The sequence below is a fragment of the Sphingomonas sp. GM_Shp_1 genome, from assembly GCF_026540895.1.
GTDB lineage: Bacteria > Pseudomonadota > Alphaproteobacteria > Sphingomonadales > Sphingomonadaceae > Sphingomonas.
Genome location: NZ_JALNUR010000007.1, coordinates 1 through 56,556, shown reverse-complemented (window position 1 = coordinate 56,556; position 56,556 = coordinate 1). Strand labels below are relative to the sequence as shown.

Genomic DNA, 56,556 nt, shown 5'->3' with positions numbered 1-56,556 from the left:
GCGGGGTTGGGAGCGGGGCTCGCCTTGGCGGCGGGCAATGCCTGTGCCGCGCCGCGCGGGCGCAAGATCGGTTATGCGGTCGTCGGGTTGGGCAGCTATGCCGAACTGATCATGTCCAAGTTCGCGGAATGCGATCAGTCGCGGCTGGTCGCGCTGGTCAGCGGCACGCCCGAGAAGCTGAAGCGCTTCGGCGAGAAATACGGCATCCCCGAAAGCCATCGCTACAGCTATCAGACGTTCGACCGCATCCGCGACAATCCGGATATCGACGTCGTCTATGTGATCCTGCCCAATTCCCTGCACGCCGAATATACGGTGCGCGCGGCGCAGGCGGGCAAGCATGTGATGTGCGAAAAGCCGATGGCGGTGTCGGTCGCCGAGTGCCGCACGATGATCGAGGCGTGCCGCAAGGCGGGGCGCAAGCTGATGATCGGCTATCGCTCGCGGTTCGAGCCGCACAACCGGCTGGCGATCGATCTGGCGCAGAAGGGTTTCGTCGGGCCGACGCGGATCATCACCGCCGACCACGGCTTCAACGCGCGGCCCAACCAGTGGCGGCTCGACCGGGCGCTGTCGGGCGGCGGGTCGCTGATGGATATCGGCATCTACAGCCTCAACGCCGTCCGCTATCTGACCGGCGAGGAACCGGTCGAGGTCAGCGCGATCGAGGCGACCGACCGCAACGACCCGCGCTTCCGCACCGTCGAGGACCGGATCAGCTTCCTGTTGCGCTTCCCCTCGGGGATCGAGACAACCTGCGTGTCGAGCTACAGCTCCAACCACAATATGTACCGCGTGACCGGGACCGAGGGCTGGATCGAACTGGAGCCCGCCACATCTTACGAGGGGCAGAAGATGTGGATCCATCGCGACGGTCGTACCGAGGAGCGACAGGTCCCGGCGGGCAAGGGCCAGCATGCCGGGCAGCTCGACCACCTGGCCGAGTGCATCCTGAACGACACCAAGCCCCTGGTGGCGGGCGAGGAAGGGCTGGCGGACATGAAGGTGATCGAGGCGATCTACCGCTCCGCGCGCGAGGGGCGACGGATCGCCATCGCCTGATCCCGGTCATGCCTCCAGGGAGCGCCCCGATGAACCACCATGTCGTCGCCATCGTCCCCGCCGACGATCTGGATGCCAGCACCGCCTTTTACCGGCTGCTGGGGTTCGAGGTGGCGGCTGATTTCGGCAGCTATCGCATCCTGGAGGACGGGCAGGGCTGGCACCTGCATCTGAACCACATGCCGGGCTGGCCGCCACGGGTGGAGGACAACCCCTTCGGCCTCTATCTCTATGTCGAGGATGTCGATGCGGTCGCCGACCGGGTGCGCGATCGGATCATCGAGCGGGATGCCCCCCACGCCAAACCCTGGGGCACCTATGAATTCGCGGTGAGCGACCCCAGCGGGGTGCTGGTGCGGATCGGCCGCATCATCCGCTGACGCCGCCGGGAGGCCGTTCGGCGCGCGCCCACAGCGCGCTCGCAAACGTGCCTTCAGTGCAGCTTGGCGATCGACAGCCCGTCTTCCTTCGCGCGCGCCTTCACCGACTCCTCGCTGCGGGTCAGCGCCTTGGCGATCGCCTTCAGCGCCATGCCCTTCTTGGCAAGCGTATGGAGTTTCTGAATTTCGTCGGTCCGCCAGGGCTGGCGGTGTCTTTCAAAACGTTCGGCCATGTCGCTGATATAGGCCGATGCCGCCCCGCTTACCATGACCCATGGAGGCCCGAGCGGCGCATGATGACTCGCTTACAAATGCGTCATGCGGAGCGACTCCGCTTGCCTTCGTATCGCGGTGCAGCGAAGCAGGGCGTCACCGGGAGACTATATATCATGCGAGTATGTCCATGCGTCTTTATGCCCTGCTCTGCTGTGTCGCCTCGTCCGCAATAGCCCTTCCGGCGCTCGCCCAGACGCGTGGCGTCCCCACGCCCGATACCGACCAGACGCAGGCGAGCGGCGACACCAGCGATATCGTCGTCACCGCCAAGCGGCTCGACAATGCCCGCGCGCATATCCAGCCGAGCCTGGGCGCGTCGAATTACGAGATCACCAGCGACACCATCAAGGCGCTGCCCGGCGGCGAGAACCAGCAGTTCAACCAGATCCTGCTGCAAGCGCCCGGCGTGGTGCAGGACGGCTTCGGCCAGTTCCATGTCCGCGACGACCATAACGGCCTGCAATATCGCATCAACGGCACCATCCTGCCCGAGGGGCTGGCGGTGTTCGGCCAGACCCTGTCGCCGCGCCTGGTCGACAAGGTCAACATCCTGACCGGCGCGCTGCCCGCCCAATATGGCCTGCGCACCGCGGGCGTGATCGACATCACCACCAAGAGCGGGCTGTTCGACAATGGCGGCACCGCGTCCATCTATGGCGGCAGTCACGACACCATCCAGCCGAGCCTGACCTATGGCGGCTCGTCGGGCAGCACCAATTACTTCGTGTCGGGCGATTACCGGCATAGCGGGCTGGGGATCGAGAGCGTCGATGGCCGCTCCAACCCGGTGCATGACGATACCGACCAGTATCAGGCCTTCACCTATATCGACCATATCCTGGACGATCAGAACCGGGTGTCGTTCGTCGGCGGTTATTCCAACCAGTGGTTCCAGATCCCCAACCCGGTCGGGCAACAGCCGGGCGGTAACTGGACGGTCGGCGGGCAGAGCGCCTTTCCCAGCGAGACGCTGAACGAGACGCAGTTGGAGAAGACCGGCTTCGGCCAACTCGCCTTCCTCCACGATGCCGAGCCGCTGACCGTGCAGGCGTCGCTGTTCGCGCGCTATTCCTCGCTACGCTATCGCCCCGACGTGCTGGGCGAACTGCTCTACAACGGGCAGGCGCAACAGGCGTACAAACAGGACTTCGCGATCGGCGGACAGGTCGATGCGGTCTATCATGTCGGCGCCGCCCATACGCTGCGCGGCGGGTTGCTGGTGACGCGCGATCGGTCGACCAGCGATACCACGACCAGCGTCTTCCCGGTTGATGCGAACGGCAACCAGGCGGGCGAGCCGATCGCGATCGTCGACAATGGCGGCAAGACCGCGACCAGCTTCAGCGCCTATCTTCAGGACGAATGGAAGCTGCTGCCTCGGCTGACGCTCAACTATGGCGCGCGCTACGATCTCTATAACGGCTATCGGCGCGAGGGGCAGTTGTCGCCGCGCGTCAACCTCGTCTGGCAGCCGGACGATGTGTACACGCTGCACGCGGGCTATTCGCGCTATTTCGTGCCGCCGCCCTTCGAACTGGTCGCGAGCACCAGCATCGCCAAGTTCGTCGGCACCAGCGCCTATCCCGCCGATCCGCTCAACGACGTGCCCTTTGCCGAGCGGCAGGATTATTTCGACGCCGGTTTCCAGGCGAAGCTCAGCCGCTATTTCACCTATGGCATCGACGCCTATTACCGCATCTCGAAGAATTTGATCGACGAGGGACAGTTCGGCGCGCCGATCATCCTGACCCCGTTCAATTACCGGCAGGGGCGGATCGGCGGGATCGAGGCGAATATGAGCTATGCGCGCGGCGGCCTGCTCGCCTATGCCAATTTCGCGGCGGCCAAGGCCAAGGGGCGCAACATCGTCTCCAGCCAGTTCAGCTTCTCGCCCGACGACCTCGCCTATATCGCGGGGCGATACATCTATCTGGACCACGACCAGACATTCACCGGCTCGGCGGGTGTGTCCTATGCCTTTGCGCAAGGCACCAAGCTGGGTGGCAGCATGATCTATGGCTCGGGCCTGCGGCGGGACGACGACGTCAATTCCATCCCCAACGGCGCGAAGCTGTCGCCCTATGCGCAGTTCAACCTGACCGCGAGCCAGCATCTGGCGGGGCCGAACCTCGATATCCGTTTCGACGTGATCAACCTGCTCGACCACAAATACGAGATTCGCGACGGAACCGGCGTGGGTGTCGGCGCGCCGCAATTCGGGCCGCGTCGCGGCTTTTTCGTCGGCCTGTCCAAGGCGTTTTGATCGGGTAAGGTCCTCCCCTGTTGGGGGCGTAGCGAAAGTCGGCCTTTCACGCCCCCTCATGCTCCACCCCGGCGAAAGCCGAGGTCGGTTGGGACGGGATGGGAGTGGCCATTGCCACGGCTTGCGCCTCTCGCCTATCGGGCGGCCCATGACGGGGCCGGTGCGGCCCTCAGGGGAATGAGAGCCGATGGTGACGCTGGCAACGGGCACGACCTGGGCGATTGCGGGGCTGTCCACGGCGGGCGTCATCGCGCGGCCGATGCGCTGGCCCGAATGGATCTGGGCGATGGCGGGGGCGGTGGTGCTGATCGTCCTCGGCCTGATGCCCTGGCAAGAGGCCGGGCAGGCGGTCGGCAAGGGGCTCGACGTCTATCTCTTCCTGATCGGCATGATGTTGCTGAGCGAGACCGCGCGCGAGCATGGCGCGTTCGACTGGATCGCCGCCACCGCCGTCAACATGGCGGGGCGGTCGCGGGCCCGGCTGTTCGCGCTGGTCTATGCGACCGGCGTGATCGTCACGGCCTTCATGTCCAACGACGCGACCGCCGTGGTGCTGACCCCCGCCGTGTTCGTCGCGGCGAAAAAGGCCAAGGCCGATCCGCTGCCCCTGCTCTTCGCCTGTGCGCTGATCGCCAATGCGGCGAGCTTCGTGCTGCCCATTTCCAATCCGGCGAACCTGGTCCTGTACGGCGGGCTTATGCCGCCATTGGGCGCATGGATGAAGGCCTTTGCGCTACCCTCCATCGCGTCGATCGCGGTGACCTATGCCGTGCTGCGTTTCACCGAGCGTGAGCGGATCGCGGGGACGTGCGAGGCCGATGTGGTCCGCGACACGCTCACCACCGGCGGCAAGCTGGCGATCGCGGGGATCGTGCTGACCGCGTTGCTGCTCCTTGTCGTGTCGGCGCTCGACGCCGAGCTGGGCCTGCCGACCGCGCTGGCGGGAATCGCGACGGCGGTGATCGTGTCGCTGCTGGCGGGGCGTTCGCCGCTCGGGCTCGCGCGGCATGTGTCCTGGGGGGTGCTACCGCTGGTCGCGGGGCTGTTCGTACTGGTCGAGGCGCTGGACCGCACCGGGGTGATCGCCTGGGTGGCGCGGGGGCTGCGGGAGATGTTGACCGATCCGACCCGCGCGGCGGCGGTGTCGGGGACATTGCTCGCCTTTGTCAGCAACGCGATGAACAATCTGCCCGCCGGGCTGATCGCCAGCAGCGCGATTGCGCAGGCGCAGCCGCCGCAGATCGTCACCGGTGCCCTGTTGATCGGGGTGGACCTGGGCCCCAACCTGTCGGTGACGGGATCGCTGGCGACGATATTGTGGCTCCAGGCGATCCGGCGCGAGGGGGAGGATGTGAGTTTCCTCGCTTTCCTGAAGGTGGGGGCGGTGGCGATGCCGCTGGCGTTGCTGGCGGCGCTGGGGATGCGGTTGGCGATCGGGTGAAGCCCCACCGCCGTTCGCACTGAGCGAAGTCGAAGTGCACGCGGGACGCTTTCCCCTTGGCCTTCGACTTCGCTCAGGCTGAACGGCGGTGGGGCTTACAGCGCCGCCAGATCGACCGCCCCGTCCTTGTCCAGCCACTGCCCCGCTTCCGGCATCGGATATTTCAGCCCGGTGGCGCAGTTGAACAGCACCACCCGCTCCTCCTCATCGACCAGATTGTCGCGCACGGCCTGGTTATACGCCGCCAGCGTCGCCCCGCCCTCGGGGCACAGCAGCAACCCGTCGCGCCGGGCGCAATCGTCCACCGCCTTCAGGATGGCGGGATCGCCCACCGCCAGCGCCGCACCCCCCGACTCCCGCACCGCGCGCAGGATCAGGAAGTCGCCTACCGCCTTGGGCACCCGAATCCCCGCCGCCACGGTCGCGGCATCCTCCCAGCGTTCGGCATGCTCCTCGCCCGCCTCATAGGCGCGGACGATGGGGGCACAGCCGCTCGCCTGCACCGCATACATGCGGGGGCGCTTGGAGCCGATCCAGCCGAGCCGCTCCATCTCGTCGAATGCCTTCCACATGCCGATCAGGCCGGTGCCGCCGCCGGTGGGGTAGAAGATCGCATCGGGCAGTTCCCAGCCCAGTTGCGCGGCCAGTTCCAGCCCCATCGTCTTCTTGCCCTCGATCCGATAGGGCTCCTTCAGCGTCGAGAAGTCGAACCAGCGGCCCTCCGCCGCGCCGCGCCCGACAATGGCGCCGCATTCGTCGATCTGGCCATTGACCCGCCAGACGCGCGCACCCTGCGCGGCGATCTCGCGGACGTTCACTTCCGGAGTCTCCTCCGGGCAGAGGATGACCGTCTCGATCCCGCAGCGCGCGGCATAGGCGGCCAGCGCCGCGCCCGCATTGCCGTTGGTCGGCATCGCGATGCGGGTGACGCCCAGTTCGCGCGCCATCGCCACTGCCATGACCAGCCCACGCGCCTTGAACGAGCCCGTGGGCAGCCGCCCCTCGTCCTTGACCAGCACCGATGCGCCGCCGGAGCGCGGAATCGGGATCAGCGGCGTCTCGATCTCGCCCAGCGACACGATGCTCTTCGTGTGCCGCACGGGCAGCAGTTCGCGCCAGCGCCACAGGTCCGTCTGACGCGCGGCGATGGTCTCGCGTGACACCGCCTGGCCCAGCGCCTCCAGGTCGTAGCGGACCAGCAGCGGCCGCCCCGCGCGCGACAGGCCGTGGAGTTGGTCCGCCTCGTACCGCTCGCCGGTCAGCGAGCATTCCAGATGGGTGACGAAGGTCGGGCGGTCTTCGGTCAGGTTGCGATTCATGGACCCAGCCTATCGGCCGAAACCGCCCGACGCCAGACGCTTAGCCCGGTGTCGCTGCCGACCCGGCAAGCAGCCCGCCGTCGATGGTGAATTCCGACCCCGTCACATAGGTCGCCTCGTCGGAGGCCAGCATGACCGCGATGGCCGCGACCTCGTCCGGCTCGCCGAAGCGCTTGAGCGGCGTGTCGGCGACCAGCGCGGCCATCTTCGCCACGCGGTCGGGGCCGTCGCCCAGCATGGGTTCCCAGATCGGGGTCAGGATCGCCGCCGGGTGGATGGAGTTGCAGCGGATCTTCCACCCCCGTTGCGCGGCATAGAGCGCGACCGTCTTGCTATGGTTGCGGATCGCCGCCTTGGACGAGGCATAGGCCGCCGCCCCCGGAATGCCGACCAGCCCCGAGCGCGACGAGATGTTGATGATCGAGCCCGTGCCCGCCGCCTTCATCGCGCCGATGGCATAGCGACAGCCGAGGAAGGTGCCGTCGAGGTTGACCCGGTGCACCGCGCGCCAATCCGCCAAGCTGGCATGTTCGGGATCATGGGGGACGAAGCCGTCTTCAAAGCCGGTGATCCCGGCATTGTTCACGACCACATCGGCGACCGGCACGGCTTTCGCCAGCCGCGCCCAGTCGGCTTCCTCGGCGACGTCGAGCAGCTCGAAACGACAGCCCAGTGCTTCGGCGGCGGCCTGTCCGGCTGGTCGATCACGGTCGGTCAGGATGACGGTCGCGCCTTCCTGATGAAAGCGCCGGGCGATGGCATGGCCGATCCCGCGCGCGGCGCCGGTGACGACGCACGTCTTGTTTGGCAAACGTGGCATGAATTCTCTCGAAATGAAGGGCAGGGGGCGGATCTTGCCGCCTTGTTGAAACCTGTGCCGCCTTAGCGGTGCCGCTGGATCATCTCGAAAACTCCCGATTCTGGGCTGGGGGCTTTTACCATGGGTCGGCCCTTCGATCACCCCTTTTGTTCGCGCGGAGGCGCGGAGACGCGGAGGTGTCTGGACGTGCCGCGCCGTCTCTTATCCTCTCGATCGGAAGACAAAGCCGGTCTGTGGTGAATGGAGGCAGCCTGCGGCTGGGCGGGACACCTCCGCGTCTCCGCGCCTCCGCGCGAAACTTACCTCGCCGCCATCCCCGCCATCTGCCGGTCATGCACCCGCGACAGGGTCAGCACCGCCGTCACCGCCCCGATCAGGCACATCAGCATGTCCCATTGCGTGTCCCACGGATCGCCCTGCGTCCCCAGAAACTCGTCCGCCCCCTGGCCCAGTGCCATGGCGGCCCCGAATTCGATCAACTCATAGGTCGCGCTGACCGCCAGGCAGCAGGCGAGGACCAGGGCCGTCAGCAAGCCTCCCCGGACCAGCCCCCCGCGCCGGATCAGCGCTTCGCGAAACACGATGGCGGGTACGAAGCCTTGCGCGAAATGGCCCAGTCGGTCGTAGGGGTTGCGCGCCAGATGCAGCCAGTCCTGTACCCAATATCCGGCGGGCACCCGCGCATAGCTATATGCTCCGCCCAGCATCAGGATCAGCCCGTGCGCCCCGATCAGCAACAGCGCCAGCCCGGTCAGCGGAAAGCGCCGCCGCGCCGCCCATAACAATGGCAGCAGGATCAGCACCGGCGCGACCTCCATCCACCAGGTCGCCCGGTCGAAGGGGCGCAGGCCCGATACGACCAGTCCGGCCATCCAGATCGCGCTCAACAGCGCCAGTCGTCTCGTCCCCCGGTCCATACCGCCAGGATAACGACGGCCCGCCCCCTCGCAAGCCGATTGCCGCCGCCGCGCCGGAATGCGAAGGACGGCGCGCAGCACAGGAAGGCCCGCCATGATCATACGCAGCGACGAGTTTCAGGATGTCGAGGTGCCCGGATCGGGCACGATGCGCATGCACCTGTTCCGCCCCGCGATCGAGGGCCGCTTTCCGGGCATCCTGCTGTTTTCCGAAATCTATCAGGTGACCGCGCCGATCCGGCGGCTGGCGGCGATGCTGGCGGGGCAGGGCTATGTCGTCGCGGTGCCCGAGGTCTATCATGAATATGAGCCGGCGGGCACGGTGCTGGCTTATGACAAGCCGGGGACGGACCGGGGCAACGACCTGAAATTCACCAAGCCGGTGGCGGCCTATGATGCGGATGCGGCGGCGGGACTGGGTGCGCTGGCGGCGCATCCGGCGTGCAACGGGCGGCTGGGGACGTTCGGCGTGTGCCTGGGCGGGCATCTCGCCTATCGCGCCGCGCTCGACCCGCGCGTATCGGCGGCGGCGTGCTTCTACGCCACCGACATCCATTCGGGCACGCTGGGCGAGGGGCGCAGCGACGACAGCCTGGCACGGATGGACGAGTTGAAGGCGGAGGCGATGTTCGTCTGGGGACGACAGGACCCGCATGTCCCCTATGCCGGGCGCGAGACGATCCGCGCGCGGCTGGAAGAGGTCGGCGCCTCCTATGAATGGCATGAAGTGGCGGGCCAGCACGCATTCCTGCGCGACGAGGGGCCGCGATACGATCCCGCGCTTTTCCTTCAGGCGATGAACTGGACATTGGCCTTGTACGCCCGCGCGCTGCGATAGGGTCGGGCCTTCGGCGGCCCGCCGGATTCTTGACGCAAGCTAAGATGTTTGCCGAAGTTTAACGAATCCTGGCCATAGTGGGCAGGAAAGAAAATCGCCCGGCCATGCCTTTTCCCCCCTTACCGCGCCGCCGTTCAGGCCACCGGTCGTCGATCCTTGCCGATCGACGGGGGGCGGCGATCATCGAATTCGCACTGGTCGCGACCCCGTTCATCGCGCTGTTGCTGGCGATCCTCCAGACCAGCCTGGCCTATCTGGCGCAGGAAACGCTGGAAAGCGCGGTCGAGGTGGCGGCGCGCGGCGTCGTCACCGGCCAGACCCAGGCCAGCGATATCCAGGGCAGCGGCGCGGGCATGACCAAGGCGCAGCTTGCCGAGCGTTTCCGCAAGAACGGATGCGCCGCGCTGCCCTCGTTCATGTCGTGCTCGCGGCTATATGTCGATGTGAAGAGCGCGACGACCGGTGCCGGGTTGGGCGGCCATGCCATGACCCTGACCTTCGATGCCAAGGGAAAGCCGACCAACAGCTTTTCCTATGATCTGGGCGCGCAAGGGTCGCTGGTGATGATCCGCTTCATCTATCTCTGGCCGATGCAGATCGCCCCGACCGCCGACCTGAAGGCGCGCGGGACCGGGCAGACGGTGCTGATGGCGACATCGGTCTCCAAGTCGGAGGCCTATACGTGATCCGCCGGGGGTCGCGATGCGTTGCCGCGCTGGGTGACAGGGACGGGGTCGCGATGGTCGAATTCGCGCTGACCCTGCCGGTGATGCTGATCCTCTATCTGGGCGGGGTTCAGCTTCAGGACGGTATCGCCTGCAACCGCAAGGTGACAATCGCCACCCGTGCGGCGGGCGACCTGATTTCGCAGAACACCACCGGCACGATCTCGGCGAGCGAAGTGGACGACGATCTGCAACTCGCGACCCAGGTGCTGCTGCCCTATGCCGCCAGCGCGGCGACGATCCGCGTCACGGAGATCGCCATCGCGAACGGCCAGGCGACGGTGAAGTGGAGCAGGGGGCTCAACACCACCCGCTACAATCCCGGCAGCCGGATCACCGTGCCCAGCGAAATGCTCGCTTATTCGTCGTCCTATCTGCTCTTCGCCGAAGTCACCTATGCCTATACCCCGCCGAGTTCCTTCGGGGCGATCGGGCCGCTGACGCTGAAGGATTCGCTCTACATGATCCCGCGCAACACCGACGAGATCGACTGCACGGACTGTCGGTGACGATGACGCTCGTGCATCCCCGCGCGCTCCGGACGCTGCTGCGCCAGCGGGGCGGCAACGTCCTGATGATGTTTGCGCTGACCTTGCCGATCCTGACATGCTCGATCGGCATGGGCGTCGACTATGCCCGGGCGATGAAGGCGCAGACCAAGCTGAACGCCATCGCCGATGCCGCCGCGCTTCTGGCGGTCAGCAAGAGCGCGATGCGGGTGGATGACGCATATGCCGCCGATATCGCTCGCGCCTTCTTCAACCTGCAAGCGGCGGGGCTGATCAAGTCGGGCGGCATCACCCTGTCCAACGTGACGATCCAGGCACCGACCGACGCCAATGGCCGCCGGACCGCGACGGTCAGTTACAGGGGTGTGTCGAACAACGTCTTCGCCCGCATCCTGGGCATCGATACCCTGACCGTTTCGGGCAGATCGGCGACGACCAACGCCGTCGCGCCCGATATCGATTTCTACATGCTGCTGGACGTATCCGGCTCGATGGCGCTGCCGACGACGAGCGCCGGTCTGGCCAAGGTCGCGGCGAGCAACGGAAAGGGCTGCAAGTTCGCCTGTCATTCGACCAATGATCTGACGGGTATCGATGCCAATGGGAAGACGACCGACCTGTATGGCGTCGCCAAATCCTATGGATTGTCGCTGCGCATCGACGACGAAGGAACGGCTGTTTCCAAGCTGACGACGAATGCGACCAACACGTCCAGCAAGAATGGCGCGAACTATCGCATCACGATCGCATCCTTCCGGGGGCGCGGCGGATATTCGATCCTGCAACCCAAGACCGGGAATATGAAACTGGCCGCGAGCAAGACGGCCAATCTCACCCCATCGCTTTTCTATAGCAACCTCTGCCCGACACAGGCCTGCAAATCGACCGAAGTCGGTTTCAACGATCAGGATACGGGCAGCAGCGATGCGATGGATCAGATGAATGCGACCATCGATGATCCGGGCAACGGCATCGGAAAGGCGGCGCCCCAGGCCGTGCTGTTTATCATCACCGATGGCATGCGTGACGAACAGCGATCCGGGGGCGTGCCCGAGGTGGCTTTCGATACCGCCAAATGCGACATGATCAAGAACCGCAACGTGCGGATCGCGATCCTCTATACCGAGTATCTGCCGGAATCGATGGACGGCGATAAGTGGTCGCAGGACAATGTGAAGCCGCGTCTGTACAAGATCGAACCCGCCCTCAAGGCCTGCGCCTCGTCCGGCCTCTACACCAAGGTCACGACCGACCAGGATATTTACGGCGCGCTCGACAGGCTGTTCCAGAACGCCGTGGCGACCGCGCGCATCACCGGATAGCGCGCGGCGGGCGGGGGATCAGCCGGCCAGCGCCTCCACCTGTTCGGCCAGTTCCAGCCAGCGCATCTCGGCCGCGTCCTTTTCTTCCCGCGCCTTTTCGATCGCCTTCATCAGCCGGTCGAAGCCCGCCGGGTCCTTCGCATAGAGATCGGCGTCGGCCAGCTTCGCCTCGTCGCGCGCGATCCCGGCTTCCAGCTCCTCGATCCGCTTGGGCAGCAGCTCATAATCGCGCTGGTCCTTGTAGCTGAGCTTGGTCTTCGCTTGCGCCGGGGCGGGGGGCGTCGGGGCGGTCTTGGTTGGGGCCTTCTTCGCTTCGGACGGCTGCTTGCGCTTGGCGACCCAGTCGGCATAGCCGCCCGCCACCACATCGACCGTGCCCGACCCGTCGAGGCCCAGCGTCACCGTGACGGTGCGATCCAGAAAGTCGCGGTCGTGGCTGACTATCAGGACGGTCCCGTCATAATCGCCGATCACCTCCTGCAACAGGTCGAGCGTCTCCAGGTCGAGATCGTTGGTCGGCTCGTCCAGTACCAGCAGGTTGGATTCGCGCGCGAACTCGCGGGCCAGCAACAGGCGCGAGCGCTCGCCGCCCGACAGCGTCCCGATCTTCGCCTCGGCCAGCGAGGGGTCGAACAGGAACTCCTTCAGATAGCCATGGATATGCTTGCGGACGCCGCGCACGTCGATCCAGTCGCCACCATCGGCCAGCACCTCGCGCACCCGCTTCTCCGGGGCCATCAATTTCCGCTGCTGGTCGATGATCACGCCGTCCAGCGTCTTGGCGAGGAAGACACTGCCCTCGTCGGGCTCGATCTCGCCGGTCAGCAGCTTCAGGAGCGTCGTCTTGCCCGCCCCGTTCGCGCCGACCAGGCCGATCCGGTCGCCGCGCGTGACCTTCAGGCTCAGATCCTTGATGATCGTGCGGTCGCCATAGCGCTTGGTGACATGCTCGGCCTTGATGACCTCCTTGGTCTTCACATCGTCCGAGGCGATGCCGAGCTTGGCCGCGCCCTGCGGCCCGATCATCGCGGCGCGGGTGGCGCGCATCTGGTGCAGCTTTTCCAGACGGCCCTGGTTGCGCTTGCGCCGCGCGGTGACGCCGCGGTGGAGCCAATGCTCCTCGATCTTGAGCTTGGCGTCGAGCTTCTCGGCGGCGCGCTGTTCCTCGGCATAGACCTGTTCGGTCCAGGCGTCGAAACCGCCGAAGCCGACCTCGTTGCGCCGCATCTGCCCGCGATCCAGCCAAAGCGTCGACTTGGTCAGCCGGGTCAGGAAGGTGCGGTCATGGCTGATCACCACGAACGCGCCGGTGAAGCGCTTCAGCCAGTCCTCCAGCCACTCGATGGCGGCGAGATCCAGATGGTTGGTCGGCTCGTCGAGCAACAGCACGTCGGGGTTCATGGCGAGCGCCCGCACGATCGCTGCGCGTCGCTTCTCGCCGCCGCTGGCGGTGGAGGCGTCGCGGGTCAGGTCGATGCCGAGTTGTCCGGCGATCGCCTCCGCCTCGTAACTCTCCGGCGCGCCCTCGCCCGACAGGGCATAGTCCATCAGGGTGGCGCATCCGGTCAGGTCGGGATCCTGCTCCAGATAGACGACATGCGTGCCCGGCACGATCATCCGCCGCCCCTCGTCGGAATCGATGATCCCGGCGATCAGCTTGAGCAGGGTCGATTTGCCCGCCCCGTTGCGCCCGATCAGCGCCAGCCGGTCGCGCGGACCGATATGGATGTCGAGATGCCGGAAGAGCCAGCCCGAGCCTTGTACGAGGCCCAGGTCTTCATAGGAAAGAACGGGTGCTGCCATGATGATATGGCAGTTAGGGGCGGATGCGGAACCCGGCAAGCGGTCCATGCGCTGTCGGGGGCCTGCATGATCCATTCAGAGGCTGTTCAACGGTTGACCGCTATGCCAATTTCATGTCGATGACCGTCCTTCTGGCTCTGCTTGCCGCACCGATGGGTTCGCCGCCGATGATCGAGCCTCCGATGGGAATGGCCCCCGATCAGCGTCGCGGCGACCAGATGCGTGCGTTCCAGGCGCGCAAGGAAGGCAATCTGTCACTGCGGGAAATCGAACAGCGCGTCGTGCCCACCATGCGCGATTCGCAATATATCGGTTTCGACTATGATGCGGGGGCACAGATTTACACGCTGAAGTTCCTGCGCAATGGGACGGTCATCTGGGTGGAAGTGGATGGCCGCACCGGCAAGATCATCGGGCGGACCGACGGCTGATCGCCGCCGCTTTCGTCGAAGGGGAATAGGAGTTTTGCGATGCGCGTTCTGATCGTCGAGGACGAGCCCAATCTCGGCCAGCAGTTGAAGGCCACGCTGGAGGGCGCGGGCTATGCCATCGACCTCGCCACCGACGGCGAGGAGGGGCATTTCCTAGGCTCGACCGAAAGCTATGACGCGATCGTCCTCGACCTCGGCCTGCCCGAGATCGACGGGCTGACCGTGCTCGACCGCTGGCGGAAAGAGGGCAAGACCACGCCCGTCCTGGTCCTGACCGCGCGCGACAGCTGGTCGGACAAGGTGGCGGGGCTGGACGCGGGCGCGGACGATTATGTCGCCAAGCCCTTCCAGACCGAGGAACTGATCGCCCGCCTGCGCGCGCTGATCCGGCGCGCCAGCGGCAACGCCTCGTCCGAGCTGACCGCCGGTGACGTTCGCCTCGACACCCGTTCGGGCAAGGTCACGCGGGCGGGCGAGCCGGTGAAGCTGACCGCGCAGGAATATAAGCTGCTCAGCTATCTGCTCCATCACAAGGGCAAGGTGGTCAGCCGTACCGAGTTGATCGAGCATATCTACGACCAAGATTTCGACCGCGATTCGAACACGATCGAGGTGTTCGTGACGCGCATCCGCAAGAAGCTGGGCCAGGATGTGATCACCACCATCCGGGGCCTGGGCTATAGCCTGGACGATCCGGCGGCTGGCGCTGCGACGGAACCGGCGGCCTGATACGGATAACGTCGTGAAGGACGGTCAGACCACGCGCCCGACGCTGCGCACGGGGTCGCTGTCGCGTCGCATGATCCTGATCGCCGCGGGGTGGATCATGGTCCTGCTGGCGGGCGGCGGCTTCGCGTTGGACCGGGTGCTGGTGTCGGCGGTGACCCAGAATTTCGACGACCGCCAGGCCTATGTGCTGAAATCGCTGCTGGTGTCCGCCGGAATCGATTCGCAGGGCGAGGTCTGGTTCAACCGGGAGCCCGCCGATCAGGGGTTTCTGGAGCCCGGCTCCGGCATCTACTGGCAGGTGTCCGGCAAGGGCTATGATCCCTTCCCGTCGCGGTCGCTGTGGGACCGGCGGCTCGCTTATGGCCCGGCGCGCAACGACGATGACATCCACGTCTATACCAGCACCCAGTTCCCGGAAGAAAAGCTGCGCATCGTCGAACGCGACGTCAAGCTGCCCGGATCGGATGTCCGCTGGCGCTTTCAGGTCGCACAGCGAACGACCGAACTGGACGCGCAGGTCGGGGCGCTGCGCCGCATCCTGATCCGCAGCTTCGCGTTGCTGGGCGTCGGCCTGCTCCTGATGGCGGCGATGCAGACATTCTACGGCCTCTACCCCTTGCGCCGGGTGCGTGAGGAGATCGCGGCGATGCGCGCCGGACGGGCGAACCGCATTTCCGACGCCATGCCCAACGAAGTCGCGCCCATGGTCGAGGAGTTGAACGCGCTCATCGAGCATAACGAGAAACAGGCCGAGGAGGCGCGGCGCCATGCGGGCAACCTCGCCCATGCGCTGAAGACCCCGCTGACCGTCATCATGAACGCCGCGACGGCGCGCGCCGACGACCTGTCGGAGACCGTCATCCGCGAGGCGCGGACGATGCGGCGGCAGGTCGACCATCATCTCGCCCGCGCCCGCGCGGTCGGGCGGCGCGGATCGGCACACAGCCGGGCGGAGGTCTGGCCCAGCCTGGAATCGGTCGAGCGCGCGGTGGGCCGCCTCTATCGCCATGTCCGCATCGATATCGACGGCCCCAAGGATCTGGCGGTCCATGTCGAGCGGCAGGATCTGGACGAGATGCTGGGCAATCTGGTCGAGAACGCGGCCAAATATGGCGGCGGCAGCGTCTTCGTGACGGTCGGTGCGCAGGCCGGGTTCGTCGAAATCCTGGTCGAGGACGACGGCACCGGCATCCCGGAGAGCGAACGGGTGCGCATCTTCGATCGCGGCGTGCGGCTCGACACCGGCAAGCCGGGCACCGGCCTGGGCCTCGCCATCGTGCGCGACGTGGCGGAGATTTACGGCGGGACTGTCTCGCTGGAGGAGAGCGAGGATCTGGGCGGACTGCTGGTGCGGCTCCGGCTTCCAGCGGCGGTGGGGTAGGGTTTTCCGGCTTGCTGGTTCACGCGAAGCCGCGATGACGCGAAGAATATTTTTGTTCGCGCGGAGGCGCGGAGGCGCGGAGGGGGCGTGTCGAGCGGTAAGATCAATACTTCCTTCCAAACCGATGAGGATGAAGGGGTGGCGGTGCCACTGGATACGACACCTCCGCGTTCTCCGCGCCTCCGCGCGAACCAACCTTTTTCTCTTCACTTCGCGTCATCGCGGCTTCGCGCGAAATTCCAATATCAGGCCGCGACCGTCTCCAGCGCATCCATCGCCCGCGCCGCGATCCCGATAGAGTGCTTGCGCGCCTCATGGTCGAAGATCGCACTCACCACCATCACCTCATCGACCTTGGTCCGCTCGACAAAGGCGGCGAGTTGGCGTTCCACCGTTTGTGGCGAGCCGATCGCCGAGCAGGACAGGACGGACCCGAGGATCGCCGAACCCTGCACGCCCAGGCTTTCGCGATAGCCGGGGACGGGCGGGGGCAGCTTGCCGGGGCGGCCGGTACGCAGCGCGACGAAGGCCTGCTGCTGCGAACTCGCCAGCAATTCCGCCTCTTCGTCGGTATCGGCGGCGAAGACGTTGAAACCCGCCATCGCATAGGGCTTGTCGAGCACCGCCGAGGGGCGGAAGTCGCGGCGATAGATGGCCAGCGCGTCGTCCAGCGCATCGGGCGCGAAGTGCGAGGCGAAGGCATAGGGCAGCCCCAGCGCGGCGGCGAGTTGCGCGCCGTACAGACTCGACCCCAGGATCCACATTTGCGGGCGGGCGCCCGCGCCCGGCGTCGCGACGATGCCGGTCTGGCCGTCATCGGCGAAATAGCTTTGCAACTCCATCACGTCGCGCGGGAAGGCGTTGGGATCGCTGTCGAGCGTCCGGCGCATCGCGCGCGCGACGCGCTGGTCCGATCCCGGCGCGCGGCCCAGCCCCAGGTCGATCCGGCCCGGAAACAGCGCGTCCAGCGTCCCGAACTGCTCGGCGATGGTCAGCGGCGCATGGTTGGGCAGCATGATGCCGCCCGCGCCGATGCGGATGGTCTTCGTTGCGTGCCCGACATGCGCTAGCACCACGGCGGTCGCGGCCGACGCGATGCCCGCCATGCCATGATGCTCGGCGGTCCAATAGCGGTGGAAGCCGACCGCCTCGGCATGGGCCGCGAGGTCGGCGGCGTTGGCCAGCGCCTGCGCCACGGTGCCGCCCTCGATGACGGGCACCAGATCGAGCAAGGAATAACGTGTCATTCCGGCAAGATGGGGATGGCGAACCCTCCCCGCCAGCCAAGACCGCGTATCAGAAGGTCAAGCCATACTTCATCGCCAGCCCCCGTTCGGGCGGCAGCGCGGCGATATGGCCGGGGTCGCGCCGCCAGAAGAGATGCGTCGACCATTGCCCCGCGCCCAGCGGCACCGCATGCCGCGCCTCGACCAGCAGCTCGCGCCCCGTCGGCGACAGCGACAGGCGGCTGGTGGTCCAGCCGTCGACCTGTCCCCCGGCATAGTCCCAATGCGACGGCAATCGCAGGTTCAGCCCGCCCGCCGTCACCCGCAAGGGCTGGGACAAGCGAAGGTCGATCCGGTCGCCGCCGAACAGCCCGCGCTTGCCCGCCTCGACCGACCAGGACCGGCTGGCGAGCATCCCGCCGCCCAGTCCGCCCTCCGCACGGGTCCAGCCGCTGCGCCAGCGGGTGGCGAGCGTCCAGCCGCCCTCGTCGCTCCACCGCGCGGCGGCGTCGGCGAACCAGCTGGTCGCATGGGCCTGTCCCAGTGCGCCACCGAACCAGCCGCCCAGCACGGTCAAGCGCTCCGCCAGCCGGGTCATGCCCAGCATCATCGCGACCGGACCGACAGGGCGGTCAAGCGACAGGCTCGTCTGGTCGTAACCGGGCGGGACCATGCCCGGCGCGGGGGCGGCGAAGCGGCCATTCTCCGCCGCCATGCTGACGCCCCATGCGCCCAATCGGCGGTGCAGCGCCGCCGATGCACGCGGCGCCCGGTCGATACCGAAGCCGGGATCGGTCAGCAGAAAGGCCGCGCCCGTCTGTCCGGTCCAGCCCGCGATCAGCGCCTCGCCGCTGCTGGCGAAGCCGAATCCGATCATGGTGCGCGGGCCGAGCGTCTGAGTCACGCTGCCCGCGACGATCCGGCGCACCGGCCCGGTCGCGTCGGCGGGGACGATGGCGCGCAATCGGGCTTCGCCGGGCATCGTGATCGCGCTGGTCATGGCGATCGACCGGTTGCCGTCGCTGACCGCCGCGCCCTCGATCCGGCCGAGCAGGGCGGGGGCGAGCATCGCGCGCGGGCTGGCCTGTGCGACGGTGGCGGACAGGTCGACCCGATAGGCGCGGGCATAGCCGTCCAGCGCGACGAGGTTCAGCCCCTGCACCCGCGCATCGCCCATGGCGGGGGACAGGCGCGCATTGACGCTCATCGAGACGGCGGCGGTGCCGCCCGCCACGCTCATCCCGCCGACCGGCTGGAAGGCGGCGGTCAGGTCCAGCGTGCCGCGACCATAAATGCCGTCGGTCCCGCTGCCCCCCGCCTCGCGCGCGGTGCGGAGCAGCAGGTCGGCGATCTGCGCGCCGGTCAGGTTGGGAAAGGCCTGCGCCAGCAGGGCGGCCGCCCCGGTGATCTGCGGCGCGGCGAAGGAGGTGCCCGACCAGAGCAGCCGCGTGCCGGTCGCGTCCGGTGCCTCCACCCGCTCGCCCAGCGCGGTCAGGTAATGCGCCGCTGATTGTCCGGCGCGGTTGCTGAAAGCGGAGATGGTGCCGCTCTGTCCCACCGACCCGGCGACGATGATCTGTCCGCGCGCCACCGCCGCGTTGTTGGCGATCTGCGCGAGCAGGGTGGGGTCCGACTCGCCGTCATTCCCGGCGGCGATGACGATCACCATCCCGGCGGCGGTCGCCCGGTTGATCGCCGCGAGCAGCGCCGAGGGCGGCGTATCGTTGGAGCCCAGCGAGATGTTGACCACCCGCGCCCCCGCCGTCCGCGCGACGTCCAGCCCGCGCGCGATCGAGGTGGAGGAGAAGGAGCATTTGCCGCCCAGCCCGCCATCGGTGCCGGCGCTCGTCCCGCAACTGCCCGGTTCGTCGGCGCGCAGCACCAGGATGGTGGAATCGAACGCCACCCCCTGTGCCCGGTCGCCGCCGCGTCCCCCGGCGGCGGTGAAGGTGACGGCGGTGCCATGCCCGTCCTCGTCGCCGGTCCCGCGCGTTCCCGCCAGATCGGTCGAAGCGGTGGCGACACGCCCCGCGAACAATCCTGAGCGCGTATCCAGCCCCGAATCGATCACGCCCAGCGTCACCCCCGCGCCGGTCGCGCCACGCTGATAGGCGGCCAGCGCGTTCATCGACACTGCGCCTTTGGTCGCCCGGTAGCCCGCCGTGTCGTAATTCTGCGTCGGGGCGGGAGTGGGTGTCGTACTGGGGGTCGTGGTCGGAGTTGGGGTCGGAGTCGGGGTTGGCGTGACGGTCGGCGGCGGCGGGGTCGATTGCACGCCGCCACCGCCGCCACAGGCCGACAGCATCGCCCCCATGGCACAGGCCATCCCTCCCATCGCCACGCCGCGCGCCGCACCGATCCTCGACATGATGCCCCTTCGCTTTGCGCCCTTGGCTTATTTCCGTGGTCATAAAGCGGGTTGGGTCCGGCGCGAAGGAGAAGTTTGCGTGTCGATGGCAGAATGATCGTCGTCGTTCGCCACCCACGGCTTGCGACCCCGCGGCCTCGCGCCTAAACGCTGGCCGATGCTGCCAGCCCTTGCCCATATCGACGCTTGGATCTTCGATCTGGACAATACGCTCTATCCGGCGAGCGCCAATCTGTTCGAGCATATCGACCGGCGGATGACCGCATTCGTCGGCGACCTGCTGGGGCTGGAGCCTGCCGAGGCGTTTCGCGTGCAGAAGGACTATTTCCACGCGCATGGCACCACGCTGGCCGGGCTGATGGCCGAGCATGACGTCGATCCCGCCGCCTTCCTGGCCTATGTCCACGATATCGAGATGGACGTGCTGGAAGCGGACGCGCCGCTCGCCGCCGCGATCGCCAAGCTGCCGGGGCGCAAGCTGGTCTTCACCAATGGCGACAAGCCCTATGCGCTGAAGGTGCTCGACCGGCTGGGGCTGGGCGGCCATTTCGAGGCGGTGCACGATATCACCGCCATGGGCCTGGTGCCCAAGCCGCAGCCGTCGGCCTATGCGGGCCTGTGCGCGGCGTTCGACATCGACCCGACCCGCGCCATCTTCTTCGAGGACATGGCGCGCAACCTGATCCCCGCCAAGGCGATCGGGATGACGACCGTGTGGGTCGATAACGGCTCCGAACAGGGGCCGGAGGCCGCCCGCGACCATATCGATTACACCGTCCACGCGCTGACGCCGTGGCTGACCAGCATATTGGAGGAATGACCATGAGCCAGGACCTGGCCGCCACCATCGACGCCGCCTGGGAAAACCGGGCCGAACTGGGTTTTGCGACGCAGGGCGAGGCGCGCATCGCCGTCGACCGCGCATTGGCGCTGCTCGACCGGGGCGAGGCGCGCGTGGCCGAGCCCGACGGAAATGGCGGCTGGACCGTCAACCAGTGGTTGAAGAAGGCGGTGCTGCTGTCGTTCCGCCTGAACGACAATGTCCTGATCGACAATGGTCCGGGCGCGGGCCACTGGTTCGACAAGGTGCCGTCGAAGTTCAGCGGCTGGTCGGAAGCCGACTTCCGCGCCGCCGGTTTCCGCGCGGTGCCGGGCTCGGTCGTGCGGCGCGGCGCACATGTCGCCAAGGGCGCGATCCTGATGCCGAGCTTCGTCAATATCGGCGCCTATGTCGGTGAAGGCACGATGGTCGACACCTGGGCGACGGTGGGCAGCTGTGCCCAGATCGGCAAGAACGTCCACCTGTCGGGCGGCGCGGGCATCGGCGGCGTGCTGGAGCCGCTCCAGGCCGGGCCCGTCATCATCGAGGACGGCGCGTTCATCGGCGCGCGCGCCGAAGTCGCCGAGGGCGTCCGCGTCGGCGAGGGCGCGGTGCTGTCCATGGGTGTCTATCTCGGCGCCTCGACCAAGATCATCGACCGCGAGACGGGCGAGGTCTTCCGGGGCCATGTGCCGCCTTATTCGGTGGTGGTGCCCGGCACGACCCCTTCGGTCGGCGGTAAGCCGGGGCTGTATTGCGCGGTGATCGTCAAGCGGGTGGACGCGCAGACGCGGTCGAAGACCAGCATCAACGACCTGTTGCGGGATTGACCTCTACGACGCCGTTCCGGTTTCGGCCGGACCGACGTTTTTGGTTCGCGCGAAGACGCGAAGTCGCGAAGAAGAATATGTTTGCGCGGAGGGCGCAGAGACGTATCGCCCGCGGCCACTGGTTCATTTCCACCACCGGCCTGTGGAACAGTATGGAGGCTGCCGCAGAGTACGACCTCTCCGCGCTCTCCGCGTGCAAAATCTCTTCTTCCTCGCGGCTTCGTCGCGCCGCCTGAACCTTGGCACGCCCCTCCCGCCTGCGGGAGGGGCTGACCGTTTGTGGTTAGGGTTTCCCTATAACCCCACCCGCTTCGCCAGCCACCGCGCGGCGGCCTCCGGGCTTTCCTTCGCCGCGTCGTCGCGATCGACCCGGTAGTTCGCCTCCCGCATCGCCTCGACGGGAATGCGGTTCAGCATCGGGCGGAGCGCCTCCACGAATCCCGCATCCCCCGCCCGGTCCTTCGCCACCAGCAGCACCGCGTCATAGCCCGGAATCGCCCGTTTCGGATCGCTCAGCACCGTCAGCCGATCCGCCGCGATCCGCCCGTCCGAGGAAAAGGCCGAGATCACATCCGCCCGCCCGCTCGAAAGCGCGCGGTACATGAAGGTCGGGCTATACGGCGTCATGCTCGCGAACCGGAGGCCATAGGCATCGCGCACCGCCGCCCATTCGGGGCGATCGAGAAACTCCAGGTCGCTGCCCAGCTTCAGACCCGGCGCCACCCTCGCCAGATCGGCCAGCGACCGCACGCCCAGCCGCTGCGCCGAGGGGGCCTTCATCGCGAAGGCATAGGCATTCTCGAACCCCAGCGGCCCCAGCATCGCCACGTCGCGCGTTGCCGCCCAATCCTTGAGCGTATCCAGCATCACCCCGCGCGAAGGCGAATCATGCCGGTGCATCGCGGTGGTCCACAGCGTTCCGGCATAATCGACATAGACATCGACCCGGCCCCCCGCCGTCGCCTCGAACGCCACCGCCGAGCCCAGCCCGTCGCGATAGCTGACCGAATAGCCCGCCCGCGTCAGCCGGTCGCCGATCAACCGCGCCAGGATATATTGCTCGGAAAAATTCTTCGCCCCGATCACCACCTGACGTCGCGGCTCGCCCCCGCGCGGCCAGAGCGGCTGGGTCGTCAGCGCGCAACCCAGCACCAGCGCGACCAGCCCACCGATCCACAGGGCCTTCCGCCGCGTCGCCAGTCCGCGCTCGATCAGCCCGATCAGCGCATCGACCGCCAACGCCAGGGCGGCGGCGGCGAAACATCCCGCCAGGACCAGCGCCCAGGCCTGGGTCTGGAGCCCGGCGAAGATCATGTCGCCGAGCGACGGCTGCCCCACCGTGGTCGACAGCGTCGCCGCACCGATCGTCCACACCGCCGCCGTCCTGATCCCCGCCGCCAGGATCGGCGCGACCAATGGGGCCTCGACCAGCCGCAGCTTCTGCCCGCGCGTCATCCCCACCGCATCGGCGGCCTGCAACACCGCCGGGTCCAGGCCGAGCAGCCCCGTCACCCCGTTGCGCAGGATCGGCAGCAGCGCATAGAGGGTCAGCGCCAGCAGCGAGGGCAGGAAGCCCAGGGCCGGTATCCCGCCGCCGACCAGTCCCGAAAGGCTGAGCAACACCGGATAGAAGAGCGCGAGCAGCGCCAGCGCCGGAATGGTCTGGACCAGGCTCGCGCATCCCAGCGCGATCCGTGACAGGCCCGGCCGCCGCGCACAGGCGAAGGCCAGCGGCACGGCGATCAGGATCCCCAGCAGCAGCGCCGCCATGCTGACCAGCACATGCTGCGCGAGCAGCGGCGGCACGCGGGTGAGCGCGTCGGAAAAGGCGCTCATCGGGCCAGCGCCGCCAGCCGCTCGGCCTGATGCCGGGGAACCGCCATCAGGGCCTGCGCGGCCTCGCCGCCTTCCCCCGCGACCAGTTGCGCCGGGCTGGCATCGGCGACGATCTGTCCCCGCTCCATCACCAGCACCCGGTCCGCGGTCAGCAGCGCCTCCGCCATGTCATGGGTGACGAGCACGGTCGTCAGTCCCAATCGCCGGTGAAGCGCCACCAGCCGCCCGGCCACCGCGTCGCGCGTCACCGGATCGAGCGCGCCCAGCGCTTCGTCGAGCAGCAGGATCGGCGGCTCGGTCGCCAGTGCGCGGGCGATGGCGACCCGCTGGCGCTGGCCGCCGGACAGTGCGTCGGGCATCCGATCGGCCAGATCGCGGGGCAGTTCGACCAGATCGAGCACCTCGCCCACCCGGTCGCCGACCGCGCGCCCGGCCAGCCGCAGTCCGATCGCGACATTGGCCGCCACCGTCATATGCGGGAACAGGCCATGTTGTTGAAAGACATAGCCGATCCGGCGACGCCATGCGTGCGGCGGCTCGGCGGTGACGTCGCGGCCGTCGACGCGTACCCGGCCGCTGTCGGGCGTCTCCAGCCGGTTGATCGTGCGGAGCAGCGTCGACTTGCCCGAGCCCGATGCGCCGACCAGCGCGACGAACGATCCCCGCGCGATGGACAGCGATACGCCGTCGACCGCCGCGACCGTGCCATAGCGGCGGGACAGATTCTCCAGCGCGATCATCGGTTCGGGCATGGCGGGCGATCATGGGGATGCAACATGAATCGGTCAAACGCCGCAGTCGGTCTTTCCGCCGCAAGCGCCGACGCTTTCGGACTATTCGTGCGCCACGCGGCGCGGTAAGACGTGTAAAACATGTTCAACGCCCAAATGTGCGTCAGGAGAGTTATGAGCCAGATCGACCAGCAGACCGCCAGCCATGTCCTCGACCGTGTCCTCGTCCTCGAAATGGTGCGCGTGACCGAGGCGGCGGCGATCGCGGCCTCTACCCTGGTCGGTCGCGGTGACGAAAAGGCCGCCGATGCCGCCGCCGTCGAGGCGATGCGCGCCGCGCTCAACGAACTCGACATGGACGGCACGGTCGTCATCGGCGAGGGCGAGCGCGACGAGGCGCCGATGCTGTTCATCGGCGAGAAGGTCGGCACCGGCCATGGCCCCGAGATCGACATCGCGCTCGACCCGCTGGAGGGGACGACTATCTGCGCCAAGGCGGGACCCAACAGCCTGGCGGTGCTGGCGATCGCGGAGAAGGGGCATCTGCTCAATGCCCCCGACGTCTATATGGACAAGATCGCGGTCGGGCCCGGCTATCCGGCGGGCGTGATCGATCTGGACCGCAGCCCCAGCGACAATATCCGCGCCATCGCCGAGGCCAAGGGCGTGAAGCCGGGCGACATCACGGTGTGCGTGCTCGACCGGCCGCGGCATGAGGGGCTGATCGCCGAGCTGCGGTCGCTGGGGTGCGGCGTGGTGCTGATCGGTGACGGCGACGTGGCGGGGGTGATCGCGACCACCGATCCGGAGACGACGATCGACGTCTATATGGGATCGGGCGGCGCGCCCGAGGGCGTGCTGGCCTGCGCCGCGCTGCGTTGCGTCGGCGGGCAGTTCAAGGGGCGGCTGTTGTTCCGCAACGACGCCGAGCGGTCGCGCGCGTACAAATGGGGCGTGACCGACCTCGACAAGCAATATGACCTGACCGAATTGGCGCGCGGCGACTGCATCTTCGCGGCGACCGGGGTGACCGATGGCTCGCTGCTGGCGGGCGTGAAGCGGCATGCCAAGATCATGACGACCGAAAGCGTGGTGATGCGCGCCTCTTCGGGCACGGTCCGCTGGGTGAAGGGGCAGCATCGCCTGTGACGGCGGGGCAGGGTGCCGTGAGTTCGACCCGGACCAAGCCTCTCCCCTTCAGGGGAGGGGTTGGGGTGGGGCCCCGCCATTTGCCGGATGCTCGCGGATCGGCCGCATGTCCCGGGCTTTAGCCGCCGCCCTCCTGCTCGCCGCGCTGGCGGGGGTGTGGTGGTTCCAGAAAGGCGATCTGGGCGAATATCGGCGGTTCAAGGCGCTCGACGACAGCCATTCGCGGCGGATGCGGTTCCGGTTGTGGCTGGCGCGGGCGGCGCTGGCCTTTCTGGTGCCGGTGCCGGTCGGTCTGGTGCTGCTCGGGCGGATCGATGCGCTGGCGGTGATGCCGGACGAATTCGTCGGGCTGGCGGGGGCTATGCCGCCGATCTTCGACGGCGAAGCGATGCGCCCGATGCTGATCGGCGGCGCGGTCGGCGGACTGGTGGCGGGTGCGGTGCTGGCGCGGATGCGCAAGCGGCGGCCGCTGGGCGATGTCTCCGCGCTGTTGCCGCGCGACCGGCGCGAGTTGAAATATACCGCAGCGCTCAGCGTCATGGCGGGGGTGAGCGAGGAGGCCTTCTTCCGCCTGTACCTGCCGCTGCTGGTCGCGCTGGTGACGGGGCAGGCATGGATCGGGTTCGCCGCGTCGCTGGCGCTGTTCGGGGCGATGCACCGCTATCAGGGCTGGATGGGGGTACTCGCCACCACCGCGCTGGGGGCGGTGATGACCGGGCTCTACCTGATGACCGGCAGCCTGTGGGTGGTGATGCTGGTCCATGCGTTGGTGGACCTGAACGGGCTGGTGGTGACGCCGTTATTGGGTGGGACGTTACGCAAAAATCCTCCCCGGTAACGGGGAGGGGGACCAGCCGCAGGCTGGTGCAGGGGCATCGCCGCAAAGGCTGTCCTATGTGGAAGCCCCCCTCCGTCAGGGCTTCGCCCTGCCACCTCCCCGTGCCGGATCGTCAGTTCTTCAGCCGCCAGCCGGTGCGGAAGATCCAGCCGATCCACGCCAGACACGCCAGCAGGAACAGCCCCGTCACCCCCAGGCTGACCCCCGGCGTCACGTCCGACGTGCCGAAGAAGGTCCAGCGGAAGCCGTTGATCAGATACACCACCGGGTTGAACAGCGTCACCGTCTGCCACGGTTCGGGCAGGATCGTCACCGAATAAAAGGCGCCGCCCAGGAAAGTGAGGGGGGTGACGATCAGCAGCGGAATGACCTGCAACTGCTCGAACCCGCGCGCCCAGATGCCGATCGCGAAGCCGAACAGCGAAAAGGTGACCGCCACCAGCAACAGGTAGAAGAGCATCGCCACCGGATGCAGGATGCTGAGGTCCACGAACAGATGGGCGGTGGCCAGGATCACCAGCCCGATCACCATCGATTTGCTCGCCGCCGCGCCGACATAGCCCAGCACGGTCTCGATGGGAGAAAGCGGCGCGGACAATATCTCGTACATGGTGCCGGTGAATTTGGGCATGTAGATGCCCAGACTCGCGTTCAGGATGCTCTCCGAGAAGATCGACAGCAGCATCAGGCCCGGCACGATGAACGCGCCGTACGGCACGCCGGAGACCTGGTTCATCGCCGATCCGATCGCGGTGCCGAACACCACGAAATAGAGCGTCGTGGTGATGACCGGCACCATCAGGCTGGTCCACACCGTCCGCCGGAAGCGCGCCATTTCGAAGCGATAGATCGACCAGATGCCATGCAGGTTCATGCGCGCGTTCCCTCGACCAGATCGACGAAGATATCCTCCAGCGAGGATTTATAGGTTTCCAGATCGTTGAACCCGATCCCCAACTCGCCCAGCCTGCGCAACAGCGAGGGGATGCCGGTATGCTCGGCACGGGCATCGAAGATGTAGCGCAGCCTTTTGCCCTCATCCTCCAGCGTCAGGTTCCATTCGACCAGTTCCGCCGGGAGCGCCGTCATCGGCTCGGCGAGGGTCAGCACCATTTCGCGCTTGCCGAGCTTCTTCATCATCTCGGCCTTTTCCTCGACCAGGAGGAGTTGGCCCTTGGCGATCACGCCCACCCGGTCGGCCATCTCCTCGGCCTCCTCGATATAATGGGTGGTCAGGATGATGGTGACGCCGCGTTCCCGCAGCCGGTGGACCAGCTTCCACATGTCGCGGCGAAGCTCGACATCGACGCCCGCGGTGGGCTCGTCGAGGAAGAGCAGGTCGGGTTCGTGGGATAGCGCCTTGGCGATCAGTACCCGGCGCTTCATGCCGCCGGACAGCTCCATCAGCTTGGCATGGCGCTTGTCCCAGAGCGACAGGTCACGCAGCACCTGTTCGATATAGGCCGGGTTGGGTGCGCGGCCGAACAGGCCCCGGCTGAAATTGACCGTGTCGATGACCCGCTCGAACATGTCGACCGACAGTTCCTGCGGCACCAGCCCGATCTTCCGCCGTGCACTCTTATAATCGCGCAGGGCATCATGGCCATCGACCCGGATCGCGCCCGCCGACGGGGTCACGATCCCGCAGACGATCGAGATGAGCGTCGTCTTGCCCGCCCCATTGGGACCGAGCAGCGCGAAAATCTCACCGCGCCGGATGGTCAGGTCGACCGGCTGGAGCGCGGTGACCCCGCTCTTATAGGTCTTGGTCACGCCCTCGACGGACAGGATCGGGTCGGTCATGCGGCAGTTCCCCGTTGGAATAGCGCCGCCTTATCAAGCGTTTCGTGCGGCGGCGATGGCCTTTTGCAACTCTTCGACCGGCAACGCGCCCGACAGGATGCGATTGCCGACGATCCAGCTCGGCGTGCCGGTCAGACCCAGCCGCCCGGCGGCTTCCAGATTGCGTGCGATCTCGGCATCCGCCTGGGGCTGGAAGGCTGCCATCCGGCTCGCATCGACCCCGGCCTTGGCGGCGGCGGCGGCGATGGTCGCGTCGCTGACCGGCCCGCCCGCATAAAGGGCATCGTGGAAGGCGGCGAACTTGCCCTGCGACGCGGCGAGCAGGCTCATCCGCGCCGCCGCCTTGCTCGACGGGGCCAGGATCGGCAGCTCGCGATAGACAATGCGTAAGTTGGGATCGGCCTGGACCAATTCCTTGAGCAGCGGCAGGCTGGCCCGGCAATAGCCGCAATTATAGTCGTAGAATTCGACCAGCGTGACATCGCCGCGTGGGTTGCCGGTATAGGCATTGCCGAACGGCTTGGTCAGGTCTCCGCCGATCGCCGCCACCGCCTTGCCCTGTTCGCGGTCTTGAAGCCGCTGCATCGCCTCCGGGATCACGTCCGGGTGATCGAGCAGATAGGCACGCACGCCGTCGCCCGACGCGCCGCCGGGGGCGAAGAGCGGCGCCAGCGCCAGGACGGTCCCGCCGCCGACCAGACCACCCATGACCGCGACGGCGGCCAAAGTCTTCACCCCCATCAGCGGCGCTTCTTCTTGGAACTGGCGGCGGCGTCGGCAGAGGTCATGGCGATATCCTGCGCCCGAATCCATTCGGACGTGTTGGGGGTGAGATTGGCGAGCGCATAGCGCGCGCTCTGGATGGCGGTGCGGGTGTCGCCCATCATGCTCGCCCGCTCGGCGGTGGCGAGCGCGGCGCGCGGCGTGTCGCCCAGTTGCTCATAGGCGGTGCCGAGCTGGACCCAGGCAAAGGGATTGTCCTCGTCGCGCTGGACCGCGACCTTCAGCACCTTCACCGCCTCGGGCAGATTGCGCTTGTCCTCGGTCGCGATCAGCGCATGGCCGAAGGTGGTGGCGATCAGCGCGTTCTGGCCCGATCCCATGGTCGCGGCGCGCAACGGAGCCAGCGCCTCCTGCGGCTTGCCCGCCTCCAGCAGGATCTGGCCCTGGATCTCCTGGAAATAGGGATCGTTCGGATCCTTGGCGATCAGCGCATTCGCCTCGGCATCGGCTTTGTCGGGATAGGCGGCCTTATGATAGGCATAGGCGCGCGCGTAATGCGCATAGACCGACTGGTCGGTGTCGGGGAATTTCTGGAGCGTCGTCTCGGGCGGCGAGATATAGCCGAACAGCTTGGCCTTCACACGCAGGAAGCGTTCCTGCAATTTGGGATCGACCGGCGTGTTCCAGGCGGGCGAGGCCTGAAGATCACTGGTCAGCGCCTGGATACGGGTGGACGACAGCGGGTGAGTCTGGGCGAACGGATCGATGTTGACGTAGCCATAGCGGTATTGCTGGTTCTGCAACTTCTTGAAGAAGCTAAGCATCCCCTTGCCGGTCACGCCCGATGTGGTGAGGTAGCGCGCACCCGCCGCGTCCGCCGCCGATTCCTGGTTGCGGCTGAACGCCAGGACCTGGCCCATCGCGGCCTGCTGCCCCGCCGCGAGCACGCCCATGCCCGCCGCACCGCCGCCCATCGCAATGGTGGCCAGGCCCAGCACCATCGACAGAAGCTGCATCTTCATTGCGGGCTTCATCGCCTGTTCGCTCAGGATCACATGGCCGTCGGCGATATGGCCCAGCTCGTGCGCGACGACGCCCTGCACCTCGTTCACATTGTCCGCCGCCTGGAGCAGCCCCGAATGGACATAGACGATCTGCCCGCCCGCCACGAAGGCGTTGATCGAATCGTCGTTGATCAGGACGATCTTCACGTCGCGCGGGGAAAGGCCGGCGGCCTTGATCATCGGCGCTGACATGTCCGCGAACAGCGATTCGGTCTCGGCATCGCGAAGGATCGACTGCGCGGCGGCGGGTTGCGCCCAGAGCAGGATCGTGGCGGCGAAGGCGGCGATCAGTCGCTTCATGCTTCCTCTATCGGCGGGTCGGTGTCGGGACACAACCGGCTTTGCAGCCTGGGATGCGATGGACCGGCCTTGCCATTGGCTGGCTGAACGCGCGGCGAACGAAAGGGTGGCGGGGCGAAGGCGGGGCTTCCTTTCAACAAAGGAACGTACCCCGGCCCTCGCCGGGGTGGTCGAGTGTTTGTGGGCGGTCCGCCCGCCCCATCCTATGGCCAATCGACCTTCATGCCACGCCTTCTTCCCTCTCCCCTCGATGAGGGGCGAGGGAAAAGAGTGCATATCTCAATGTCGATCCGGCCTAACGGAAAACGCCCTCCTTCCGCTGGGGAAGGAGGGCGTTTCGTGTTGATCAAGGAGCGATCAGGCGCCGAAGGTGCGCTGCCACCAGCCGCGACGCGGGGCCTCGCTCGTGGTCGCGTCGGACTCGGTCGACTCCGCTGCCAGGGCAGGTTCGGCCTCGACCGGAGCGGCTTCCTCGGTCACCGGCTCGGCGGGGACCTTGGGCGCGGGCTTCTTGCGGACGCGCTTGGGCTTGGCCGGAGCTTCCGCCTCGGCTTCGACCACCGGCGCGGGTTCTTCCGCGACCGGCTCGGCCGCTGCCTTGGGAGCGGCCTTCTTGCGGACGCGCTTGGGCTTGGCGGGGGCTTCCGGCGCGGCTTCGACCACCGGCGCGGCGTCCTCGGCCACCGGCGTTTCCACGGGCGCTTCCACCGGCGTCTCGACCGTCTCGGTCGCCACCGGCGCGGCCTTGCGAGCGCGCGGGCGGCGGCGGGTCTTGGGAGCCTCGCTCGCCTCGACCTCGGCCACGACCAGCGGGGTCGTCACCGGGGCGGCATCGCCCGCCTCGATCGGCTCCTCGATGGACAGCGGCGCTTCGGCGACGTCGTCCTCGCCGGCGGTCTCGGTCGAAGCCTCACCGGCTTCCACCGCGCCACCGTCCTGGCGGCGACCACCGCGACGACCGCGACGGCCACGGCGACGGCGGCCACCTTCGCGGGGTTCGCCCGTCTCGGCTTCGGCTTCGTTCGCCTCGACCGGCTCGACGGTGTCTTCCTCGCCTTCGTCCGTCTCGTCGAGTTCGGCGTCGTCGGCGCTTTCGGCCTCGTCGCCATGCCCGGCGTCCTCGGCCCCGCCACGGTTGCGACGGCCACGACGGCGGCGACGGCGCTTGCGGCCACCGCCTTCGCCCTCTTCGCGCGGCTCGCGAGGCGCGGCGGCTTCGGTCGTGGCCTCTTCGACCTCTTCCTCGTCCTCTTCTTCCTCGATCTCGTCGACCAGATCGTCCTCATCCTCCTCGACCGGGAGCAGCGAGTCGATCTTCGGCGCATAGGCGGGCGGTGGGCCGGAGGCCTCGACCGTCATGCGCGCACCCTCTTCCTCGCGGTCGGGAATGATCTCGACGGTCACGCCGTAACGATCCTCGATCTCGGCGATGTCGGCGCGCTTGCGGTTCAGCACATAGACGGCCGCTTCCTGGCTGGCACGCAGCGTCAGGATCGAGCCGCGACCGCGCGCGGCCTCGTCCTCGATCAGGCGCAGCGCCGACAGACCCGCCGACGAAGCGGTGCGGACCAGACCGGTGCCCTCGCAATGCGGGCAGGGGCGGGTCGAGGCTTCGAGAACGCCGGTGCGCAGGCGCTGGCGGCTCATCTCCATCAGCCCGAAGGACGAGATGCGGCCGACCTGGATGCGGGCGCGATCGTTCTTCAACGCCTCCTTCATCGCCTTCTCGACCTTTCGGACATTGGAGTTGTTGTCCATGTCGATGAAGTCGATGACGACCAAGCCCGCCATGTCGCGCAGACGAAGCTGGCGCGCGATTTCCTGCGCGGCTTCCAGGTTGGTCGCGGTCGCGGTCTGCTCGATATTATGCTCGCGGGTCGAACGCCCGGAGTTGATGTCGATCGACACCAGCGCCTCGGTCGGGTTGATGACCAGATAGCCGCCCGACTTCAGCTGGACGACCGGATTGTACATCGCGGCGAGCTGGTCCTCGACATGCGCGCGCTGGAAGAGCGGCACGGCGTCGGCATATTGCTTCACCCGGCGGGCATGCGTCGGCATCAGCAGGCGCATGAATTCCTTCGCCTGGCGATAGCCTTCCTCGCCCTCGACGATCACTTCCTCGATCTCGCGATTATAGATGTCGCGGATCGCGCGCTTGATCAGGTCGCTGTCGCCATAGATCAGCGCCGGCGCCGAGGAGTGCAGCGTCTTTTCGCGAATGCCGTCCCACAGTCGAGCCAAGTAATCGAAGTCGCGCTTGATCTCGGTCTTGGTGCGCTGAAGTCCGGCGGTGCGGACGATGCAGCCCATAGTCGAGGGCAGCGCCATGTCCGCCATGATCGACTTCAGTCGCTTGCGATCGGCGGCGTTCGAGATCTTCCGGCTGATGCCGCCGCCATGGCTGGTGTTGGGCATCAGCACGCAGTAACGGCCCGCCAGCGACAGATAGGTGGTCAGCGCCGCGCCCTTGTTGCCGCGCTCTTCCTTGACGATCTGGACCAGCAGCACCTGGCGGCGATGGATGACGTCCTGGATCTTGTAGCGGCGGCGCAGATTCTGGCGACGCTGGCGCAGCGCCTCGACCTGGTCGTCGTTGACGGTCGACTTCTTGGGGCGCGGGGCGCCTTCGCCATCCTCGTCGTCGTGATGGTCGTCGGCGTGATCGTCATGATCGTCGCCGTCATGATCCTCGTCATCCTCGGCGTCGAGTTCGGCGCGCAGCGCAGCCTCTTCCGCCGCATGCTCGGCCTCTTCGCGCAGCAGGGCTTCGCGATCTTCCTTCGGGATCTGGTAATAGTCGGGGTGGATTTCCGAAAAGGCCAGGAAGCCGTGACGGTTGCCGCCGTAATCGACGAACGCCGCCTGGAGCGACGGTTCGACCCGGGTCACCTTGGCGAGGTAGATATTGCCCTTGAGCTGCTTGCGCTCGGCCGATTCGAAGTCGAATTCCTCGATCCGGTTACCCTTGACGACGGCCACCCGGGTCTCTTCCCGGTGGCGTGCGTCGATCAGCATACGCGTGGTCATTATGAAGTCTCCACGCGCGCGTCGGGCCCTGTGGCAGCCGTCGCGCGCGGTAAATAAGGTGGGCGGCGGCGCGGGGCGCCGGTCCGCTGGAAAAAACGGAATGCGTGTCGGCCGCAGCCGCAGCACCGGCAACGGGGCCGGTGCGGACCCACGACACCGCGATCCCACCGGCAAAGGCCGGTCGGTCAGCGGGGTGGATCATATGCGTCATGCGAGCGTCAACCTGGGTTGGCCCGGGCGCGAATCGGATCGCCGTCCCGGTCCTTTTAGAGATGGCCCCGTCCCGATCGTTTGGGAGAGGTGATCGAGGCCGGGGTCCGCCGGATAGCTAGCATCATCGGAACGTTTGCGCAACAGGCGGAAATCTGCCGTTTCCGCGGCGGGAAAATGCCGAATTGCCGGTTAACCATTGGCGGAAAGGCCTGCGTCAGCGATGGCGCGTTATCCCCAATGGTCGATCCCAGGATCGCCAAAAGGGGTTTGAGGTGATGGCTTTTCGCTGGACCGGCGGCGGGCGGACGCCGCATCATGTCCGCGTCGTGTTGATGATGTTCGCTTTTCTGTTCGGGTTGTTCGCGCCCGTCGGTGCCTTTGCCGCCACCGTGCAAAAGGTCGTGGTGAAGGGCGCGCAACTGATCATCCGGTTCGATTCGCCGGTCAAACACGCGCGCAGCGTCATGTTGAACGAACCGCGCCGGGTGGCGATCGACGTGACCGGGGCCTCGCCGGGCGCGCTGTCGGTCCATGAGGGTGCGGTGCGCGGGCTGACCCAGACGCGGGTGAAGCCCGGCGTCACCCGCCTGACCTTCACCCTGGCGCAGGACGCCGCGATCTTCGACGGGGGTTTCGACGAAGAGGCGCGGCAATTGTCGCTGACCCTCAAGCCGTTGAACAAGGGCTTCACCCAGGCGAGCTTCGCGGGCGGGCTCGATTTCTTCCCGTTCCATTTCCAGCGCAAGCCCGGCTATACCCTGACCGTCCCGGTGCCGAGCCCGTCGCGCAACCTGCCCCTGCCGCGCGTGCGGGGCGCGGACAACCGCCCGCTGGTGGTGATCGATGCGGGCCATGGCGGGGTCGATCCCGGCGCGATCAACCCGCAGACCGGTCTGCGCGAAAAGGACGTGACGCTCGCCATCGCCAAGGCGATTCGCGACACGCTGGTCGCCAGCGGGCGCGTGCGCGCCGCGCTGACCCGCGAGGACGACCGCTATATCCTCCACCGCGAGCGTTACGGCATCGCGCGGCGGCTGCACGCGGACCTGTTCATCTCGATCCACTGCGACAGCGCGGGCGCGGGCGAAGCGCGCGGGGCGACCGCCTATACCCTGTCCGACGTCGCCTCCGACAAGGAAGCCGCGCGGCTGGCGGCGCGCGAGAACAAGGCGGACGTGATCGCGGGCGTCGACCTGGGCGGCAACAGCGACGTCTCCTCGATCCTGATCGACCTGACCCAGCGCGAGACGATGAACGCCTCGGCCAGCTTCGCCCGCCTGCTGGGCCGCGAGGCGCAGCCGCTGATCCCGGTCAAGCCGACCTTCCACCGCATGGCCTCGCTGATGGTGCTGAAGGCCCCCGACATGCCGTCGATCCTGTTCGAGACGGGCTATATCTCCAACATGCAGGACGCGGCGTTCCTCGACAGCAAGGATGGACAGGACCGGATCGCCAAGGCGGTGTTGCAGGCGGTGGAGGTGCACTTCGCGCGGCGGATGGCGGCGCGGTAGGGGGCGACCTTTCCCGTTTGTGCGTCTCCATGTGGTGATTTCGAGAAGATGCAATCGGGAACGGATTTCGGGAAAGTCGCGCAGCTATCGGGACGCGACCTGACCTGCAAAGTTCGGTCTTTCCGCTGAACCTTCCCAATTGCGAAGACCACATAGCGGCCCGGGTAAGAGCAGACTTAAGATGAAACAAGATCCCGGACACGCCAGCGGTACCAAATTTGGTCCTGCACCAGATGGATCGTGTCGCCTCGTCCCACGAGGAGCGTCGGTCGTTCCGAAGCCCATGTGCTGCCTGGCGAACGGAGGGGGAGCGGCATCGACCAAGTCGCGAGGACGGGAGCCTGCTCGCCTGAGCCCGTGCCAGGAAGCGAGAGCAAAGCAAGCCGGTCGGGCTCATATCCACCCGCAAGTACGACATGATCGCCGTCCGTTGCGATGGCGACTGACCCTTTGAGATCGTTGCGCCACCAGCGCGCGGGCTCTCCCGGAACAAGGCGGATCAACGGAAAATAGTCGAGTGCTGCCATATACGGGCAGCACCAAGCACCTGTGTCATCGACGTTCAGGGCGTACGGATCGACCACGAAGCCCCCATGTTCCGGCCAGGCGGGAAAGAACAAAGGTTTGCCGTTATCCGAAAAGCAGAGGACGGCGTGAGCGGAGTGCGCAACCTCTTGGCCTGGTACGTGCAAGTCGCCATTTGAGAAGACGCTTTCGTCGTTCCAGCCGACCCAGATGCGATCCTTGTATATCGCAAGATGCTCTACGCCGATGCCTAGTCTGAAGCGATCAAGTACAATCCCTTCGGGTGACAGCACGCGCGCGTTCGGTTCCCGGGAAAGGGAATCGACTACAAGCCAGCGGCCATCAGCAAATCGATCCAGTTTTGGGTAGACCGATCCCAGCGCAAAGATCGGCCCTTCGCGCCATGTGCTGGTAGGAGTAGTCGTCCAGATGCGTGCGCGTCCCGCAGCGGCCAGTTCGCTCAGTCTCGACGGGGGATCGAGCTTCACTTGCGCCCGCCACGCTACGTTGCTCCGCTGATGCTCTCCCGCAAGATCCACGTCCGTTGCGAGAACCGCTAAGGAACCATCCGTAAGAATCGCCTGGTGAACCGGCTGCCATTCGGTTGGCAAATCCGCCAGGCATGACATTGCCGCAGTTGGTGCGGCCGCGCGATCCACCCTACTCATCTGCCAAAGGTCACTTTCTCTGTCCCGAATACCAACGACTCAAAACCTATATCGTCGGGAGTTATATGGCGCCTCGATCCGTTCTTGTTTTAGCGAGAGGCGGTATTTCGGGAAAGAGTCTGCTTTCCAGATCGACCATCATTTTGGGTGCGGCGGTACGCCCGGAATCTTATAGGTAACTCATCTGGCCCCCTTCGCCCGATCGGCGTAAAGGCATGTCGATGATCCGCGTCTGTGCCCTTTACCGTTTTGCGCCTTTCCCCGACCCCGCCGCACTGCGTGAACCGCTGCTTGGCGTCGCCGAGGCGAACGGCATTCGCGGTACGCTCCTTCTCGCGGGCGAGGGGATCAACGGGACCATTGCGGGGAGCCATGACGGGATCGAGGCGGTGCTGGACCATATCCGCATGCTGCCCGGTTGCGCCGATCTCGATTACAAGGACTCGACCGCCGAGACGATGCCGTTCCACCGGATGAAGGTGAGGGTAAAGCGTGAGATCGTGTCGATGGGCGTGGAAGGGATCGACCCCACCCGTGAGGTCGGCACCTATGTCTCGGGTGAGGCGTGGAATGCGCTGATCGCCGATCCGCAAACGGTGCTGATCGACACGCGCAACGATTATGAGGTGGCGATCGGCACGTTCGACGGTGCGGTCGATCCGGGGACGAAGAGTTTCCGCGACTTCCCCGCCTGGTTCCGCGAGCATCGGGGCGAATTGATGGCGGGCAAGTCGAAGGTCGCGATGTTCTGCACCGGCGGCATACGCTGCGAAAAGGCGACCGCGTTCCTGAAGGCGGAAGGGGTGGAGGACGTCTTCCACCTCGACGGCGGCATATTGAAATATCTGGAGACGATGCCCGAGGCGGAGAGCCGTTGGCAGGGCGAGTGCTTCGTCTTCGATGCGCGCGTCGCGGTCGGGCACGGGCTGGCGCAGGGGAGCCACGGGCTGTGCCATGGCTGCCGGATGCCGGTCGGGCCCGAGGACATGGCCTCGCCGCTCTATGTCGAGGGCGTGAGTTGCCCCGCCTGCCACGGCACGCGCGATGCGCAGCGGCTGGCGGCCTATGCGGAGCGGCACCGGCAGGAGGCGCTGGCGGCGGCGCGCGGGGTGGCGCATGTCGGCGCGCGCTATCCCGATCGCGACGAACCGCCCGAGCCGTGATGCGCAACTGATCCCAAGCGGGTGGCAAGCGGGGGCGAACCTGCTACACGAGCCCGCGCAAAGCCATGGCCGTCGAACCTTTTTCCCCGCCCGAGACCCCCGAAGCGCCGCGCCGCCCCCTGTGGCGGCGCTGGTGGGTGAGGCTGCTCGCCATGCTCGCGCTGTTGCTCGCGATCGGGGCGGGGGTGTTCTGGTTGCTGTTCATGCGCGACCTGCCCTCGGTCGATGCGCTCAAGGCCTATGAGCCGCCGCTGCCCACCCATGTCCGTGGGATCGACGGTGCGCCGATCCAGTCCTATGCCCGCGAACGCCGGGTCGAGCTGTCGTTCCAGGAATATCCGCCGCTGCTGATCCGCGCTTTCCTGGCGGCGGAGGACAAGAGCTTCTTCGAGCATGGCGGCGTCGATTATCCGGGGTTGGCGGGCGCGGTGCTGGACTATGCCAAGAAATGGGGCACCGGGCGGCGGGCGCGGGGCGGATCGACCATCACGCAGCAGGTCGCCAAGAACCTGTTGATCGGCAACGCCTATTCCCCGACGCGCAAGGTGCGCGAGGCGATCCTGGCCTATAAGATCGAGGATGCGCTGACCAAGCAGCAGATCCTGGAGCTGTATCTCAACCAGATCGCGCTGGGCCGGAACGCCTTCGGGGTGGAGGCGGCGGCGCATGCCTATTTCGACAAGGAACTGGACGAGCTGACGTTGGGGCAGATGGCGTATCTGGCGCTGTTGCCCAAGGGGCCGTCCAACTATGATCCCGTCCGCCATCCCGACCGCGCGCTCGAACGCCGCGCCTATGTGCTGGGCGAGATGCTGCGCAACGACTTCATCACCCGCGCGCAATATCAGGCGGCGATGGCCGAGCCGCTGGGCACGGTGCTGCGCCGGACCCCCAAATATGCGCAGGTCGGCGGCTATTTCGTCGAGGAGGTCCGCCGCCAGCTGATCAAGCAGTTCGGCGAGACGGCCAAGACCGGACCGCACAGCGTCTATGAGGGCGGGCTGTGGGTGCGCAGTTCGCTGGACACGCGGTTGCAGGATCTGGCGACCGAGGCGCTACGCGACGGCCTCGTCCGGTTCGAGGGCGGCCGCGGCTGGGCCGGGCCGATCCGGCATGTCGATCTGGACGGCGACAATTGGCAGCAGGCGCTGCTCAATACCAATATTGGGCTGGACTATCGCGACTGGCGGGCGGGAATCGTCACCGCCAAGGATTCGGGCGAGGCCATGATCGGCTTCGCCAATGGCCGCACCGGCACGCTTCCCCGCTCGGGCGCGCAGATGCCGCGCCGGGGCAGCGCCGCGACCGCGTTCAGCGCGCTCAAGGTCGGCGATATCGTCGCGGTCGCGCCGGAAGGCGGCGGCTTCGGCCTGCGCTCGGTGCCGCGAATCTCGGGCGGTTTCGTGGTCGAGGAACCGGCGACCGGCCGCGTGCTGGCGATGCAGGGCGGGTTCGATGCGCGGCTCCAGGCGTTCAACCGCGCCACCCAGGCGCAGCGCCAGCCGGGGTCGACGATCAAGCCGATCGTCTATTCCGCCGCGCTGGACCACGGGATGACGCCCGCCTCGATCATCGTCGACGGGCCGTTCTGCGTCGACCAGGGGGCGGGGCTGGGCACCAAATGCTTCCGCAACTTCGGCAATTCGGCGGGCGCCGGGCCGCACACCATGCGCTGGGGCATCGAGCAGTCGCGCAACCTGATGACCGTGCGGACGGCGTCGACCGTCGGCATGAAGAACGTCGTGGCGATGATCAAGCAGATGGGGATCGGCGATTTCCCGCCCTATCTCGCCTATGCGCTGGGCGCGGGCGAGACGACGGTGGCGCAGATGGTCAACGCCTATGCGATCCTCGCCAATAACGGGCGGGGCGGCGATCCCTCGCTGATCGACTTCGTCCAGGACCGGCACGGCAAGGTGATCTGGCCGGAGAATTGGCGCGCCTGCGACCGGTGCAACGCGGCGGATTATGACGGCAAGCCGATGCCGCGCCCGATCTCGCGCCAGCGCCAGGTGCTCGACGCGATGACCGCCTATCAGATGGTCCATATCACCGAGGGGGTGATCCAGCGCGGTACCGCGACGGGCCTGCGCGACCTGAATCGCCCGATGTTCGGCAAGACCGGCACCAACAACGGCCCCACCGATGTGTGGTTCGTCGGCGGCACCCCGCAATTCGTTGGCGGGCTCTATATCGGTTATGACCATCCGCGCTCGCTGGGCGGCTATGCCCAGGGTGGCACGATCGCGGTGCCGATCTTCCGCCAGTTCGCCGAAAAGGCCTATGAGGGGCTGGAGAAGCTGCCCTTCCGCGCGTCGCCGGGCATTCGCATGGTCCGTATCGACCGGGCGAGCGGACGACCGGTCTATGGCACCTTCCCGACCGGCGACGATCCCAAGCCCGCCGTGATCTGGGAGGCGTTCAAGCCCGAGAGCGAGCCGCGCCGCCGCGCCCGCCGCAATGCCGAGGCGGCGAGCCAGGCCCCCGCGACTCCCGCCGGTCCGGCGACGCCCGCGCCGCCGCGCGACAGCGATTTCTTGCAAAGGGAAGGCGGAATCTACTAGCCCGCTCCCCATATGAATTTTTCTCCTTGGCCCGATCCGGCCAAGGCACGACCGAATTTTGGAGAAAACCCATGCGCGCTGAAGCGCAGGCTCATGTCGACACGATCAAGGATGCCCTGGAGCTGCTGCGCCGCTTCCTCGACTGGGACCGCGCGCTGCGCCGCCTGGACGAGTTGAACGCGCGCGTCGAGGACCAGGCGCTGTGGAACGACCCCAAACAGGCGCAGGCGGTGATGCGCGAGCGTCGTCGCCTGGACGAGGCGATCACCGCCACCCGTGCGATCGAGAACGAGCTGTCGGGCACGATCGAGCTGATCGAGCTGGCCGAGATGGAGGGCGACGAGGAGCTGGAGACGGAAGCCGTCACCAGCCTGGGCGAACTCGCCAAGCGGGCCGAGGCCGACAAGGTCAAGGCGCTGCTGGCGGGCGAGGCTGACGCCAATGACAGCTATATCGAGATCAACGCGGGCGCGGGCGGCACCGAGAGCCAGGACTGGGCTGGGATGCTCCAGCGCATGTACACGCGCTGGGCCGAGCGCCACGGCATGAAGGTCGAACTGATCGACTTCCATGCGGGCGAGCAGGCCGGGATCAAGTCGGCGACCCTGCTGGTCAAGGGCGAGAACGCCTATGGCTATGCCAAGACCGAGTCGGGCGTGCACCGGCTGGTGCGGATCAGCCCGTACGATTCCGCTGCGCGCCGCCACACCAGCTTTTCGAGCGTGTGGGTCTATCCGGTGATCGACGACAATATCGAGGTCGAGATCAACGAGAGCGAGTTGCGCATCGACACCTACCGCGCCAGCGGCGCCGGTGGTCAGCACATCAACACCACCGACTCGGCGGTGCGCATCACCCACTTGCCGACCGGCATCGTCGTGCAGTGCCAGAACCAGCGCTCGCAGCACAAGAACAAGGCCGAGGCGTATAACCAGCTTCGCGCCCGCCTGTACGAGCGCGAACTGGCCGAGCGCGAGGCGGTGGCCAATGCGCAGAACGCGACCAAGACCGATATCGGCTGGGGCCACCAGATCCGCTCCTACGTGCTTCAGCCCTATCAGTTGGTGAAGGACCTGCGCACCGGCGTGACCTCGACCGCGCCGGGCGATGTGCTCGACGGCGATCTCGATTCCTTCATGGCGGCGGCGCTGTCGCAGCGGGTGACCGGTGAAGCCGTCGCCGTGGAAGACGTCGAGTAAGATGTCGAAGCGGGGGTCCATGCTGGCGGCGGTGCTGCTTATCGCGCTGGGGGGCGCGGTGACGGCGTGCGACGGCTCCAAGCCGCTCATTCCGCACAAGGATGAGGAGGAACGGCCCGGCCCCTTCCCGGCGGCGGATCGCCCGGTGGCCGATGTCGTGTCGTCGCGCTGGTCGAACGAGGACGCCCGCGATCGCTTGCGCGAGGCGGATCAGGTCATGGACCGGGCGAAGATCCGCCCCGGCATGACGGTGGCCGATATCGGCGCGGGCGAGGGTTACTACACCGTCCGCCTGGCGCAGCGCGTCGGCAAGACCGGCCGCGTGCTGGCCGAGGATATCGTCGCCGCCTGGCGCGACCAGCTGGCCGAGCGCGTGTCGCGCGAACGGCTGGACAATGTCAGCGTCCGGCTGGGCGAACCCGCCGATCCCAAGCTGCCGCCCAACAGCTTCGACCGCGTGATGATGGTCCATATGTATCACGAGATCGACCAGCCCTATGAATTCCTGTGGCGGCTGTTCCCGGCGCTGAAGCGCGACGGTCTGGTGGTGGTCGTCGATGCCAATCGCCGCACCAAGGCGCACGGCACCCCGCCCGCACTGCTCAAATGCGAGTTCGAGGCGGTGGGCTTCACCCAGGTCTCGATCGAGAACATGCCTTCGGCGGGCGGCTATCTGGCGACCTTCCGGGCGACCGGACCCCGGCCGGAACCCGGTGCGATCCGTTCCTGTCGCATGAAGGACAATTGAGTCCAAAAAATCGTCGGTATCGCGGCGACAAATTGCAACATGACAGCGTTGTCATATATTGATCCCGTATCGGAACCGCACGGTGCCGATATGCCACCGGCCAGCATGGGTCGGGGCTTCGCAGAAGGAGATGATGATGAACACGCTTATGATCGCCGGACTGTTACTCGGTGGGGTGGCGGCGTCCGACGGCGCGCTCGAACACCGGGTGCGGATCGACCATCATTCGGGGCCGGTTGCGGTCCGCTACAGCGCGGATGTCGGCGTGACCCACAAGCAGATCGGCGCGGTGGCCACCGGCGGGCGTCCCTCGACGCTGCGGTGCCAGTGGAGCGCGAACGTGACCGTCCACCGCGAGGCGCGGGCGGACAGCGGTGCGACCCTGATGCGCAGCGCGAGCCGTGACGGTGTGATCGAGGGCAGCCGTCCCGGCTGGTGCAGCGCCAACCGCACCGCGATTGCGCAGGAAGTGGCCAAGCGGCAGGAATCGGTCCGCGATCACCTTCAGGCGGTCGCACAGGAGGACCATGGCTTGCTGCGCGCCGAGATGGACCGCCTCCATGCCGAGACGCGCGCTGGATGACGATCGACATGAAGACCATATGGGCCGCCATCGTCACGGTGGCTCCGGTGCTGGCCGCAACGCCCGCCGCCGCGCAACAACGCCCCAGCATCGGGGTGGAGTTGAACAGCGACGAGAATCGGCGCGGCCTGAGTTGGAGCGGGGGGCGGGTTTCGCCCTCCGCCGATATCTTTACGACCAGCGGCCCGTTCGAGGCGAGCGGGCGGATCGTGTCTTTGCGCGAATCGGATCGGCATGGCGGCGCGGGCGTGGTCGGTGATCTGACGCTGGGTGCCGGTACGACGCTGGGCCTGGTCACGGTGCGTGGACGGGTGACCGGCCATTTGTTCGGCGAGGCGGGCTTCAACGCCGATTATGTCGAGTTGGGTGGGTCGGCGGCCTATACGCTGGGTCCGGTGAACGTCGATGCGGGCGCGGACTATGCGCCGTCACAGGACGCGATCGGCGGCGACAATCTCTATCTCCATGCCGGTGCGGAGGCGGGGATTCCCGGCACGCCCTGGACCCTGCTGGCGGGGATCGGGCATTCCTCGGGCAGCACCGGCAACGGTTTCCGCGCCGCCCGGCTTCGCCCCGGCGGCGACTATAGCGACTGGCGCCTGGGCGTGGAGCATGTGACGGGGCCGGTGACGCTGGGCCTGGATTATGTCGGCACCGACGTGTCGGAGCGGACCGCCTCCGCCTTTCCCCTGGCCGATGCGCGGCATTCGGGCGGCCGGATCGTCGGCCGGGTCCGGTTCGGTTTCTAGGGCGGGGCGACGTTCAGGCCGATTTCCTCTCCCCCCTCTCCCCTGGACAGGGGAGAGGGTTAGCGGAGCTTGCCAGCATTGCTGGCTAGCGCAGCTTGGGTGAGGGGTTGAGCGAGCCGCAGGCTTGCGCGCTCTTCGACTAAGCCTTTGCTTTCGCAAAGACCAAGTCTGCGCAACCCTCTCCCCTCGAAGAGGAGCGAGGGAATTGCCCTCATTGGCGCGACGGCGTCAGACCAGCCCCTGTTCGCGCAGGCTGACGATCCCGGCGCGGGTGACGATCAGGTGGTCGAGCACCGCGACATCCAATGCGGCCAGCCCCTGGGACAGACGCCGGGTCATCGCCAGATCGGCGGCGCTGGGGCGGGGATCGCCATCGGGATGGTTGTGCGCGATCAACACCGCCTGCGCCGCCAGCAACAGGACGTCGAGCGTGATCCGGGCGATGGGCATCGTCACCCGGTCTTCCCGGCCCCAGGCATGACGCAATCCCAATAAGGTTCGTTGCGGACATAAAAAGGCGACTCCGATCGCCTCCTGCCGCCCGCGAGCCAGGCCGGCGAACAGTTGAAACGCATCCTCAAGGGTTTGAATGTGACGCGGACGAGGGGGAACGAGCGGCATGGGGCCGCTCTGCCTCGCGGCGCACGTCCGGGCATCTTCGTCCCGCTCCGATCCGGTGCGGCTTGGCGGCGGGGCCCGGTGGCGCTAGGCCGGGACCATGCGGCAATATCTCGACCTCATGGACCGGGTTCTGACCCAGGGCGTCCGGCAAATGGACCGGACCGGCACGGGCACGCTTTCGGTTTTCGGACACCAGATGCGCTTCGATCTGGCCAAGGGCTTTCCCGTCCTGACCACCAAGAAGCTTCATCTGCGCTCGATCATCGTGGAACTGCTGTGGTTTCTGCGCGGGGACACCAATGTCCGCTGGTTGCAGGAGCGCAAGGTCAGCATCTGGGACGAATGGGCCGACGAGGCGGGCGATCTGGGCCCCGTCTATGGCAAGCAGTGGCGCGACTGGGCGACGGCGGACGGTCGCCATATCGACCAGATCGCCGAACTGGTGGAGCAGATCCGCACCCAGCCCGCCTCGCGCCGCCAGATCGTGTCGGCCTGGAACCCCGGCGACCTGCACGCCATGGCGCTGGCCCCCTGTCATTGCCTGTTCCAGACCCATGTCGCGAATGGCCGATTGTCGCTGCAACTCTATCAGCGGTCGGCGGACATCTTCCTTGGGGTGCCATTCAATATCGCTTCTTATGCCTTGCTGACGCATATGCTTGCGCAACAATGCAATTTGGAGGCTGGCGAGTTCATCTGGACCGGCGGCGACTGCCATTTGTACCTCAACCATCTGGACCAGGCGCGGACGCAACTGGCGCGCGAACCGGGCGCGCTGCCCCGGCTGGAGATCCTGCGTCGCCCCGATGCGATTGACGGCTATGAGCCCGAGGATTTCGTCCTCCACGATTATGTCGCGCAGCCGCATATCAAGGCGGCGGTGGCGATATGATCACGCTGGTCCTGGCCCGCGCGCGCAACGGCGTGATCGGGCGCGACGGCCAGTTGCCCTGGCACCTCCCCGCCGATCTCAAGCGATTCAAGGCGCTGACCATGGGGCGGCCGATGATCATGGGCCGCAAGACGTTCGAGAGCTTTCCTTCACCCCTGCCGGGGCGGCGGCACATCGTGCTGACCCGCGATCCGAACTGGTCGGCGGCGGGGGCGGAGGTCGCGCACGAGGTCGCGGAGGCCCTGGCGCTGGCGGGCGAGGGCGCGGTGTCGGTGATCGGCGGCGCGGAAATATTCGACCTGTTCCGCGATCTGGCCGATCGGGTCGAACTGACCGAAATAGATATGGATGCCGAAGGCGAAACGATCGTTGCGCCGTTCATCGGTTGGCGCGAAGTTAACAGAAAGCATTATCCTGCCTTGGACGGTCGCCCGGCCTATTCCTTTGTGACGCTGGCCAAGTGACAGAAGCAATGGCTGGTAAAAATCGGTTAATAACATTGTAAAAATTTTGTCCGCAGCGCATCTTCATTTGCGCTCGGAAGGCTCGTAAAGGTCGGGCTTGAGAGAAGGATTGCGACTGCGATGGCGCGGCGCGGTCGAAGCGAAGGTGGGGCGCCACGCGATGATCATGGATTGGGCGAGCGAAGGTCAGAACCGGCCCGATATCGATCCCCCCGGATTGTTCGACGCCAGCCGCGAGGCGTTGCTGTTCCTCGATCACCATCGGCTGAGCCGCACGACGAACAGCTATGCGCTGGCGCTACAGACGGTGCTGCATCCCTATGGCCCGTTGGGACAGGATGTGGCGCGCCGCACCGATGGCGGCGTCCGCCTGACCGAGGACGATGTCGGCGAACTCATGCCGCTGGTCCGCGAGCATGAGGCGATCGGACCAGCGGCCGATCGCGCGCAACTGGAACGCGACCTCAGCGATCATGCCGAGGCGCTCGACTCGCTGACCAGCGACGCGCGCCAGATCACCAGCGACTTCACCAGCGACGTTGCCGCCCTTCGGCACGGCAAGACGCTGGGCAACGACCTGGGCCCCGATTCGGGCGCGATCGCGCTGCTGCTCGAACAGTTGATCGCGCGTATCTCGAAGACCGAACGCGATCTGGAGGAATTGTCGGGCAGCATCGCCGCCTTGCGCAGCCGGATCGAATCGGTGCCGCAGAATGACGATATCGACCAGTTGACCGGGGTGATGAGCCGGACCGGCGCGCGCACCCTGATCGAGGGGCTGGCGAGCGATTCGCATGGCTATGTCGTCGCGGCGTGCAGCCTGGACGATCTGGAGGGGATCAACGAACGCTATGGCCGGTCGGTCGCCGACAATGTCCTGCGCGCCTTCGTCGCCACCCTTCGCCAGGTCGGGGAGGGGGCGGAGATCATCCGCTGGCAGGGCAATTTGTTCGTGGTCGTGCTGCGCGGTCGCCCGCTGTCGATGGTGGCGGGGATGATGGAGGATGCGCGCGCGGCGATGCAGGCGCGGACCCTGCGCTTGCGGGGATCGGGCGAGCCGATCGGCGTGGTCACCATGTCCGCCGGGGTCGCGGTCGGAATCGGCGTGCCGATGCAGGAGGCGTTCGACCGGGCCGACGCGCTGCGCATCGTGGCGAGCGAGGGCATCGGCAACCGCGTGATGTCGCGCGCCTAGCCAATTCGGCCCGGCCTGTTATAGCGCGCGCCCATGCAGCGAGTTGATGGCGCGGGTCCGATCCCGGCGCATCTGGCGGGCGGGATCGTCGCGCTGGGCAATTTCGACGGATTTCACCTCGGTCATCAGGCGGTGGTCGGTGCCGCGGTCGCGCGTGCGCGGGCGGAGGGGCGGCCCGCGCTGGTCGCGACCTTCGATCCGCATCCGATCCGCTATTTCCGGCCCGACGCGGCGCCCTTTCGCCTGACCACGCTCGACCAGCGCGAGCAGCTGTTCGCGGCGGCGGGTGTCGATGCGATGCTGGTGTTCCGCTTCGACCCCGAACTGGCGGCGCTGTCGGCGGAGGATTTCGTCGAGCAGCGCCTGCTCGCCGCCTTGCGTGTCGGCGGGGTGGTGACGGGCGAGGACTTCACCTTCGGCCAGGCGCGGAGCGGCGACGTGAACGCCCTGCGCGCCTGGGGACTCGCACGCGGCTTTTCCACCGATGCGGTCGCGCCGGTCATGCTGGACGGGGAGACGATTTCTTCGAGTCGCATCCGCACCGCGCTGATCGCCGGACAGCCGCGCGAGGCCGCGCGCCTGCTGACCCGGCCCTTCACCATCGAGGGGGTGGTCCAGCATGGCGACAAGCTGGGCCGCACCATCGGCTATCCGACCGCCAATCTGGACATGGGACAGTATCTGCGCCCCGCTTACGGCATCTATGCGGTGCGCGGGCGGCTGGCCGATGGGCGGGTGCTGAACGGTGCCGCCAATCTGGGCATCCGGCCGAGCTTCGATCCGCCCAAGGAATTGCTGGAGCCGTATTTCTTCGACTTCACCGGTGACCTTTACGGCCAGGGCCTGTCGGTCGAGTTGATCGAATATCTGCGGCCGGAGGCGAAGTTCGATTCGCTCGACGCGCTGGTCGCGCAGATGGATGCGGATTGCGCCCGCGCACGCGCTCTGCTCGCCACGCATAATCCGGCATGACGCGGTAATTCAAACCCGCTAAGGGCGTGTCCCTTATGACCGACGCGCCCGATTACCGCGACACCGTCTTCCTGCCGAAGACCGATTTCCCCATGAAGGCGGGGCTTGCCGCCAAGGAACCGGCGATCCTGGATCGCTGGGCCCGGATGGGGCTGTACGACCGCCTCCGCCGCGAGCGGGCCGGGCGCGAACGGTTCATCCTGCATGACGGCCCGCCTTACGCGAATGGCGACATTCACATGGGCCATGCGCTCAACAAGGTGCTGAAGGACATCATCGTCCGTTCGCAGACCTTGCTGGGCAAGGACGCGCCCTATGTCCCCGGCTGGGACTGTCACGGCCTGCCGATCGAGTGGAAGGTCGAGGAAGCCTATCGCGCGAAGAAGCTGAACAAGGACGAGGTGCCCGTCGCGCAGTTCCGCGCCGAGTGTCGCGCCTATGCCGATACCTGGGTGGGCACGCAAAAGGCGCAGTTCGAGCGGCTGGGCGTGATGGGCGACTGGGCCAATCCGTACCTGACCATGACCTATGACGCCGAGGCGGTGATCGCGGGCGAGCTCCTCAAGTTCGCCGAATCGGGCCAGCTCTATCGCGGGGCCAAGCCGGTCATGTGGTCGCCGGTCGAGAAGACCGCGCTGGCCGAGGCCGAGGTCGAATATGAGGACATCGTCTCGACCCAGATCGATGTCGGGTTCGAGGTGGCGAGCTGCCCCCAATATCCCGAGCTGGTCGGCGCGCTCGCGGTCATCTGGACCACCACGCCCTGGACGATCCCGGTCAACCAGGCGCTGAGCTATGGCGAGGCGATCGACTATGTGCATTTCGAAAGCGCGGGGCGCCGCTATCTGGTCGCGGAGCCGCTGCTGTCCGCCTTCACCAAGCGGACCGGCATTGCGGTGGAGAATCCCATCGGTCTGGTGAAGGGCCCGGCGCTGGACGGCGCGACCGCCAGGCATCCGATGCACGCACTGGGCGGTTTCTTCGCCAAGCCCCGCCCCTTCCTGGCGGGCGACTTCGTCACGACCGACGCGGGTACGGGTCTGGTCCATATGGCCCCCGATCATGGCGAGGACGACTTCCTGCTGTGCAAGGCGCACGGTATCGACCCGGTGTTCGCGGTGCAGGGCGACGGCACTTATCGCGACGACTGGGCGTGGCTGGGCGGCCAGGGCAGCGTCATCAACAAGAAGTTCGTCTCCGCCGATGGGCCGATCTGCGCGGACCTGCGCGCGGTCGGCGCGCTGCTGTCGGCCTCGGACGATTTCCAGCACAGCTATCCGCATAGCTGGCGGTCGAAGGCGAAGGTCATCTTCCGCGCGACCCCGCAATGGTTCATCCCGATGGACCGCGCCGACACGACGCTGATCGCCGACATGGCGATGGCCAGTGTCGACCCGATCTCGGGCGTGACGCCGCTCCTCACCGTGCCGCTGGGCAATGGCGCGACGCTGCGGGAAACCGCGCTCGACGCCATCGAGCGAACCCGCTGGGTGCCCGAGCGTAGCCGCAACCGCATCCGCGCGATGGTCGAGGGGCGTCCCGACTGGGTGATCAGCCGCCAGCGCGCCTGGGGCGTGCCGATCGCGCTCTATGTGAACCGCCAGACCGGCGAATATCTGGCCGACAAGGCGGTCAATGCCCGCATCCTCGACGCCTTCCGCGAAGGCGGGGCGGATGCGTGGTTCACCGCCGATCACCAGACGCTGCTCGGGACCGACTATAATCTGGCCGATTACGAGCCGGTCAACGACATTCTCGACGTGTGGTTCGACTCAGGGTCGACCCATGCCTTCGTGATCGAGGCGCGCTATGGCGAGGGTACGCGCGCCAACCTGTATCTCGAAGGCTCGGACCAGCATCGCGGCTGGTTCCAGTCGTCGCTGCTGGAGTCGTGCGGCACGCGTGGCCGGGCTCCTTACGACGCGGTGCTGACCCACGGCTTCGCGCTCGATGGCCAGGGCCGCAAGATGTCCAAGTCGCTGGGCAATGTCGTCGATCCGCTGAAGATCATCGGCGAATCGGGCGCCGACATCCTGCGCATCTGGACCGCCTCGACCGATTATTTTGAGGATGTGCGCATCGGCAAGGAGGTGCTCGCCACCGCCTCGGACAGCTATCGCAAGCTGCGCAATACCTTCCGCTACCTGCTGGGCGCGCTCGACGGGTTTACGGAAGAGGAGCGCATCTCGTTCGACGCGATGCCCGAGCTGGAGCGTTACGTCCTCGCCCGCCTGACCCAGCTCGACACCGAGCTGCGTCGTGCGGCGGACGCGTATGAGTTCAACCGCTACCTTCGCGCGCTGACCGATTTCGCGAATGAAGACCTGTCGGCCTTCTTCTTCGATATCCGCAAGGACTCGCTCTATTGCGATGCCGCGACCGATCCCAAGCGTCGCAGCTATCGCACCATGCTCGACATCCTGTTCCACGCGCTGGTCCGCTATGCCGCGCCGATCCTGTGCTTCACCGCCGAGGAAGTGTGGCAGTCGCGCTTCCCGTCGGAGGATGGCTCGGTCCATCTGCTCGAATGGCCGGAACTGCCGCAGCTGGGCGAGGACGAGGCGCTGATGGCGCGCTGGACCGAGATCCGGGGCCTTCGCGCCCAGGTGACCGAGGCGATCGAGCCGCTGCGCCGCGAAAAGACCGTGCGCTCGTCCAACGAGGCCGAGGTGACGGTGCCGTCGCTGCCGCTCGAACCCCATGCGCTGGCCGAGGCGTTCATCGTCGCGGACGTGAGCTTGGCCGACACCGTCACGGTGACCCGCACGACGAAGCACAAATGCGGTCGCTGCTGGCGTCACCTGCCCGATGTGGCGGTGGACGGCGATCTGTGCGGACGCTGCGCCGAGGTGGTTGCGCATGGCTAAGTTCCCCCGGCTGGGGCTGGCGACGGCGTTCGCGCTGTTCCTGCTCGATCAGGTCATCAAATGGGCGATCACCGGGCCGATGGGCCTGCGCGCGCTCGGCGATGTTCGCGAGGTCGTGAGCATCTTCAACCTGCGCTTCGTGCCCAATTACGGCATTTCGCTGGGCCTGCTGACCGCCGACAGCAATGCCTCGCGCTGGGCCTTGGTCGCGATGACCGGGGCGATCGCGCTGGCGGTCGCCTTCTGGATGACGCGCGAGCGCAATCCGGTCGATCAGGTCGCGCTCGGCTGTGTGCTGGGCGGGGCGCTGGGCAATATCATCGACCGGGTGCGGTTGGGCTATGTCGTCGACTTCGCCGATCTGCACTTCGGCGAGTGGCGGCCCTTTTTGGTCTTCAATGTCGCCGATGCAGCGATTACGATAGGCGTTCTGGTTCTGCTGGCGCGCGCGCTTCTCGTGCGCGACCGGCCCGCTCCCGTGGAGAAGAGCAATGCGTAAGTTGGTGCCCGTCATCGCAGGTCTGTCCTGCGCCGCGTTGCTGACGGGATGTGGGGCCGGGCGTGGCCTGGACCGGGCGCGGCCCGACGAATTCGCCGTCGCGCGCCAGCCCTCGCTGATCATCCCGCCCGACTTCGCGCTGGTCCCGCCCCAGCCGGGTGCGGCTCCCATCCAGTCGCGCACCGCGCAGCAACAGACGCTGGACGCACTGTTCGGCGGTCAGGCGGCGCGCAGCCAGTCGGAATATGGGCTGGTGCAGAATGCCGGTGCGGACAGCGCGGACCCGGGCATCCGCTCCTCGGTCGGCGATCCCGGCACGAACGTCGTCGACAAGGGCGCGACCACCCGCGACATCGTCGCCGCCCCCGAAGGCGATGGCCAGGACGCGCGCGCCGCGACCAACTGATCCCGATCGGATTTGGAAAAGGGGCCGGGACGCATGGGCTTCCCGGCCCCTTTGTCATGGTCAATAGGCGGGCGGTGCCGAGCCATCGGCATCGGCGGGGGGCATATTCTCCGGCCCCATCACGAACCTCACCCGGTCGACGCAGCCGACATGGCCCCGGGGTGAGGGGGCGAAGCGGGCGCTGCGCAGCATCGTCATCGCCTGATCGCCGAATTCGGTCGAGGGTTCGGCGGCGATCACCTTCATATTGCCCAACTCGCCCCAGGTCGCGACGTCGTAGCTGACGACCGCCCAACCTTCGATCGAGCGCCGCCGCCACGGCTCGGGGAAGCGCAACTGGGGCGGATTGGCCCAGCCATGCGGGTCGGGACAGGTGCTCCCTTCGACCTTGGCGTCGTGCAGCACTGGCGGCATGGCGGGCGCCTCCATCTTCATCGGCGCCCGGCGGAAGGGATAGAAGCAGCCGGTCCGCGCGCCCTTGGTGAAGCGCGACGCGCGGATGGCGGCCAGCGACGCCTTGTCGAGCGCGGCATTGCCCGTGCCGCTGAAGACACGGGGGCGGAGGGGCTTGCCGCGTGCATCCAGGTCATAGGCGATCATCGACCAGCTCTGGACGCCAGGTGTGGCGGGAAGCGCCCGGAAATCGGGCAAGTGACGGATCAGAGGCTGGGGATAGGGCATGTCGAAGCAACTGCCTGCCACGCTCCGTATCCGGTCCCAGCCCTCTTTGGGCAACGGACCGCTGGTCGAATGGACGGTATAGGACATGAGTTCGACCACATCCGCCTCGCCCAGCCTGCTGCTCCACCGGGCGAAGGTGACGGTGCAACCCTGTTGCGGCGCGCCGGAGGCGAAGCGACTGGCCGCCAAGGCGGGGGCAGTGTCCTCGGCAAAGGCGACGAAGCCCGGCGCATCGCGGGTGATCGACACCGGTCGCCCCGTCGCGTCGATCGCGAATCGATAGGTGACCCGGTCCGGCCCGATCGGTGTCCCCCAACTCAGCACATTCCAGGGGCGGGGGATCGGCTGTCCGGGGACCGGATTGGCTCCGCAGCGAACCTCTCCGGGCGTCCAGCCGATGAGGGAGCGATCGGTCGGCGGGGGCGGGACGGTAGCCTGGCCGGGAAGGGCCGACAGTGCGGCAGCGATGATCGCGGCGATGGCGGGGACGGTTACGATCGGGCCTGTGGTTCGGGGCATGGCGGGTGCTTCACTCCCTCGACGATCCGCCGATCTCCGGTCGGGGCGATCCCTCGCGCCCCAGTCCGGGTCGGCGGCGCGCAGCTTATGGAGGAAATCGTCCCACAGCCAGTCCCATATGGAAAAGGGCGGCACCGTTGCCGGCGCCACCCTTTCACCCCCCGTTGGATTTTCGGATCAGAAGGCCGCGGTCAGCGAGAAGACCACCGTCGCGTCCGAGATCGAGGCGCCCCCCGGCGTCTGATATTGCGAGAAGTTCGGCTGGATATAGGCCGCCTTCGACTGGGTGATGTCGGTGTCGATGTACGAGACGTTGAAGGTCAGATTCTTGTACGCCGCGACATCGGCGCCCAGCGACCAGTCCCAGTAGCTGCCGGTCGGCGACAGGCTGGTGCCGTTGGGGCCCAGGCCCGGATTGCCCTTGGAATAGCCGATATGCGCCTTGGCGGTGATCGGCGTGCTGGGAATGCCGACCGCGCCGTCACCGGTCAGATAGACGTTATCCCAACGCTGGCCCCGGCTGTACGAGGTGTTGGAGAAGTTGCCGAGCGAGGTCTGCTTGGGCGCATAATAGGCGCCGGCGGTCAGCGTCGCGGGGCCCGCGGTGCCCGACAGGCGACCGAAGAATTCGACCACGTCGGTTTCCGACGCGCCGCCCGGATAGGTGTACCAGGTGACGCCCGCATCGACGGTCGCCGTGCCATAGCTGTGCTTGTACCCGGCAATGCCGTCCAGCTCCATATTGGCGCCGCCGAACGTGCCCCAGCCCGCCAGATTGGAGGCGAAGGTGCCGATATAGAAGCCGCTTTCATGCGCGATGGTCAACGCGGCCTGGACGGACGCGTTCTTGTTGGTCTGCGACACGCCGCGAAGGCGATAGTCGGTCAGGATCGCGGCGCTGCCGCTGACCGTGATGGGCGAGGGTGGTGCGGTTTCGGCGCCGCTGTCCTGCGCAAAGGCGGGCGTCGCGGCAACCAGCGAGAGGCCGCCAAGGAGGATCGTGGAGAAGCGCATCGTTTCCCTTTCAAACGGAAATTCGATGTTCTCACCTGCAAGCTCGCATCGGTGCGGTCTCTTTATGTCGGGTCGAACCCGGCGGACCGTCTGCCGTAGCGAGGTCTGAAATATTGGCAGGCGGTGGTGCGCTGCACAAGCATAATCTATCGTATGGCGGCATTCATCGCACAGGATGTTGCGCAAATAACACAGATTAGGGGCGTAAATTCTCGTGCCGTTCGCCTGTCGGCAAGGATCGGATATGAATGTCCCGCTGCGGATAGGGCAGGCCCACGCCATGTTCTTTAAACAGGAACCACAGGCGGTTGAGGACATCGGAACGAACATTGCCGACACCGCTTTCCGGGTCGCTGATCCAGGCCAGGATTTCATGCTGGAGCGCACAATCGCCGAAGCTCATCAGCCAGACGCTGGGCTTGGGGCTTTTGAGCACGCGCGGCGATTCGTGCGCGGCGCGCAGCATCAGCTCCTGCGCCAGTTTCAGATCGCTGTCATAGGCGATCGAGACGGGAATCCGGACGCGGACGTTGCGGTCGGAATAGGACCAGTTCTCCACCTCCTGGGTCATCAGATTCTCGTTCGGAATCAGATGCTCCTTGCCGTCGCGGGTGATGATCGAGACGGCCCGCACCCCGATCTTGTTGACCCAGCCGATCTCGTTCTGGAGCGCGATCACGTCGCCCGGCTTGATCGAGCGGTCCATCAGCAGGATGATCCCGGCGATCAGATTGCCGATCGTCTTCTGCAACCCGAAACCGATCGCCAGGCCAAAGCCGCCCGAGAACAGCGCCAGGCTGGTCAGGTCGATCTCCAGCAGGTCGGTCGCGAAGAAGAAGGCGATGACGACGATGCCGATGCTGGCGAGCTTCTGCGCCAGCAGCTTCTGCGTCGGGTCGAGGCCGCGCGCATGGCCGATCCATTGTTCGGTGATCCGGGTGACCCCGCGCGTGATCGCCAGGATCGCGACGACGGTGATCAGCATCGTCACCAGCAGCATCACCGAGAATCGCCGCGAGCCGATGGTAAAGCCGATCTGCTCGGCCAGCCGCGTGACGGGCTCCAGCCCGCCGATCTCGCGGCTGAAAAGTGCGACGAAACAGACGGTGGCGAAGACCCAGGCCAGCCAGCGCGGCAGGTTCAGCCCGCGCAGAAGCTGGAACCCCGCCCGCGCGACCGACGCCCCCAGCGCCAGCCCGATCGGCACCCCGGCCAAAGGCTCCCAGGGCCAGATCGCGCCCAGCGTCATCAGCAGGAAGGCGGCGGTCAGATGCCGGGTGATCGCGCAGATGCGGAGTTGCAACGCCTCGCCATGCGCGACGGCGAAACGCTGGACCATCGCGGCGACGCGCGGGCCGATCCTGCGCCCCGCCACCACGCCGCCCGCCAGCATCGCCAGCGTCAGCGCGGAGGCGATCCCGGCCTCCATGGCCTCCATGCGGGTCGGCAGTTCGATGCCGCTCGCCTGAAGCCACTCGAACAGGGTCATCCGCGCGCCGCCCGGAACCGGGCCAGCCCCCGGTCGAGATCGGCGATCAGGTCGTCCGTGTCCTCCAGCCCGATCTGGAGCCGGACCAGCGGTCCGGCGAAGTCGCGCTTGGTCACGCTGCGATAGCGGTGCGGGTCGGCCGGGATAGCCAGGCTCTCATAACCGCCCCAACTGAACCCCAGCCCGAAATGCGCCAGCCCATCGAGCATCGCGGTGCGCGCGGCGTCGTTGCCGCCGTCGAGGACGAAGGCGAACAGCCCGCTCGACCCCAGGAAATCGCGCGCGAACACGTCATGGCCGGGGCAGGAGGGAAGGGCGGGGTGGAGCACCTGCGCCACGCCCGGCTGCTCAGCGAGCCATTTGGCGATGGTGAGCGCGCTGGCCTGATGATGGGCGAGGCGGACGCCCATGGTGCGAAGCCCTCGGCTGCCCAGATAGGCGTCGTCGGGGCTGGCGACCTGGCCGAGCTGGAAACTCGTATCGCGCAAGCCCGCCCAGTGCGACGGAGCCGCCGTGACCGATCCCAGCATCGCGTCGGAATGGCCGACCACATATTTGGTGCAGGCCAATACCGTCAGGTCGATGCCCTTCTCGATCGCCGGGAAGAAGAGCGGCGTCGCCCAGGTATTGTCGAGGATCGTGGTGATGCCCTTCGCCTTGGCGACTTGGACGATGGCGGGAATGTCCTGCACCTCGAAGCTGAGCGAGCCGGGGCTTTCGAGGAAGATCGCGCGTGTGGCGGGGCCGATCAGTTCGGCGATCCCCGCGCCGACCAGCGGGTCGTAGAATCGCGTCGTGATCCCCATCCGCGTGAGCAGACCGGTCGCAAGCCCGCGCGTCGGGTCATAGGCGCTGTCGACCAGCAGCAACTCGTCGCCCGGCGACAGCACCGACAGGAGCGCCGCCGCGATCGCCGCCACGCCCGAGGGGTAGAGGAAGGTCGCCTCCGCCCCCGGCTCCAGGCTGGTCAGCGCATCGGCCAGCGACCATTGGGTGGGCAGGCCCTTGCGGCCATAGAAGAGCTTCTCGTGCAGATCGCCCGCCCCCGTGGCGCGCATATGCGCGACATTATCGTAGAGCACCGTCGATCCACGCCAGACGGGGACGTTGACCACGCCCCTGGTCCATTCCGCGCGGCGGCCCGCCTGGACCAGACGGGTGGCGGGCTTGATGGGCAGGTCGTCGTCAGTCATCGGGGTCACACGTCTTTCGCCTTAGGGGTGCTGGGGTCGGAGCCCCATTCGGTCCAGCTGCCGTCATAGACCGGCATCATTCCGCCGATCCGCTCCGCCCCGAAGGCGAGGACGCAAGCCGTGATGCCGGAGCCACAGGTGCCGATCATCGGCTTGTCCGGGTCCACCCCGGCGGCAGTGAAGGCTTCCGCAATGGCCTGCGGAGACTTCCAGCGGCCATCAGCCTCGAACAGCTTGGAATAGGGCAGGTTGCGCGCGCCGGGGATATGGCCGGGCTCGACGCCAGGGCGCGGTTCGGGCTCGGCCCCTGCGAAGCGGCCGGGCGAGCGGGCGTCGACCAGTTGCGCATCCCCCGCCTCGACATGCGCGCGGACCTCGCGAAGGCTGCGGACGCGCGCCAGATCGGGTTGCGCGAGGAACAGGCCGGGCGCCTCGACCGCACCCGCCGGGCCCGTCATCACCGGATGCCCCGCCGCGGTCCAGGCCTCCAGCCCGCCATCGAGCAACGCTACCGATCGGGCCCCGAACAGCGTCAGCATCCACCAGGCGCGCGCCGAATTGTGCAGCGGCGACCGGTCGTACAGGACGATCCGGTCGGCATGGCCGACGCCCGCCTCGCTCATCGCATGGGCAAAATGGTCGGCCGGGGGCAGGGTCATCGGCAGGTCGCTGTCGGGATCGGCCAGCGTCCCCAGCGGCACGAAGCGCGCGCCCGGAATATGCCCGTCCTCGAACCCGCGTCCCGCCCGCGTGCCGTCCGCATCGTCCAGGAAATAGGTGACGTCGAGGATGCGCACATCCGCATCCCCCGCGATCGCGGCGAGGTCGTCCGGGGTGATGAGTGGCGGCATGAGCAGGCTCCTCGGTCGGTGAGGCCGTACCTAGGC

Annotated in this window: 50 protein-coding genes (1 of these 50 only partly in view); 29 read left to right on the top strand and 21 right to left on the bottom strand. The window is 66.9% G+C overall.

What is annotated here, in order from left to right:
- Together OXQ33_RS05860 and OXQ33_RS05855 are read left to right on the top strand one after the other, a co-directional pair.
- Positions 1-1,062, top strand: the 3' portion of a protein-coding gene (locus OXQ33_RS05860) for a Gfo/Idh/MocA family oxidoreductase (RefSeq protein WP_267433758.1). Its footprint begins 30 nt before the window's first position; the window shows 1,062 of its 1,092 coding nt (coding positions 31-1,092); its start codon lies off the left edge, out of view; the stop codon is at positions 1,060-1,062.
- Between the two features lie 29 nt (positions 1,063-1,091).
- Positions 1,092-1,442 carry a VOC family protein gene (locus OXQ33_RS05855; protein ID WP_267433757.1) on the top strand — a complete coding sequence of 117 codons (351 nt, stop codon included), beginning with the start codon at positions 1,092-1,094 and terminating at the stop codon, positions 1,440-1,442.
- Between the two features lie 53 nt (positions 1,443-1,495).
- Here the strand turns inward: OXQ33_RS05855 and OXQ33_RS05850 are convergent, their stop codons facing one another.
- On the bottom strand, positions 1,496-1,675 hold the full coding sequence (locus OXQ33_RS05850) for a hypothetical protein (protein WP_267433756.1): 180 nt from the start codon (positions 1,673-1,675) through the stop codon (positions 1,496-1,498).
- A 170-nt stretch (positions 1,676-1,845) separates the two neighbouring features.
- Here OXQ33_RS05850 and OXQ33_RS05845 point away from each other — a divergent pair, with 170 nt between their 5' ends.
- Together OXQ33_RS05845 and OXQ33_RS05840 are read left to right on the top strand one after the other, a co-directional pair.
- Positions 1,846-3,981, top strand: a complete 2,136-nt coding sequence (locus tag OXQ33_RS05845) for a TonB-dependent receptor (protein ID WP_267433755.1) — start codon at positions 1,846-1,848, stop codon at positions 3,979-3,981.
- A 190-nt stretch (positions 3,982-4,171) separates the two neighbouring features.
- Positions 4,172-5,422, top strand: coding sequence for an arsenic transporter (locus OXQ33_RS05840; RefSeq protein WP_267433840.1), 1,251 nt, complete (start codon positions 4,172-4,174; stop codon positions 5,420-5,422).
- Positions 5,423-5,517: 95 nt separating this feature from the next.
- Here OXQ33_RS05840 and OXQ33_RS05835 read toward each other — a convergent pair whose 3' ends face one another.
- From OXQ33_RS05835 to OXQ33_RS05825, 3 genes are all read right to left on the bottom strand, one after another.
- Entirely contained in the window at positions 5,518-6,741 is a 1,224-nt protein-coding gene (locus OXQ33_RS05835; RefSeq protein WP_267433754.1) for a threonine synthase, read from the bottom strand.
- A gap of 40 nt (positions 6,742-6,781) precedes the next feature.
- Positions 6,782-7,561, bottom strand: coding sequence for an SDR family oxidoreductase (locus tag OXQ33_RS05830; RefSeq protein ID WP_267433753.1), 780 nt, complete (start codon positions 7,559-7,561; stop codon positions 6,782-6,784).
- Between the two features lie 299 nt (positions 7,562-7,860).
- Positions 7,861-8,574, bottom strand: a complete 714-nt coding sequence (locus OXQ33_RS05825) for a DUF2238 domain-containing protein (protein ID WP_267433752.1) — start codon at positions 8,572-8,574, stop codon at positions 7,861-7,863.
- Here OXQ33_RS05825 and OXQ33_RS05820 point away from each other — a divergent pair.
- The 4 genes from OXQ33_RS05820 to OXQ33_RS05805 all read left to right on the top strand — a co-directional run bounded on the left by OXQ33_RS05820 (position 8,573) and on the right by OXQ33_RS05805 (position 11,872).
- Complete coding sequence (locus OXQ33_RS05820; protein ID WP_267433751.1) at positions 8,573-9,316, top strand: dienelactone hydrolase family protein; 744 nt, start codon at positions 8,573-8,575, stop codon at positions 9,314-9,316. The genes OXQ33_RS05825 and OXQ33_RS05820 overlap by 2 nt on opposite strands.
- Positions 9,317-9,420: 104 nt before the next feature.
- On the top strand, positions 9,421-10,002 hold the full coding sequence (locus tag OXQ33_RS05815) for a TadE/TadG family type IV pilus assembly protein (RefSeq protein ID WP_267433750.1): 582 nt from the start codon (positions 9,421-9,423) through the stop codon (positions 10,000-10,002).
- The gene (locus OXQ33_RS05810; protein ID WP_267433749.1) at positions 9,999-10,550 is read left to right on the top strand and encodes a TadE/TadG family type IV pilus assembly protein; all 552 of its coding nucleotides are present in this window, start codon (positions 9,999-10,001) and stop codon (positions 10,548-10,550) included. The genes OXQ33_RS05815 and OXQ33_RS05810 overlap by 4 nt, the downstream gene beginning before the upstream one ends.
- 2 nt (positions 10,551-10,552) lie before the next feature.
- The gene (locus OXQ33_RS05805; protein ID WP_267433839.1) at positions 10,553-11,872 is read left to right on the top strand and encodes a pilus assembly protein TadG-related protein; all 1,320 of its coding nucleotides are present in this window, start codon (positions 10,553-10,555) and stop codon (positions 11,870-11,872) included.
- 18 nt (positions 11,873-11,890) lie between these two features.
- Here OXQ33_RS05805 and OXQ33_RS05800 read toward each other — a convergent pair whose 3' ends face one another.
- Positions 11,891-13,675: an ATP-binding cassette domain-containing protein gene (locus OXQ33_RS05800; RefSeq protein ID WP_267433748.1), complete on the bottom strand. Its 1,785-nt coding sequence runs from the start codon at positions 13,673-13,675 to the stop codon at positions 11,891-11,893.
- 119 nt (positions 13,676-13,794) lie between these two features.
- Here OXQ33_RS05800 and OXQ33_RS05795 point away from each other — a divergent pair, with 119 nt between their 5' ends.
- The 3 genes from OXQ33_RS05795 to OXQ33_RS05785 all read left to right on the top strand — a co-directional run bounded on the left by OXQ33_RS05795 (position 13,795) and on the right by OXQ33_RS05785 (position 16,216).
- Positions 13,795-14,106: a hypothetical protein gene (locus OXQ33_RS05795; RefSeq protein ID WP_346015342.1), complete on the top strand. Its 312-nt coding sequence runs from the start codon at positions 13,795-13,797 to the stop codon at positions 14,104-14,106.
- A gap of 39 nt (positions 14,107-14,145) precedes the next feature.
- The gene (locus OXQ33_RS05790) at positions 14,146-14,835 is read left to right on the top strand and encodes a response regulator transcription factor (protein ID WP_267433746.1); all 690 of its coding nucleotides are present in this window, start codon (positions 14,146-14,148) and stop codon (positions 14,833-14,835) included.
- A gap of 70 nt (positions 14,836-14,905) precedes the next feature.
- On the top strand, positions 14,906-16,216 hold the full coding sequence (locus OXQ33_RS05785) for a HAMP domain-containing sensor histidine kinase (protein ID WP_267433838.1): 1,311 nt from the start codon (positions 14,906-14,908) through the stop codon (positions 16,214-16,216).
- A gap of 245 nt (positions 16,217-16,461) precedes the next feature.
- Here the strand turns inward: OXQ33_RS05785 and OXQ33_RS05780 are convergent, their stop codons facing one another.
- Complete coding sequence (locus tag OXQ33_RS05780) at positions 16,462-17,463, bottom strand: LLM class flavin-dependent oxidoreductase (RefSeq protein WP_267433745.1); 1,002 nt, start codon at positions 17,461-17,463, stop codon at positions 16,462-16,464.
- 49 nt (positions 17,464-17,512) lie between these two features.
- Positions 17,513-19,810, bottom strand: coding sequence for a S8 family peptidase (locus OXQ33_RS05775; RefSeq protein ID WP_267433744.1), 2,298 nt, complete (start codon positions 19,808-19,810; stop codon positions 17,513-17,515).
- Between the two features lie 157 nt (positions 19,811-19,967).
- On the opposite strand from OXQ33_RS05775, the gene OXQ33_RS05770 reads away from it, so the two are divergent.
- Positions 19,968-20,630, top strand: a complete 663-nt coding sequence (locus tag OXQ33_RS05770) for a pyrimidine 5'-nucleotidase (protein ID WP_267433743.1) — start codon at positions 19,968-19,970, stop codon at positions 20,628-20,630.
- A 2-nt stretch (positions 20,631-20,632) separates the two neighbouring features.
- The gene (dapD, locus tag OXQ33_RS05765) at positions 20,633-21,460 is read left to right on the top strand and encodes a 2,3,4,5-tetrahydropyridine-2,6-dicarboxylate N-succinyltransferase (RefSeq protein WP_267433742.1); all 828 of its coding nucleotides are present in this window, start codon (positions 20,633-20,635) and stop codon (positions 21,458-21,460) included.
- A 294-nt stretch (positions 21,461-21,754) separates the two neighbouring features.
- Here dapD and OXQ33_RS05760 read toward each other — a convergent pair whose 3' ends face one another.
- Together OXQ33_RS05760 and OXQ33_RS05755 are read right to left on the bottom strand one after the other, a co-directional pair.
- Complete coding sequence (locus tag OXQ33_RS05760) at positions 21,755-23,296, bottom strand: glycine betaine ABC transporter substrate-binding protein (protein WP_267433741.1); 1,542 nt, start codon at positions 23,294-23,296, stop codon at positions 21,755-21,757.
- Entirely contained in the window at positions 23,293-24,048 is a 756-nt protein-coding gene (locus tag OXQ33_RS05755) for an ATP-binding cassette domain-containing protein (protein WP_267433740.1), read from the bottom strand. Before OXQ33_RS05755 ends, OXQ33_RS05760 begins: the two co-directional genes overlap by 4 nt.
- 153 nt (positions 24,049-24,201) lie before the next feature.
- Here OXQ33_RS05755 and glpX point away from each other — a divergent pair, with 153 nt between their 5' ends.
- Positions 24,202-25,176 (top strand): class II fructose-bisphosphatase, encoded by a 975-nt coding sequence (glpX, locus tag OXQ33_RS05750; protein ID WP_267433739.1) that lies wholly within the window; start codon positions 24,202-24,204, stop codon positions 25,174-25,176.
- A gap of 106 nt (positions 25,177-25,282) precedes the next feature.
- A complete protein-coding gene (locus OXQ33_RS05745) occupies positions 25,283-26,014 on the top strand; it encodes a CPBP family intramembrane glutamic endopeptidase (RefSeq protein ID WP_267433738.1) in 732 nt (243 codons plus the stop codon).
- A gap of 112 nt (positions 26,015-26,126) precedes the next feature.
- Here the strand turns inward: OXQ33_RS05745 and OXQ33_RS05740 are convergent, their stop codons facing one another.
- From OXQ33_RS05740 to OXQ33_RS05720, 5 genes are all read right to left on the bottom strand, one after another.
- Complete coding sequence (locus OXQ33_RS05740; protein ID WP_267433737.1) at positions 26,127-26,888, bottom strand: ABC transporter permease; 762 nt, start codon at positions 26,886-26,888, stop codon at positions 26,127-26,129.
- Positions 26,885-27,817 (bottom strand): ABC transporter ATP-binding protein, encoded by a 933-nt coding sequence (locus tag OXQ33_RS05735; RefSeq protein ID WP_267433736.1) that lies wholly within the window; start codon positions 27,815-27,817, stop codon positions 26,885-26,887. The genes OXQ33_RS05740 and OXQ33_RS05735 overlap by 4 nt, the downstream gene beginning before the upstream one ends.
- A gap of 33 nt (positions 27,818-27,850) precedes the next feature.
- Positions 27,851-28,558 (bottom strand): DsbA family protein, encoded by a 708-nt coding sequence (locus tag OXQ33_RS05730; RefSeq protein WP_267433735.1) that lies wholly within the window; start codon positions 28,556-28,558, stop codon positions 27,851-27,853.
- Positions 28,558-29,904: a M48 family metalloprotease gene (locus OXQ33_RS05725; protein ID WP_267433734.1), complete on the bottom strand. Its 1,347-nt coding sequence runs from the start codon at positions 29,902-29,904 to the stop codon at positions 28,558-28,560. The genes OXQ33_RS05730 and OXQ33_RS05725 overlap by 1 nt, the downstream gene beginning before the upstream one ends.
- Positions 29,905-30,261: 357 nt before the next feature.
- Entirely contained in the window at positions 30,262-32,934 is a 2,673-nt protein-coding gene (locus tag OXQ33_RS05720; protein WP_267433733.1) for a ribonuclease E/G, read from the bottom strand.
- Between the two features lie 488 nt (positions 32,935-33,422).
- On the opposite strand from OXQ33_RS05720, the gene OXQ33_RS05715 reads away from it, so the two are divergent.
- Positions 33,423-34,658, top strand: a complete 1,236-nt coding sequence (locus OXQ33_RS05715) for an N-acetylmuramoyl-L-alanine amidase (protein ID WP_267433732.1) — start codon at positions 33,423-33,425, stop codon at positions 34,656-34,658.
- A gap of 176 nt (positions 34,659-34,834) precedes the next feature.
- On the opposite strand, the gene OXQ33_RS05710 is transcribed toward OXQ33_RS05715, so the two are convergent.
- A complete protein-coding gene (locus OXQ33_RS05710; protein ID WP_267433731.1) occupies positions 34,835-35,842 on the bottom strand; it encodes a hypothetical protein in 1,008 nt (335 codons plus the stop codon).
- A 230-nt stretch (positions 35,843-36,072) separates the two neighbouring features.
- Between OXQ33_RS05710 and OXQ33_RS05705 the strand changes: the two genes are divergently transcribed.
- The 6 genes from OXQ33_RS05705 to OXQ33_RS05680 all read left to right on the top strand — a co-directional run bounded on the left by OXQ33_RS05705 (position 36,073) and on the right by OXQ33_RS05680 (position 42,857).
- A complete protein-coding gene (locus OXQ33_RS05705) occupies positions 36,073-37,014 on the top strand; it encodes a rhodanese-related sulfurtransferase (RefSeq protein ID WP_267433837.1) in 942 nt (313 codons plus the stop codon).
- Positions 37,015-37,079: 65 nt separating this feature from the next.
- Entirely contained in the window at positions 37,080-39,578 is a 2,499-nt protein-coding gene (locus OXQ33_RS05700) for a transglycosylase domain-containing protein (RefSeq protein ID WP_267433730.1), read from the top strand.
- A 71-nt stretch (positions 39,579-39,649) separates the two neighbouring features.
- Positions 39,650-40,777: a peptide chain release factor 2 gene (gene prfB / locus OXQ33_RS05695; RefSeq protein ID WP_267433729.1), complete on the top strand. Its 1,128-nt coding sequence runs from the start codon at positions 39,650-39,652 to the stop codon at positions 40,775-40,777.
- Between the two features lies 1 nt (position 40,778).
- Entirely contained in the window at positions 40,779-41,525 is a 747-nt protein-coding gene (locus OXQ33_RS05690) for a methyltransferase domain-containing protein (RefSeq protein WP_267433728.1), read from the top strand.
- 136 nt (positions 41,526-41,661) lie between these two features.
- A complete protein-coding gene (locus OXQ33_RS05685; protein WP_267433727.1) occupies positions 41,662-42,108 on the top strand; it encodes a hypothetical protein in 447 nt (148 codons plus the stop codon).
- 8 nt (positions 42,109-42,116) lie between these two features.
- Positions 42,117-42,857: a TorF family putative porin gene (locus OXQ33_RS05680; RefSeq protein WP_267433726.1), complete on the top strand. Its 741-nt coding sequence runs from the start codon at positions 42,117-42,119 to the stop codon at positions 42,855-42,857.
- 228 nt (positions 42,858-43,085) lie between these two features.
- On the opposite strand, the gene OXQ33_RS05675 is transcribed toward OXQ33_RS05680, so the two are convergent.
- A complete protein-coding gene (locus OXQ33_RS05675) occupies positions 43,086-43,478 on the bottom strand; it encodes a JAB domain-containing protein (protein WP_267433725.1) in 393 nt (130 codons plus the stop codon).
- A gap of 97 nt (positions 43,479-43,575) precedes the next feature.
- Here OXQ33_RS05675 and OXQ33_RS05670 point away from each other — a divergent pair, with 97 nt between their 5' ends.
- The 7 genes from OXQ33_RS05670 (at position 43,576) to OXQ33_RS05640 (ending at position 50,773) form a co-directional block, all read left to right on the top strand.
- Entirely contained in the window at positions 43,576-44,370 is a 795-nt protein-coding gene (locus tag OXQ33_RS05670) for a thymidylate synthase (protein WP_267433724.1), read from the top strand.
- On the top strand, positions 44,367-44,834 hold the full coding sequence (locus OXQ33_RS05665) for a dihydrofolate reductase (protein ID WP_267433723.1): 468 nt from the start codon (positions 44,367-44,369) through the stop codon (positions 44,832-44,834). The genes OXQ33_RS05670 and OXQ33_RS05665 overlap by 4 nt, the downstream gene beginning before the upstream one ends.
- A 145-nt stretch (positions 44,835-44,979) precedes the next feature.
- The gene (locus tag OXQ33_RS05660) at positions 44,980-46,029 is read left to right on the top strand and encodes a diguanylate cyclase (RefSeq protein WP_267433722.1); all 1,050 of its coding nucleotides are present in this window, start codon (positions 44,980-44,982) and stop codon (positions 46,027-46,029) included.
- Positions 46,030-46,062: 33 nt separating this feature from the next.
- The gene (locus OXQ33_RS05655; protein ID WP_267433721.1) at positions 46,063-47,001 is read left to right on the top strand and encodes a bifunctional riboflavin kinase/FAD synthetase; all 939 of its coding nucleotides are present in this window, start codon (positions 46,063-46,065) and stop codon (positions 46,999-47,001) included.
- 35 nt (positions 47,002-47,036) lie between these two features.
- The gene (gene ileS / locus OXQ33_RS05650; RefSeq protein WP_267433720.1) at positions 47,037-49,868 is read left to right on the top strand and encodes an isoleucine--tRNA ligase; all 2,832 of its coding nucleotides are present in this window, start codon (positions 47,037-47,039) and stop codon (positions 49,866-49,868) included.
- Entirely contained in the window at positions 49,861-50,367 is a 507-nt protein-coding gene (lspA, locus tag OXQ33_RS05645) for a signal peptidase II (RefSeq protein ID WP_267433719.1), read from the top strand. The genes ileS and lspA overlap by 8 nt, the downstream gene beginning before the upstream one ends.
- Positions 50,360-50,773: a DUF3035 domain-containing protein gene (locus tag OXQ33_RS05640; protein WP_267433718.1), complete on the top strand. Its 414-nt coding sequence runs from the start codon at positions 50,360-50,362 to the stop codon at positions 50,771-50,773. Before lspA ends, OXQ33_RS05640 begins: the two co-directional genes overlap by 8 nt.
- Before the next feature lie 60 nt (positions 50,774-50,833).
- Here OXQ33_RS05640 and OXQ33_RS05635 read toward each other — a convergent pair whose 3' ends face one another.
- The 5 genes from OXQ33_RS05635 to OXQ33_RS05615 form a co-directional block, all read right to left on the bottom strand.
- A complete protein-coding gene (locus OXQ33_RS05635; RefSeq protein WP_267433717.1) occupies positions 50,834-51,973 on the bottom strand; it encodes a TonB family protein in 1,140 nt (379 codons plus the stop codon).
- A gap of 177 nt (positions 51,974-52,150) precedes the next feature.
- Positions 52,151-52,987, bottom strand: a complete 837-nt coding sequence (locus OXQ33_RS05630) for a TorF family putative porin (protein ID WP_267433716.1) — start codon at positions 52,985-52,987, stop codon at positions 52,151-52,153.
- Between the two features lie 196 nt (positions 52,988-53,183).
- On the bottom strand, positions 53,184-54,476 hold the full coding sequence (locus OXQ33_RS05625; RefSeq protein WP_267433715.1) for a mechanosensitive ion channel domain-containing protein: 1,293 nt from the start codon (positions 54,474-54,476) through the stop codon (positions 53,184-53,186).
- Positions 54,473-55,669, bottom strand: a complete 1,197-nt coding sequence (gene metC / locus OXQ33_RS05620) for a cystathionine beta-lyase (protein ID WP_267433714.1) — start codon at positions 55,667-55,669, stop codon at positions 54,473-54,475. The genes OXQ33_RS05625 and metC overlap by 4 nt, the downstream gene beginning before the upstream one ends.
- Positions 55,670-55,674: 5 nt before the next feature.
- Complete coding sequence (locus OXQ33_RS05615) at positions 55,675-56,520, bottom strand: sulfurtransferase (RefSeq protein WP_267433713.1); 846 nt, start codon at positions 56,518-56,520, stop codon at positions 55,675-55,677.
- Positions 56,521-56,556: the final 36 nt, after the last annotated feature.

What these genes read in the sequence shown, in the direction of transcription:
- OXQ33_RS05855 (WP_267433757.1), top strand. Translation starts at nt 1,092, where the DNA reads ATGAACCACCATGTCGTCGCCATCGTCCCCGCCGACGATCTGGATGCC.
- OXQ33_RS05850 (WP_267433756.1), bottom strand. Translation starts at nt 1,675, where the DNA reads ATGGCCGAACGTTTTGAAAGACACCGCCAGCCCTGGCGGACCGACGAA.
- OXQ33_RS05845 (WP_267433755.1), top strand. Translation starts at nt 1,846, where the DNA reads ATGCGTCTTTATGCCCTGCTCTGCTGTGTCGCCTCGTCCGCAATAGCC.
- OXQ33_RS05835 (WP_267433754.1), bottom strand. Translation starts at nt 6,741, where the DNA reads ATGAATCGCAACCTGACCGAAGACCGCCCGACCTTCGTCACCCATCTG.
- OXQ33_RS05830 (WP_267433753.1), bottom strand. Translation starts at nt 7,561, where the DNA reads ATGCCACGTTTGCCAAACAAGACGTGCGTCGTCACCGGCGCCGCGCGC.
- OXQ33_RS05820 (WP_267433751.1), top strand. Translation starts at nt 8,573, where the DNA reads ATGATCATACGCAGCGACGAGTTTCAGGATGTCGAGGTGCCCGGATCG.
- OXQ33_RS05825 (WP_267433752.1), bottom strand. Translation starts at nt 8,574, where the DNA reads ATGGCGGGCCTTCCTGTGCTGCGCGCCGTCCTTCGCATTCCGGCGCGG.
- OXQ33_RS05815 (WP_267433750.1), top strand. Translation starts at nt 9,421, where the DNA reads ATGCCTTTTCCCCCCTTACCGCGCCGCCGTTCAGGCCACCGGTCGTCG.
- OXQ33_RS05805 (WP_267433839.1), top strand. Translation starts at nt 10,553, where the DNA reads ATGACGCTCGTGCATCCCCGCGCGCTCCGGACGCTGCTGCGCCAGCGG.
- OXQ33_RS05800 (WP_267433748.1), bottom strand. Translation starts at nt 13,675, where the DNA reads ATGGCAGCACCCGTTCTTTCCTATGAAGACCTGGGCCTCGTACAAGGC.
- OXQ33_RS05795 (WP_346015342.1), top strand. Translation starts at nt 13,795, where the DNA reads ATGACCGTCCTTCTGGCTCTGCTTGCCGCACCGATGGGTTCGCCGCCG.
- OXQ33_RS05790 (WP_267433746.1), top strand. Translation starts at nt 14,146, where the DNA reads ATGCGCGTTCTGATCGTCGAGGACGAGCCCAATCTCGGCCAGCAGTTG.
- OXQ33_RS05785 (WP_267433838.1), top strand. Translation starts at nt 14,906, where the DNA reads ATGATCCTGATCGCCGCGGGGTGGATCATGGTCCTGCTGGCGGGCGGC.
- OXQ33_RS05780 (WP_267433745.1), bottom strand. Translation starts at nt 17,463, where the DNA reads ATGACACGTTATTCCTTGCTCGATCTGGTGCCCGTCATCGAGGGCGGC.
- OXQ33_RS05775 (WP_267433744.1), bottom strand. Translation starts at nt 19,810, where the DNA reads ATGTCGAGGATCGGTGCGGCGCGCGGCGTGGCGATGGGAGGGATGGCC.
- OXQ33_RS05770 (WP_267433743.1), top strand. Translation starts at nt 19,968, where the DNA reads ATGCTGCCAGCCCTTGCCCATATCGACGCTTGGATCTTCGATCTGGAC.
- dapD (WP_267433742.1), top strand. Translation starts at nt 20,633, where the DNA reads ATGAGCCAGGACCTGGCCGCCACCATCGACGCCGCCTGGGAAAACCGG.
- OXQ33_RS05760 (WP_267433741.1), bottom strand. Translation starts at nt 23,296, where the DNA reads ATGAGCGCCTTTTCCGACGCGCTCACCCGCGTGCCGCCGCTGCTCGCG.
- OXQ33_RS05755 (WP_267433740.1), bottom strand. Translation starts at nt 24,048, where the DNA reads ATGCCCGAACCGATGATCGCGCTGGAGAATCTGTCCCGCCGCTATGGC.
- glpX (WP_267433739.1), top strand. Translation starts at nt 24,202, where the DNA reads ATGAGCCAGATCGACCAGCAGACCGCCAGCCATGTCCTCGACCGTGTC.
- OXQ33_RS05745 (WP_267433738.1), top strand. Translation starts at nt 25,283, where the DNA reads ATGTCCCGGGCTTTAGCCGCCGCCCTCCTGCTCGCCGCGCTGGCGGGG.
- OXQ33_RS05740 (WP_267433737.1), bottom strand. Translation starts at nt 26,888, where the DNA reads ATGAACCTGCATGGCATCTGGTCGATCTATCGCTTCGAAATGGCGCGC.
- OXQ33_RS05735 (WP_267433736.1), bottom strand. Translation starts at nt 27,817, where the DNA reads ATGACCGACCCGATCCTGTCCGTCGAGGGCGTGACCAAGACCTATAAG.
- OXQ33_RS05730 (WP_267433735.1), bottom strand. Translation starts at nt 28,558, where the DNA reads ATGGGGGTGAAGACTTTGGCCGCCGTCGCGGTCATGGGTGGTCTGGTC.
- OXQ33_RS05725 (WP_267433734.1), bottom strand. Translation starts at nt 29,904, where the DNA reads ATGAAGCGACTGATCGCCGCCTTCGCCGCCACGATCCTGCTCTGGGCG.
- OXQ33_RS05720 (WP_267433733.1), bottom strand. Translation starts at nt 32,934, where the DNA reads ATGACCACGCGTATGCTGATCGACGCACGCCACCGGGAAGAGACCCGG.
- OXQ33_RS05715 (WP_267433732.1), top strand. Translation starts at nt 33,423, where the DNA reads ATGGCTTTTCGCTGGACCGGCGGCGGGCGGACGCCGCATCATGTCCGC.
- OXQ33_RS05705 (WP_267433837.1), top strand. Translation starts at nt 36,073, where the DNA reads ATGATCCGCGTCTGTGCCCTTTACCGTTTTGCGCCTTTCCCCGACCCC.
- OXQ33_RS05700 (WP_267433730.1), top strand. Translation starts at nt 37,080, where the DNA reads ATGGCCGTCGAACCTTTTTCCCCGCCCGAGACCCCCGAAGCGCCGCGC.
- prfB (WP_267433729.1), top strand. Translation starts at nt 39,650, where the DNA reads ATGCGCGCTGAAGCGCAGGCTCATGTCGACACGATCAAGGATGCCCTG.
- OXQ33_RS05690 (WP_267433728.1), top strand. Translation starts at nt 40,779, where the DNA reads ATGTCGAAGCGGGGGTCCATGCTGGCGGCGGTGCTGCTTATCGCGCTG.
- OXQ33_RS05685 (WP_267433727.1), top strand. Translation starts at nt 41,662, where the DNA reads ATGAACACGCTTATGATCGCCGGACTGTTACTCGGTGGGGTGGCGGCG.
- OXQ33_RS05680 (WP_267433726.1), top strand. Translation starts at nt 42,117, where the DNA reads ATGAAGACCATATGGGCCGCCATCGTCACGGTGGCTCCGGTGCTGGCC.
- OXQ33_RS05675 (WP_267433725.1), bottom strand. Translation starts at nt 43,478, where the DNA reads ATGCCGCTCGTTCCCCCTCGTCCGCGTCACATTCAAACCCTTGAGGAT.
- OXQ33_RS05670 (WP_267433724.1), top strand. Translation starts at nt 43,576, where the DNA reads ATGCGGCAATATCTCGACCTCATGGACCGGGTTCTGACCCAGGGCGTC.
- OXQ33_RS05665 (WP_267433723.1), top strand. Translation starts at nt 44,367, where the DNA reads ATGATCACGCTGGTCCTGGCCCGCGCGCGCAACGGCGTGATCGGGCGC.
- OXQ33_RS05655 (WP_267433721.1), top strand. Translation starts at nt 46,063, where the DNA reads ATGCAGCGAGTTGATGGCGCGGGTCCGATCCCGGCGCATCTGGCGGGC.
- ileS (WP_267433720.1), top strand. Translation starts at nt 47,037, where the DNA reads ATGACCGACGCGCCCGATTACCGCGACACCGTCTTCCTGCCGAAGACC.
- lspA (WP_267433719.1), top strand. Translation starts at nt 49,861, where the DNA reads ATGGCTAAGTTCCCCCGGCTGGGGCTGGCGACGGCGTTCGCGCTGTTC.
- OXQ33_RS05640 (WP_267433718.1), top strand. Translation starts at nt 50,360, where the DNA reads ATGCGTAAGTTGGTGCCCGTCATCGCAGGTCTGTCCTGCGCCGCGTTG.
- OXQ33_RS05635 (WP_267433717.1), bottom strand. Translation starts at nt 51,973, where the DNA reads ATGCCCCGAACCACAGGCCCGATCGTAACCGTCCCCGCCATCGCCGCG.
- OXQ33_RS05630 (WP_267433716.1), bottom strand. Translation starts at nt 52,987, where the DNA reads ATGCGCTTCTCCACGATCCTCCTTGGCGGCCTCTCGCTGGTTGCCGCG.
- OXQ33_RS05625 (WP_267433715.1), bottom strand. Translation starts at nt 54,476, where the DNA reads ATGACCCTGTTCGAGTGGCTTCAGGCGAGCGGCATCGAACTGCCGACC.
- metC (WP_267433714.1), bottom strand. Translation starts at nt 55,669, where the DNA reads ATGACTGACGACGACCTGCCCATCAAGCCCGCCACCCGTCTGGTCCAG.
- OXQ33_RS05615 (WP_267433713.1), bottom strand. Translation starts at nt 56,520, where the DNA reads ATGCCGCCACTCATCACCCCGGACGACCTCGCCGCGATCGCGGGGGAT.